Genomic DNA, 57,177 nt, shown 5'->3' with positions numbered 1-57,177 from the left:
GTCCGGGACCGAGGTGTTGTCCCGGCTGGAGCGTTGCAGGTGGTCGACCTGCTCGACGGCGGGTTCGGTGGCCATGGGCACCCCCAGAGATCATTACCGACAGATTCGCTACGGTGAGTAGCGTTATGACATCAGAACGGTCGCGCGGTTCGCAGCGACTTCGGGAAATCTCCGACGGGAAGGTGGGCGATGAGCGCTGAGACGACAGGAGTTGCCTCGGGGCGTCCGCGTGACCCCCGTATCGACTCGGCGGTGCTCGACGCCGCGGCGGAGCTACTCGTCGACGTCGGATACCGCAAGCTGACGATGGCCGCGATCGCTGATCGCGCGGGGACGACGAAGACCGCGCTCTACCGCCGCTGGTCGGGCAAGGCGGAGCTGGTGCACGATGTGGCGTTCTCCCGGATGGCGCGGCTACCGCCGTCCAGGGGTGCGGTCGAGGCCGATCTCCGGATCATGGTGGCGGCGGCGCGCGATCTGTTCGCCAGCCCGGTGACCCGCGCCGCACTGCCCGGGCTCATCTCGGACATGGCTGCCGAACCCGAGCTCGCGGCGCGCGTGCACGCCGGCTTCGCGGACGTGTTCGGCGCGTTGCGTGACCGGCTGGTGGTCGCGGTGGAGCGCGGCGAGGTGCACCCGGATGTGGATCCGGACCGGCTCATCGAGGCCGTCGGCGGGGCGGCGATGTTGCACGCACTGTTGCTCGACGACCGCGAATTCGACACCGCGTGGGCCGATCAGCTCAGTGCACTGGTCGTGCACGGAGTTCTCCGATGAGAACTCCGAACCCACCTACACTCGTGGGATGACCACACCGAGCATCAACACCGACGATGTCGTCGAGCAGATCCTGTCCACCTACGACGCGATCACCGTGGTCGGCGCCAGCTCGAATCCGTCGAAAGCCGCCAACGAGGTCCCGGCCTACATGAAGAGCCGGGGCTGGCGGATCATCCCGGTGAACCCTGCGGCCGACGAGATCGTCGGCGAGAAGGTGTACCGAACTCTCGCCGACGTCCCCGAACAGGTCGGCCTCGTCGACGTCTTCCGCCCGGGTCCCGAGTGCGCCGATGTCGCACGGGCGGCCGTCGCGTCGGGTGCGACCGCCCTGTGGCTGCAACTCGGAATCCGTTCGGCGGAGGCGCGGGCGATCGCCGAGGAGGCCGGCCTCCTGTACGTAGAGGACCGCTGCCTGATCATCGAGCAGCGCCGCACCGGCATCGTCCCCGGCTGACGGCAGCGGTGGCCCGGTGAACTTCCTGGACGAGCTCACGCACCAACGACTTCCGCTGTTCCTGCTGTTCGCGTCGTTCGTTGTCACGTTCATCGTCACACGGGTGATCACGCGACTCATCCGGGCGGGCAAAGGCCCCTTCCGGAACAACGTGTCGGACGGTGTCCACGTGCACCACATGGTGCCGGGCCTGATCCTGACGATCGTCGGCGCCTTCGTCTCGGTGGGTGTGAACGGGGCGTCACCAGGCGCGGAGATCAGTGCGGTGCTGATCGGCGTCGGCGCCTCTCTGGTCCTCGACGAGTTCGCGCTGATCCTCCGTCTGCAGGACGTGTATTGGTCACCGGAGGGCCAACTCTCGGTTCAGGTGGTCGCCTTGACGGTCGCCGCGCTGGGGATGGCGGTACTCGGATTCAACCCCCTCGACGACGCGGATGTGGAGCTCGGTCCCGTCGCTCTGGTGGCCACTGTCCCGATCAACGTCGCGTGCGCGTTCCTGTGCGTGTTGAAGGGCAAATTCTCCACGGCCATCGTCGGTGTCTTCATCCCGGTGTTCGCCTGGGCCGGTGCGATCCGGCTCGCCCGGCCACACTCGGCCTGGGCCCGCCGTCGATACTCACCGGCCAAGACGGACAAGGCCCGGGCCCGCGCGAAGCGCTTCGACGACCGCTGGGGCCGTTGGGGACTGAGTATCGGCGACCTCATCGCCGGGAAGCCCACCGATCCCGTGAGCGTGGTGGTGAAGGCGCCGGACGACGCGACGGTCACCGATGCCCGTCCCTCACCCCCGGCCTCGTGATCCGACGGGAGGTGCGGTGAACTACGAGTACTCCTGCGAGATAGTGATGTTCGTCGTCTCGTCGAAGCATGCCTACTTCGGCCGGCCCAAGGACGGACCGGCCGGCGAGGTCGAGACCCGCACACCAGAGTTCGTGGAGGTCGTCGCCGACAAGGGGATTCGCGGAGACCGCTTCTTCGGGGTCCGCGCCCATACCGAGGCTGCGGTGACGTTTCTCGCGCTCGAAGCCTGGTCCGCTGCCGCCGGGGACGCCGACCCGGTTCTGGCACGGCGCAACGTCGTGGTGCGCGGGGTCGAACTCGATCCGCTGCGTGGCCGGGAGTTCGAGCTGGACTCGGGGGCGGGCCCCATCCGATTCCGAGGTGGACGTCCTGCGCATCCGTGTTCGTGGATGGACACCGTCGCCGGCGACGGCGTGCGCAAGGCGCTGATAGGCCGGGGCGGCCTACGGGCGCAGCCGCTGACGTCGGGAACCTTGAGTCTCGGTCGTGCGGTCTTGATCAGCGATGTCGAACTCGACGCCGCCCGCGCCGCCGACCAGGTGCGTCGGGCCCAGCCGTTGTAGCGGGGCAGTAGGAACGGAGACTTGGGCCCTCACTCTGGAGTTGTCAAGGGACGGACGCGGTCCCGAGCTGGGCTCGGGTGCGGAAGGTGCTGCGCGAATGTGTGGCTGGGCCGAGTGTGGCTGGGCGGGTCTGGGTCAGGCGGCGTCGTCGAGTCGCATGGTTCGTCGGTTGTAGGCGGGTAGCGGTCGGCGTCGTGGGTCGATGCTGGCGGGAGGAACGAGCCAGGGATGTCGGTCGAAGCCGAGGATTACGTCCCAGCCGTGGTGATGGACCTGGGTGTGGCAGCGTTGGCAGAGCAGGCAACCGTTGTCGAGATCGGTGGGACCGCCGTCTGCCCAGTGCGCGACATGGTGAACCTGGGTATGTGACGGTGGGGCACCGCATTTGATGCAGCAGGTATCTCGCACGATGACCGCCCTGCGCAGATGTGCTGGGAACAGGCGGTGGGTGTGCCCCATCTGTAGCGGTACGCCTTCGCCGTCGAGGATGATCTCTGTCAGCGACCCGTCACAGGACACCTGTTTGGCGACGGCCTGACTGACCGGTCCGGTCCACGGCATGGTGGCGGGATCAGCGCCGGTGGCGGGGATGGTCAGCATGAGTTGGGTGCGGGGAGATCCGACACTGTCGAGTGTGGCGCCGAGTGCGGCTTGGTCGAGGATCAACTCGAACGCGTCGGCGCGGCGCTGCTCGGCAGTGCGCCGATCGTCGGCGCCGTCGGGTTCGGGTCGCGGGCAGGATCGTTCGTCGATCATGGACAGGAACTTCTCGCCGACCACCTGGGTGAGGTCGGCTCGGATGTCGACACGGCCGTCGTCGGTGGTGTGGGCATTGACCGTGTTCAGCGATGGATCGTCGGCGGCCGGGATACCGGTGTCGGTCGCGTCGGCAATCGTGTTACCGATCGCGCGGGCGTGTTGAAGCACTTGCGTCGGCGTCGCACCGGATAGTGCTTGGGCGATGAGTTCGATCTCGTACTGGGAGCGCTCATCGTCTGAAAGCGCTTCACGACAACGTTTCTCGATCTGGCTATGCCGCGGACGATGGCATCGACGACTTCGGAGGAGGGTCGTCCGTCGGCGGCGTGACGGGCGAGGGTGGGCAGCGTCGGGAGAGCGTCGACGCTTCGCATGGCGCGTAGAGCCGCGGCGGGTGCGTAGCCCATCTCGATCAACACCTTCTTGGTGGTCCCACAGGCCTTTTGTGCGACTCCGAGTTCATCGAGTTCTGCTGCATGCGTGACGATCTGGTGGTCAACGATGTTGCGGATCAGCCGGAGGGTGTCGAGCGCGTCGAAAGTCGCTCTGCCCGTGGGATCGTCGGTGGGCGTGGTGGTCTCGATGAGCTGGTCGAGCAGGGTGGCGAGCTCTGGCATGACTCCACTGTACGGGAACATGTGTTCGGTTACGAGGTTTCTCCACAGCCTATCCGCGCGGAAACCAGTGCTGTGTAGCTATTTTCGGTGACGATACGTTTCTTGCAACAGCAGTGCACTGCAGTCACATCCGTATCACTTCTCCGCCGGAAAGCGGCGATCCTGTTGTCTGCCGGTCGCCCACGCCGGGGGTGGCAAGGTTCCGCCCCCATCCTCATTCGGCTCCTCCGAACACATCCGTGGCCACCTCGACGAAACGCGCCGCAGCAGCGGACGGTTTCGAACCCCACAGCAAGCCGAGATGCGCGGTGCCGTCGACGTCGCGGATCGGAACCCCGGCCACACGTTCGTCATCCGCGACGATTGACTCACTGAGAATGCCGACTCCCATTCCGCTGCAAACCAACTCGATGATCGCTTCCGGTGAGGAAGCTTCAATGGCCGGCCGGATGGGTCCGCCCGCTGTAGCCGCCGCCGCGTCGAACACGCTTCGGATTCCTGCTCCGGAGGGCAGGCAGATGAGTGACCGGTCGCGAAGGGCGGCGAGGTCGATGGTTCGGCCGGGGAGACGGCCGTCCGCGGGCATCACGGCAACGACGCGCTCGGCGATGATGGTCATGGAGGCGACTCCCGGCGGGAGTTCGCCGCCGTATCCGGCCAGTGCGACGTCGAGGCGACCGTCCTCTATCGATGCGATCAACTCGGTCGACGGCGACTCGCGGAGGCTCAGCTCGATCTGCGGGTGAGTCGTCCGGAAGGTGCCCAGGGCTGCGAACAGGGGGGCGATCGTGCACCCCTCGACCATCCCGACCGCCAGGCTCCCGCGGACCAGTCCGGCGACCTCGCTGACGGTTCGGGCGACGTCGTCGGCAGCGGCGAGCGCGCGCCGCGCTGCGGGGAGTGCTGCCCGCCCGGCGTCGGTCAGGCGGACCGTACGAGCGGACCGGTCGAATAGGGCCGAACCGAGTTCCCGTTCGAGGGTGCGGATCTGCGCGCTGATGTTGGGCTGGGTGGTGTGCACGCGCGCCGCAGCCGCGGTGAAACTGCCTTCCGCGGCGATGGCCGCGAAGTACTCGAGCTGCCGGAGTTCCATAACTGTCAATGATAGTCGGCATCTGCAGCATCACTTGGACTTATTCGGGCGTTGGGGAGACGCTGGGGGAACACCGAGAGGAGCTGTCATGACCGACTACGAAATCGCACGCACGCCCGAGGATCTGACCAGGCTGTTCGTCGAGTACTCCAATGCGGGGGACGCGGACGCCGTGGCCTCGCTCTACGACGACGATGCAGTGATGGCTTATCCGCCCGGAGAGGTCACGCGCGGACGGGCCGCTATCCGCGACCTCTGGGCTTCGGTTCTCGCGCACCGGCCCACGTTCGTGCCGGAGCCACCGTTGCCGACCTTGATGTTCCGGGACGATCTCGCACTCACCTCGACGCCGCCGCGTGACGGCGCCGGTGCTCGCGCACAGGTGGTGGCGCGGCGATCCGACGGATCGTGGGTACGGATCATCGACCAGCCGGAGTTCCAGACGCCCGACCACTGAGACTTCGGCACCGATTTTCTGAGGCCGGATTCAGATCTCGTGCTAGCTTCGCTGTGGTGGCGGTTACACCCGCCCGGGCGACGGCGAAGAAGGGACGGATCGGCGTGGCAGTACCGGAAGCAGGCGGTGTCGCCGCGAAGATCGCATCCCGACTCGCCGGCAAGCGCGGTACCCCGATCTCGGTCGAGTCCGCGAGACTGCTGCCCGCGGGCGCGAGTCGCGCCACATACGCCGCCACCCTCGTCGAGAGTTCGGGACGGTCCGAGCCGATCATCATCCGCGCCGTCCCGGCAGCGACCGACGACGGCGGACTGCACGCCGAGGCGCAGGTCCTGCGCGCTGCAGCCGATGCCGGCGTCCCGGTGCCGGAGATCCTCGACGCGGGTTTCGACGAAGACGGCAATGTCCTGGGGTTTCCCTATCTGGCAATGAATTTCATCGAGGGAGAGTCCATCCCCCGCCGGATACTGCGGGACGACGCTCACGCCGGTGCGCGTGCCCGCTTCGTCGATCAGTGCGGCGGGATCCTCGCCCGGATCCACCGGATCGACGTGGCCCAGACGCCCGGTCTCGCCGAACTCGCCGATCCCCTCGACGGGTTGCGGGAACTGTTCCCACGCGAATTCGAGTCCATGCCCGCGGGATTGGTGCTGGCGACGCAGTGGCTCACCGACAACCGCCCCGAACCGTCACCGCGGCAATGCCTCGTGCACGGTGACTTTCGGCTGGGAAATCTCCTCGTCGGCGCCGAAGGCATTGCGGCGGTGCTCGATTGGGAACTCGTCCACCTCGGCGACCCGGTCGAGGACCTCGGCTGGCTGTGCGCGAAAGCGTGGCGCTTCGGAGGATCGTCGCCGGTGGCCGGGATGGGAAGCCGCGACGCGCTGCTGGACGCGTATGCGCGAGAGGCGGGCTGGCGTCCCACCGAAGCCGCGCTGCGCTGGTGGGAGCTCTACGCGACCGTGAAGTGGGGACTGATCTGCGCGGTGCAGGCCGCGCGACATCTCGACGGGGTCGAACGGTCGGTGGAACTGGCCGCCATCGGACGTCGAAGTGCGGAACAGGAATTCGACGCCCTGCTCGACCTGGGCCTCGTGACACCCGAGGTGGTGCCCGATCCGCTGAACGGGTCGTCGACGCCCGACCCGAACGACGGTGTCTACGGCTCGCCGAGCGCGGTCCAACTGCTCGAAGCGGTCGCCGAGTTCCTGCGGTCCGATGCGGTGCAGGCGGAGTTGTCACCGCAGGTCCGCTTCCACACGAGGGTGGCGGGGAACGTCGTCGACGTCGTGCGTCGGCAGACACTCCGGGCGGCACAGGACGCGGCCGCGAGTGCGCAACGCCTGAGTGCCCTCGGGATCGCCGACCAGCGCGCACTCTGTGAAGCGCTGTGGTCCGGTGAACTCGACGGGACCGACGAGAAGGTCCGCGCCGCCGTAGTCGCCGACGTGCGGGCCCGACTCCTCGTCGCCAACCCCAAGTACTTCGCGGTCCCTCATCCGTGACCGCCGGACATCCGATCCCAACCGAGAGGGGTTCATCGTGGACTTCGCACTGCCCGAGTCGCTGAAAGACTACCTGGCCGAACTCGACGCCTTCATCGAAGCCGAGATCGTCCCCCTCGAGCAGGCCGACGACAACATCCGGTTCTTCGACCACCGGCGTGAGGACTCCCGAACAGACTGGGAGCGAGGCGGTCTGCCGAACAAGGAGTGGGAAGCGCTCCTCGGTGAGGCAAGGCGGCGGGCCGATGCCGCCGGTCATTTCCGCTACCCTTTTCCGGCCGAGTTCGGCGGCCGGGACGGATCGAACCTGGCGATGGCGATCATCCGCGAGCACTTGGCGTCGAAGGGGCTCGGGCTGCATTGCGATCTGCAGAACGAGCACGCCATCGTCGGCAACAACATCGGTCTGCTCCTCATGCTCGAATACGGCACGCCCGCGCAGCAGGAGGAATGGGTCGAAGGACTGGCCGCGGGGACGAAGTTCTTCGCCTTCGGCATCACCGAACCCGACCACGGCTCCGACGCCACCTACATGGAGACGACCGCCGTCCGCGACGGCGACGACTGGATCATCAACGGTGAGAAGACGTGGAACACCGGTATCCATGCCGCGCACCGCGACATCGTGTTCGCCCGCACCAGCGGAGAACCCGGCGATGCCCGCGGGATCACCGCTTTCCTCGTCGACCCGCAGGACCCCGGGTTCGCTGTCGAGGAGTACCTGTGGACGTTCAACATGCCGACCGACCATGCACACATCTCGCTGCGGGATGTCCGGGTGCCGGACTCCGCGGTGTTCGGCGCCGAGGGCGCCGGCCTGCAGGTCGTGCAGCACTTCTTCAACGAGAACCGCATCCGCCAGGCGGCGTCCAGTCTGGGTGCCGCACAGTACTGCGTCGACCGTGCGGTGGCATACGCCAACGAGCGTGCCCCTTTCGGCAAGAAGCTGTCGACGAATCAGGCGATCCAGTTCCCGCTCGTCGACCTGCACACCCGGTGCGCGATGATCCGGGCCCTGATCCGCGAAACCGCCTGGAAGATGGACACCCACGGGCCGTTCGCCGCGTCTGCGGAGGTCTCGATGTGCAACTACCAGGCGAATCGGCTGTGCTGCGACGCTGCCGACCAGGCGATGCAGGTGTTCGGCGGACGCGGTTACTCGCGGCACGAACCGTTCGAGCACATCTACCGTCACCATCGGCGCTACCGGATCACCGAGGGTGCCGACGAGATCCAGATGAGACGCGTCGCCGGATACCTGTTCGGTTTCATGTCGGGAAAGGCGCCCAAAGGAGTGCAGTCGTCCTGAGTAGGCTGACCACATGATCGCGGTCATCATCATCGTGGCCACCGTGGTGGTCGCACTGTTCATTCTCGGCGGCGCCGCCTGGTTCGCGTACGACTCGGACAAACGAGTGCGCACCTTCGCGCGATCCACCGACCTGATTCCCGGCCGACCGGGCCGCGCGCCCGATAGCTGGGCCACCGACAACACCCGAGAAGCGCTGCTGCATCGGCGGATTCGGTATGCCATCGCGGACGTGCACGCGAACCCGGCGATCCCGCACGACGACGAACTCGTCGCGGCGCGCAACCGCCTCGACGACGCGGTCTTCGAACTCGACGACCGGCTCATCGCGTCGGTGGACCTCGGCGAGGACGAGGCGACCGAAGCGCTCGATCACGCCGAGGCGGCTGTCAAGGATCTCGAGAAGCTGCCGAAGAAGCTGTGGGAGGCTCCGCGGGAGGAGCAGCTCGCCGATCTGGACCGCGTCGCGCGCGTTCTGACGCGCGGCTGACCGCTCATATCACCGTGGGCCGAGGCGGCGGGTCCGGCTGCGGGGGTGCGGGCTGCGGGTCGGGAGCCGGCGGCGGAGTGGGTACGGGGATCGGCGGTTCCGGTGGCGGCTCCGGGATGGGCTCCGGCGCAGGAATGGGCTCGGGCGGTGGCGGTGGCGGCGGGACCGGTTGACTCATGTCCGGACTCCTCTCGACGCGAACGTCTGGTTCGTCTGGTTTGTCTCGTGATGCCTCCACCGACGCTACGCCCGTGCCGGGGCACGGGCCACCTGGTCGGTGCTAGGAGCCGGCCAGCTCCAGCAGCTTCCGGACGGTCCGCAGATTACGTCCGGTTCCCTGCACACCCAGACCGCGAGCGATGACCGGCGCGGTCAACGTCGAGCGGCCCGCCCCGTCGGCGTAGCGGATGTGCAGATCGGACCCGATGACCCGGACGACGTCCTCGCCGAAGTCCTTGCGCTCGAAGGCGGTCACCTTGTCGGGCGCCGGTTCGCCGGTCAGGAAGTAGACGTAGGAGTACTTGTCGTCGACGATGTCGAACGGATGCGCGTCCAGCGCGGCACGGACCTGGTCGGTCGTGCGGCTGATGACCTCGCGGAACCAACCGTAGCGCTCCTCCATCGCGGTCTCGAGAGCGCGGTCGAACTCGTCCGGGTCGGGAGGTGGCGAACAGATCAGATTGCCCGACGCGATGTAGGTCGTGACCTCATCGGCACCGAGGTCGGTTGCGATCTGGCGCAATTCGGCCATCGGGAGTTTCGCCCCGCCGACGTTGACGGCGCGGATCAGTACGATGCGCCGGCTCACGGACGCACCTTCGACAGGTCGGTCCGCACCAGCATGACGTTGTAGTCGTCCCATCGCGAGACGACGAAGTAGAGGTCCTCTCCCGACGACCGAGGGTGGATGTAGGGCGTGTACAGGCCGCTGGACTGCCTCTGGGAGATGAGCACTCGCTCTCCGCTCCACGGTCCCACGGGTGACGGCGACGTGCGCATCATGATCGTCCCCGCGCGCTCGGTCAGCATGACGAACCGGCCGAGAAAGGCGTTGTAGGCCACCGAGATCTCGCCCACCGGACCGGCGACGATCGGCGCGGCCTCGGCCGGATTCGACGACCACGACGTGCCGCCCCGGAAGTACTGATACCGGTTGAGGTTCAGGATGTCGGCGGGACGGAACCGGGCCACGTGGGCCGAGCCGAAACGCCCATTCGGCGTGCCGTATTGGTAGATGTACTCACCGCTTCGGAGGAAGGCGCCCATCTGAAACCGGTTGTGGCCACTCGCCACCTGGGGAACGCCGGGAATCGTCAGGTCGGTGTTCCAGCGGAGGGTGTTGTTGTCGACGGTCCAGGTCTGACCATTGTTGTGCGACAGGGCGATTCCCGAGTAATTCGTGCTCCACCGGCCGGGGCCGAGCCAACGATGGATCGACATGAAGCTGACGAACTGGGTGCCGTTGACCGAGATCCCGCCGGTGGGGATTCGACCGACCTCGATGTTGCGCACCCCGACCGCGTTGAACATGGGTTGTGCCCATGTCGGATGTGCCGATGACACCGAGGCACCTGACCGGACCGATCCCGGTACGGCGTTCGGGAATCGGATTCCCTTGGCCAGATCGGAGTTCGCGTCACTACGCAGCATCGTGTTGTGCTTCCAGGCCATCTGGCCCGCGCACTTGCCCCATGTGTCGCCGAAGGCCATCAGTATCTGGCCGGAGCCGTTGTCCCACGGCACGCCGACGTCGGTGGCGGTGATACCGAAACGGGTGTCGGTGCGAGCGGGACTTCGCGGACCGGTCACCCACGAGACGGCCTTGCTGGCACCGGTGAGTTTCGGGAGCGGCCCCTGTGGCTTCTTGCCGCCCGCCCGATAGCTGCCGAAGTCGAGACTGCCCCACCCGAGCTCGCTGGACCCCGAACTTCCGGTGCTCCCGACGTCTCCTCCGGTGATGCCGGTGACGTTGCAGACCGCGGCTCGCGCCGGTGCCGGCACAGCAGCGAGCAGACCGCCGGCCAGGCCGACGGCGGCAATGGTTGCGATGACGCGGCGTCGGACATGGTGGGCAGGGCGCAGACGAGTCCGGCTGCGTCGAGGCATGGACGTACCCCCTGAGGAAACGACAGTGGCGTCAGTGTTGCAGAAGTGGCAGGGGGCATCGTCGCCGATGCCAAACCGATGCCGGTGCGTGACCCTTCGAGGCTCGCTCCGAATTGTCGTTCCCCGATTCCGATGAACGACGCGAGCGCTGTTCTCCGGAGGGGGGACGAGGTCGCGAGGATCAGCGGTGAGTGGCCACGACGAACGTGCGGCGGAAGGGCAGAACGGTGCCCCACTCCCGTCGCGGATAGGCCTCGGCGAAGCGTTCCTTCAGGTCGGCGATGAAGCGCTTCCGGAGGTCGTCGGTGAGCGCCTGCAGGTAGGGACGGGCGCCCGTTCCGGACATCCAGTCGAACACCGGATCCTGGCCGTCGAGCACGTGGAAGTAGGTCGTCTCCCACGCGTTGACGTGGTAGCCGCGCTCGGCGAAGAAGTCCAGGTACACCTCGGCGTCGAGACGCGGCAGCCCGCGTAGGTCGCCGAACGCCCCGACATACGGTTCGGTCACGGCGAGCTCGGCGAGAGCCGCGTGGGTCGGCGAGTCGGTGTTGTTCGGGACCTGTAACGCGAACGCGCCGCCGTCGGTGAGATAACCGAGCAGCCGGTCGATCACCCCGAGGTGATCGGGGACCCACTGGAACATCGCGTTGGAGATCATCAGGTCGACCGGCCGGTGCGGCGCCCACTGCGAGACGTCGACGGCGTCGTAGTTGGCGCGCGGGTCGGTGTTGTCGCGGATGGCCCGGTCGACCATCTCCGCCGAGTCGTCGATGCCCAGGATCTCGGCCGCCGGCCAGAGTGCACGCAGGTGCTTGGTCAGATGGCCCGGTCCGCAACCCAGGTCGACCACCGACAGCGGGTTGGTCGGGATCTGCGCGATGAGGTCGAGAAACGGCCGCGCGCGATCGTCGGCGAATTGCAGATAGCGTGTCGGGTCCCACACAGCCATGGGTCCACCCTAGACACCACTGGTGCCCGGCGCCCGAGATGTCGGGAACGCCGTCGGTTTGCCCCCTCGACGAGGGTGCTGCCGGCCATCGCGCCTGCCGTAGGCTTCCGTGCGTGACAGCTTCTGCGAACCCGACAGCCGACGGCTCCTCCGCAGACCCGGGAGCGGGGTCGGACGTCGTCGAGATCTCGACCGACGGTGCCTGCCTGGGCAACCCGGGCCCGGGCGGATGGGGTGCGGTGCTCCGCTACAAGGGCACCGAGAAGCGGATCTCCGGTTCCGAGCCCGATACGACGAACAACAAGATGGAACTCACGGCCGCCATCGAGGGTCTCGCGGCACTGACCAGACCGTCGAACGTCGTCATCTACACCGACTCGACGTACGTCCGCAACGGGATCATGAAGTGGGTCAACGGCTGGCAGGCGAACGGCTGGAAGACCAAGGACCGCAAGCCGGTCAAGAACGCGGATCTGTGGCGCCGTCTGGTCGAGGAGGAGAAGCGGCATCAGGTGGAGTGGCGCTGGGTGAAGGGGCATGCCGGCGATCACTTCAACGAGATCGCCGACGAACTGGCGACGACCGCGGCCCGGTCGGTCGCCCGATGACCCCGGTGGCGGTGGCCCTCGAACCCGTGCGCGACGAGCACCTGGTCGAGGCGATCGAGGGTGCGGGCGGACGGATCGTCGGCCTGGACGACGCGCGGGTGCTGGTGTGGATCGGACCCCCGTCGGACTTTCCGGAGCTGCCCGACACGGTCGAGTGGGTGGCCCTCAAGACCGCGGGGATCGAGGACTTCGTGGCCGCCGACATCCTCGACGACCGCCGCATCTGGACCAACGCGTCGGGCTTCTATGCCGAGAACGTCGCCGAGCATGCGCTGGCGCTTCTCCTCGCGGGACTTCGGCAGATCAACACCGCCGTCCTCCGGCACTGGGACAAGGAGCGGATCGACACCGCGGTCCGGTCACTGCACGGTTCCACCGTGGCCATCGTCGGAGCCGGCGGGATCGGCGCATCTCTCGCTCCGCGCCTCCGGGCATGCGGTGCCCGCGTCGTCGCGGTGAACCGGTCGGGCCGAGAGGTCCCCGGCGCGCACGAGGTCCGCCGATCGGACGAGTTGGTCGACCTTTGGGCGACGATCGACCACGTCGTGCTGGCCGCGCCGGCGACGCCCGAGACACGGCACATGATCAACGCCGACAGCCTGGCCGCGCTGCCCGCGCACGCATGGGTGGTGAACATCGCGCGCGGCCCCCTGGTCGACGAGGAAGCGCTGTACCGCGCGTTGGCCGACGGTCAGATCGCCGGGGCTGCTCTCGATGTGACCGATCCGGAACCGCCCGCCGAGGACCATCCGCTCTGGTCCCTGCCGAACGTGATCATCACCCCGCACGTCGCCAACCCGGCGTCGGGACTGACGCGTGAGCTCGCGCCGTGGGTCGCCGAGAATCTGCGTAGGTTCGCCGCGGACGAGGATCTCCTGTCCGTGGTCACCGTCGGACGGGATTACTGAGGTCTCGACCGGCCGGTTGCGACCGATTTCTAGAACACGTTCTCGTTTTTGGGTTCGACGTGGCATGGTCGACGGGTGATTCTCGACAGATTCCGGATAGACGACCAGGTGGCCATCGTGACCGGCGCGAGCCGGGGGCTCGGGGCGGCGATCGCGGTCGCCTTCGCCGAGGCCGGCGGCGATGTGGTGATCGCGGCCCGCAGCGAGTCCGACCTCGAACAGGTCGCCGAACGGGTCCGTGCCGCGGGCCGGCGCGCCCACACCGTCGCCGTGGACCTCGCCGACCCCGATGCGGCGGCTGCGCTCGCGCAGACCGCGGTCGATGAGTTCGGGCGACTCGACACCGTGGTCAACAATGTCGGCGGTGCGATGCCCCGGCCGCTGTTCGACACGAGTCCCAAGCACCTGCGGGATGCCTTCGATTTCAACGTCGGTAATGCACACGCGCTCGTCGTCGCCGGTGCCAAGCAGATCCTCGCGACCAGCGGTCAGGGTTCGATCATCAACATCACCTCCGCGGTCGGCCGTCTGCCCGGGCGTGCCTACGCGGCCTACGGCACCGCGAAAGCCGCTCTCGCGCACTACACCCGCATCGCGGCGATGGATCTGAATCCGAAGATCCGGGTGAACGGGATCGCGCCGGGCGCCATCCTGACGTCGGCGCTGGAGATCGTCGCGGGTGACGAGGGGATGCGCAGCGCCGTCGAGACATCGACGCCGCTGCACCGGCTGGGCGATCCGGAGGACATCGCCGCGGCCGCGCTCTACCTGGCGTCACCGGCGGGCGCCTACGTCACCGGCAAGATCCTGGAGGTCGACGGCGGCATCATCGCGCCCAACCTCGACCTTCCGATCCCGGATCTCTGATCAATCCGAGCCGCGCTCGAGCGCCCCGGCGATCTGCTGTTCGAGATGTGCGGCCGCCACCTGCGGAACGTCGATGATGCCGTCGAGCTCGGCGCGGACCTTCTTGTAGGCGGCCTGCCGCTCGGCCGGCGTGGCCCCGGCGTCGGCGGCGACGTTGATCAGTTTGCGCGCCCGGTCGAGTGCCTCGCGCTCGACCGGGGAGAAGCCGGACTGCTTGCGACGCCGTGCTTCTCGCTCGGCTGCGTCGAAGGCGGCGGCGTAGTCGCCGACCGCGTCGCGGTACTCGGCGAAATCCGCCGGCGACATCGATGTCGCGGCCGTGGAGAGGTCCGCGGCGGCGGGATCGGGTCGCAGGTCGTCCGCGCGCACCCGGGCCCGGTGGAAGGCGAGGGTCAGCGGCTCGCGCATGTCGGTCATCAGCGGGTACTCGATCAGGGTCGCGAGATCGAGTTCGTAGGCGAACCACTTCTCGTTGAGTGCGTCGTGCTGTCCGAGCACCCTGCGCAGCTGATCGGCCGAGGTCGTCGTGAGCTTGAGCTGCTCGGACTGTGCGGTGGCCTTGATCCGAGCGAGCTCGATCTTGTCCCTGCGCCGCTTCTCGTTGTACTTGCCGATCGAACCCGCCCACCCGCCGACGACCGCGCCGATCGGGAAGATCAGCCACCAGTTGTCCGTGGCAAAGTTGACGATCTCGTTCACGGCTCAACTGTACCGAGACCTGGACGTAGGTCATTAGGGTTGACGAATGGCCGATCCCGATGCCCCGAAGCTCACCGTCGAGACCGTCGATGCGTGGCGAGAGTGGTTGCGCGACAATCACGAGACGTCGCCCGGAGTGTGGCTTGTGTTCTGGCGCAAGGGCTCGGGCCGGGAGCCGATCGACTACGACGAGTGTGTTCGCGAGGCGCTGTGCTGGGGGTGGATCGACGGTCACACCCGTGTCATCGACGAACAACGCCGCGGCATGTGGTTCACCCGGCGCGGGCGCAACAGCGGGTGGTCGGCGTCCAACAAGGCGCGCGTCGCCGACCTCGCGGCCGCCGGCCGCATCCAGCCCGCCGGTCAGGCCGTCATCGACGACGCCCAGGCCCGCGGCCTCTGGACCCTGTTCGACGACGCCGAGGCACTGATCGAGTCCCCCGAACTGGCCGCCGCGCTCGACGCCGACCCCGCCGCCCGGGCCAACTGGGATGCGTTCCCGCCGAGCGCTCGTAAGTTCGGACTGTCGCAGATCGCCCTGGCGAAACGACCCGAGACCAAAACCAAACGCATCGCCGGCCTCGTCGAACGCGCGGCGCGCAACGAGCGACCTTCGTGACCCTTCGAGGCTCGTCGCTTACGCTCCTCGCACCTCAGGGAGCGGGGGTGGGCGCGTCGCTTACGCTCCTCGCACCTCAGGGAGCGGGGGTGGGCTCGTCGCTTACGCTCCTCGCACCTCAGGGAGCGGAGGGGACGCCTTTACTGCTCCCTGAGGTGCGAGCGAAGCGAGCCACGAAGGGTTGGCGACGTGTCTCACTGGGCCCTTCGTGGCTCGTCGCTATCGCTCCTCGCACCTCAGGGAGCAGTGGTTTTGCGGTTCTTTCGGATTAGGGAGCAGAGGGGGTCGCTCAGGTCGCCTCGATGGCTCCGGTGAACTGACTCTCGTAGAGCCGGCAGTACGCGCCGCGGGCGGCGAGCAGTTCGTCGTGGCTGCCCTGCTCGACGATGTGACCGTCCTCCATGACGACGATGACGTCGGCGTCGCGCACCGTGGACAACCGGTGCGCGATGACGAAACTCGTACGGTCCGACCGCAGATTCGCCATCGCCTTCTGGATGAGCAGCTCGGTGCGGGTGTCGACGGAGCTGGTCGCCTCGTCGAGGATCAGGATCGTGGGACGGGCGAGGAACGCCCGCGCGATCGTGATGAGCTGCCGCTCACCGGCACTCACCCCGCCGCCCTCGTCGTCGAGGACGGTGTCGTAACCGTCGGGAAGGGTCCGCACGAAGTGGTGGACGTGACTCATCCGGGCCGCGTCGAGCACTTCTTCCCGCGAGGCGGTGGGGTCGCCGTAGGCGATGTTTTCGTAGATGGTGCCGCCGAAGAGCCACGAGTCCTGCAACACCATGCCGGTGCGTTCGCGTAGGTCGTCGCGGGTCATCTGGGTCGAGTCGACTCCGTCCACGCAGATGACGCCCGAATCGACGTCGTAGAACCGCATGATCAGGTTGACCAGGGTGGTCTTGCCCGCGCCGGTCGGACCGACGATCGCGACCATGTGTCCGGGGCGGGCCACCAGGCTGAGGTTCTCGATGAGCGGTTTGTCCTCGACATAGCGGAAGGACACGTCGTCGAACTCGATGAGTCCCTTGTCGTCGGTCGGGGTCTTCGGGCTCGCGGCGTCCGGCGACTGTTCGTCGGCGTCGAGGATGTCGAAGATCCGCTCGGCGGATGCGACGCCGCTCTGCATCAGGTTGATCATCGAACCGATCTGGGTCAGCGGCTGGGTGAACTGGCGCGAGTACTGGATGAACGCCTGCACCTCACCGAGACTCAGCGATCCCGACGCCACGCGCAGCCCACCGACGACCGCGACCGCGACGTAGTTCAGGTTCCCCAGGAACATGATCGTCGGCATGATGACGCCCGAGATGAACTGCGCCCGCCAACTGGACTCGTACAGCTTCTGGTTGCGTTCGTCGAAGGTCGTCTGGATCTCGCGCTGGCGGCCGAAGGCGGTCACCAGCTCGTGGCCGGTGAAGGCCTCCTCGACCTGAGCGTTGAGGGCGCCGGTCGAGGACCACTGCGCCGAGAAGTGCGGCTTCGACCGTTTGGCGATCACGCCGGTCGCGATGATCGCCAGCGGAACCGTGGCCACGGCGATCAGGGCAAGCAGCGGCGAGATCCAGATCATCATGATCAGCAGCGCGATCACCGTCAGCACCGAGTTGGCGAACTGGGAGATGGTCTGCTGCATGCTCTGTGACAGATTGTCGAGGTCGTTGGTCACCCGACTCAGCAGCTCACCGCGAGGCATGGTGTCGTAGTAGCGTAGCGGCAGGCGATGGACCTTGGCCTCGACGTCGTCGCGCAGCCGACGGATGGTGCCGACGACGACGATGTTCAGCAGGTAGCCGGCCAGCCACGCGAGCAGTGACGAGACGACGTAGAGCGCCAGGGTGATGAGCAGCACGCGGCCGACTTCGCCGAAATCCACTCCGACGCCGGGTGTCACGTCCATCGAGGAGACCATGTCGGCGAAGGTGTCGTCCCCGCTCTCGCGGAGGCCGGCGACCGCCTGTTCCTTGGTGAGCCCCTCGGGCAGGGTGCGTCCGATGACGCCGTCGAAGACGAGGTCGGTGGCGTAACCGAGCACGCGGGGCGCGATCGCGATCAGCACGACCGAGCCCACCAGCGAGGCCAGCGTCACGGTCATCAGCATGCGATAGGAGGCCAGTTGTGCGACAACGCGTTTGACCGAAGGCCAGAACGAACGGGGTTTGGATTCGGGTCCGGCCGCCATCGGCGGACCTCCGGGCCGGGTCATGCGCGCTCCTCCATCGCCATCTGCGATTCGACGATCTCGGCATAGGTGGGACACGACTGGCGCAGGTCGTCGTGCGTACCGAGACCGACGATCCGTCCGCGATCGAGGACGACGATCTGCTCGGCGTCGATGATGGTCGAGATACGTTGGGCCACCACGATCACCGCCGCCTCGCGTGTGGCCGGACGCAGTGCGGCGCGCAACCGTGCATCCGTGGTGAGGTCGAGCGCGGAGAACGAGTCGTCGAACAGGTAGATGGCCGGTCGGCGGATGAGTGCCCGAGCGATCGCCAGGCGCTGGCGCTGTCCGCCGGAGACGGTCGTGCCGCCCTGGGACACCTTGGTGTCGAGCCCGTCGGGCATCGCCGACACGAAGTCCTCGGCCTGCGCGATCCGCAGGGCCTCCCAGATCTCGTCGTCGGTCGCGTCGGCCTTGCCGTGCAGCAGGTTCGAGCGGACGGTTCCCGAGAAGAGGTACGGCCGCTGCGGAACCAGGCCGACGACCGATCGCAGTTCATCGGGGTCGAGCCGCTTCACGTCCGTACCGCCGACCCGGACCGCGCCGGACGTCGTGTCGATCAGTCGCGGGACCAGCCCGACGAGTGTCGTCTTGCCCGACCCGGTCGATCCGACGATCGCGGTCGTCGTGCCCGGCTCGACGCGGAAGTCGATGCCGCTCAACACCGGGTCGTCGGCGCCGGGGTAGCGGAACTCGGCGGCGTCGAACTCCACCATGCCCGGATGGGTGGCGAATCCGATCGGCTCACTGGGCGGATGGACCGAGGTGTCGGTGGCCAGGACCTCGGAGATGCGCTCGGCGCAGACCGCCGCGCGCGGTGCCATCATCGCCAGGAACGACGCCATCATCACCGACATCAGGATCTGCATGACGTAGCTCATCACGGCGGTCAGCGCGCCGATCTCGAGCGAACCGTCGGAGACCGCGTGACCGCCGAACCAGATGACCGCGACGATGGTGACATTGGTGATCACCATGACGACCGGGAACATCAGGGCCATCAGCCGTCCGACGTGCAGGGTCGCATCGGCGAGATCGTCGTTGGCGACGGCGAACCGCCTGCGCTCGTAGTCCTCCCGCACGAACGCCCGGACGACCCGGATGCCGGTGATCTGCTCGCGCAGGACGCGGTTGACGTTGTCGATCCGTTCCTGCATGGCGCGGAAGCCGGGGATCATCTTCGCGATGATGGCCCCCATCGAGACCCCGAGTACGGGTACCGCGATGGCGATGACCCACGACAATGCGGGCGCCTCGCGGACTCCCATGATGATGCCGCCGATGCACATGATCGGAGCCATCACCAGGATCGCGCTGCTCATGACGATGAGCATCTGCACCTGCTGGACGTCGTTGGTGGTGCGGGTGATCAACGACGGTGCACCGAAGGTGCCGACCTCGCGTGCGGAGAAGGAGTTCACCCGGTGCAGCAGGTCGCCGCGGATGTCGCGCCCGACCCCCAGCGCGGCGCGGGACCCGAAGAACTGGGCGGCGACCGTGACGATGATCTGCGCGACGCTCACCAGCAGCATCCATCCGCCGATGCGCAGGATGTAGCCGGTGTCCCCGCGGGCCACGCCGTTGTCGATGATGTCGGCGTTCAGGCTCGGCAGGAACAGCATCGCGGTGGTCGCGAGCAGCTGCAGCACGATGACGAGTACGACGTTGATCCGGTACCGCGCCAGGTACGTGCGGATGAGGCGGGTCAGCATCTGACCGCCGGGAGCGAGAGTGGGCCGTGTTCTACTGCGATCACCTGCGCAAGACTAGTTGCCGCTCGCAACGGACGCCTCTGAGTATCGCCCGGGCGGTGTGCGGGGCCGGCGAGGACGGCGGTCTGCCGCTCAGACGGTCGGCGGTTCGGTCAGCGCGACGGCCGCCTCCGCAGTGTGGGTGAGGAAGGTGAACGACTCCTGGAAGTAGAGGTTCACCACATCGCCGTCGTGTGAGTCGTAGCCGATCGACACGTCCTGGCCGATGGTCAGCTCGAAGTCGCCGCCGCGCGTGCTCATGACGAACGCGCCGCTGATCGCCGGCGCCCACACGATGTCGCCGGTGAACAGCCGCTGGATGTGTTCGAGGATCGGGTAGCCGTGGTTCGACGTCTCGTTGACCTGGGTGTAGGCCTCGGCCGACAGGGCCACCGCGTACGGACCGTCGACCGACGCGAGTCGTAGCGTGCTCAGCGCCTGACTGACCGCCTCCGGGTAGTCGCGGACGTCGGTGGGCAGCGGGATCGGGGAGGCGGAGGCCTCGGCGCGAATCCCATTGATCGACGCCGCGGTGTAGCCCTCGAAGATGGCCCGGTCCTCGGCGAGCGCGAGTTCGCGCGCGGCGTCCACGACCGGATCCCAGTCGGAGTCCTTCGCGCCGCGATCGACGTCGTCGATGGCCTCCCGGGACACGGTGAACGGGACCTTGAGTTCGACCAGCGACTGGGTGCGACGCTGGAACGCGGTGATGCCCTGGGCGGGCGAGTCGATCTTGGTGCGATGTCCCAGGGTCACCGACGCGGTGTCGGAGCCGAGCGGCCCGGTGACGTCGACGAGGCGCCGGCCCGCGACGTTGCGTTTGAACGAGCGGGTGGCCTCCTCCTCGATCTCCGCCCACGCCGCGTCGGAGATCGGCGCGAGTTCGCGATGCAGGTTGTTCATGGTGTCCTCCTGGTGCGGCCGGGATGGGGTTTCCGGGGTGCGGTGGTCGGGTCTCGGGGTGTCGTCAGTGCAGTGACCCGATGCCCAGCGAACCGTCGGAACGGGTCGTCGGGGACGGGGGTGCGGCGTCGGGCGCGGGCGGCAGCTCTTCGAGGAAGTCGAGGGTCGGGGTGAAGAACTGCGATCCGGTCACCGCGGTGGTGAAGTCGAGGAGGCGGTCGTAGGTGCCGGGCGGGTCGCCGATGAACATCTTGCGCAGCATCTCCTCGGTGACGTCGGGCGCTGCCGAGTAGGCGATGTAGAAGGTGCCGTTCACGCCGGTGCCGGAGACGTCGCCGTAGGGCATGTTGTCGCGGACCACGTCGATCTCCTCGCCGTTCTCGTCCTCGACGACGTTCAGCGCGATGTGGGAGTTCGGCGGCTTCACCTCGTCGGACATCTCGACGTTGTCGAGCTTGGTGCGTCCGATCGCGGCTTCTTGCTCCTCGGTGCTCAGGTCGTTCCACGACGACAGGTCGTGCACGTACCGCTGGATCGCGACGTAGCTGCCGCCCGCGAAGTCCGGGTCCTCCGCGCCGACCGTGATGGCGTCGATCGCGGCCTGTCCGGTCGGGTTCTCGGTGCCGTCGACGAACCCGATGAGGTCGCGCAGGTCGAAGTAGCGGAAGCCGTGCACCTCGTCGACCACGGTGACCGCGCCCCCGAAGGACTCGGTGATCTTGGCACCGAGCTCGTAGCACAGGCCCATGTCGTCGGACTTGATGTGCACGAGCAGGTCCCCGGGCGTCGCCGGGGCGGTGTGGACCTCGCCCTCGTAGGGAACGAACGGACGCAACGAACGGGGCCGCGGGCCGGCGAACAGGCGGTCCCACGCCGCAGACCCGATCGACACGATGCCGGCCAGTGCGGCCTCCGGTGCCCGCGAGGACACCGCGTTGTTCAGCCCGGGAATTTCTTCCAGCGCATCGCGAACCGCGTCTTCACCGCCGTCGTCGATGGTGAAGACGAGGAAGATCGCCGACTTCGTCTTCCGGGTCAGGATCGTCTGGGGCACCGGCACGCCCAACACCCTAGCCGATCGTCACCCGGCGTGGGGTGGCAGATCATGCTGCGAATGTATAGGGCAGGCAACCCTTTTCGACGACGAGGTGCGGACGAGTCCGCGTCAGCTGCGCGGTGTGGCCCGCGCCACCGCCCGGCCGGCGGCGCGCCCGGAGAAGATGCATCCGCCGAGGAACGTCCCCTCCAGGGCGTTGTACCCGTGTACGCCGCCACCGCCGAAGCCCGCGACCTCACCGGCGGCGAACAGGCCGTCGAAGGCGCTGCCGTCCGGCCGCAGCACCTGGGAGTCGAGGTTGGTCTCGAGACCGCCCAGGGTCTTGCGGGTGAGGACGTTGAGCCGGACCGCGATCAGCGGGCCGTGCTCCGGGTCGAGCAACCGGTGGGGCTTGGCGACGCGAACGATCTTGTCGCCGAGATACTGTCGCGCATTGGTGATCGCCATCAGCTGGGCGTCCTTGGAGAACTTGTTGCCGATCTCGGCGTCGCGCGCGGAGATGATGCGCTCGATCTCCGCGAGGTCGAGTTCGGGGCCGCGAGCGATCTTGTTCATCCCGGCCACCAGCTCGGGCAGATTGTCGGCGACCACGAAGTCGACGCCGTTGCGCACGAAGGCGTCCACCGGTCCCGAGGCACCCTTCGCCAGCCGGCTCTTCGCGGTGAGCTTGAGGTCCTTCTCGGTGATGTCGGGGTTCTGCTCCGACCCCGACAGCATGAACTCCTTCTCCACGATCGTCTGCGTGAGGATGAACCACGAGTAGTCGTGGCCCGCCGACAGGATCGCCTTCATCGTCGAATTGGTGTCGAAGCCGGGGAAGTTCGGCGGTGCGAGACGATTGCCGTTGGCGTCGAGCCAGAGTGACGACGGGCCGGGGATGATCCGGATCGCGTGATCGGGCCAGATCGGGTCCCAGTTGTGGATGCCCTCGGTGTAGTGCCACATCCGGTCGCGGTTGACGATGTTGGCGCCGGCGCTCTCGGTGATCTCCAGCATCCGGCCGTCGACGTGCGCCGGGACGCCGGAGATCATCGTCTGCGGAGCGGGGCCGAGACGATCGACCGGCCAGTTCTTGCGAATCAGATCGTGGTTGTGCCCGATGCCGCCGGAGGTGACGATGACCGATCCGGCACGGATCTCGAAGTCGCCCACGACATCCCGGTTCGACGCCCGGCCGCGCTCGGCGTCGGTCGGGGCGAGTGTCACACCCCGCACGCCCACGGCGGTGCCGTCGTCGACGACGAGTTCGTCGACGCGATGCCGGAACCGGAACTCGACGAGCCCGCGCTTCTCCGCCTCCAGAACCGGCTCGGCGAAGACCCGGACCACCTCCGGTCCGGTTCCCCACGTGACGTGGAAGCGGGGCACGGAGTTGCCGTGGCCGTCGGCGAATCCGCCGCCGCGTTCGGCCCAGCCGACGATCGGGGTGATACGCAGACCGAGGTCGTGCAGATACTGCCGCTTCTCGGTGGCGGCGAAGTCCACATAGGCGCGAGCCCACTGGCGTGGCCAGTAGTCCTCGTCGTCACGATCGAAACCCGCCGATCCCATCCAGTCCTGCAGCGCGAGGTCGGCGGAGTCGGAGATGCCGAGGCGGCGCTGCTCGGGTGTGTCCACCATGAACAACCCGCCCAGGGACCAGAATGCCTGCGCACCAAGGTTGTTGCGGTTCTCCTGATCGACCACGACGACGCGACGCCCGGCCTTGGTGAGCTCGTATGTCGCGACGAGTCCCGCCAGGCCCGCACCGACGACCACCGCGTCGGCCTCGTTCTCCGCCACCGCATCTCCTCCCGCCGCAGCCATGCCGGGTTGCTCCGGAGCATGTGCACTCGCAGAAGAGACTAGTCCCGCACTAGAGCACGATGTCGGCGTACCGGTGGAACCACGGTGCGGCCGCCTCGAGGCCGGCCGCGAGCGCGAGGAGATCGCCGTCGGCACCGAGACGGCCGACGAACTGCACGCCGAGGGGGAGGCCGGCCGCGGTCCAGTGCAGCGGCACGCTCATGGCCGGCCGCCCGGTGAGATTGGCGAGCTGGGTGTACGGCACCCAGCCGAGGCTCTCGTAGACGAGCTTGTCGATGATCCCGAGACGGGAGATCGCGCGGCCGGACCGTGCGCGCGAGGCGAGCCGCGCCGCCAGCTGGAGGGCAGGCGGCGTGGTCATCGAACCGACCCGCGGTGGTGGCACGGCGAGCGTGGGCGTGAGCAGCAGGTCATGGGTCTGATGGAACCGGTCGAGGGCCAGGACGTGGTCGTTGATCCGGTCGAGCGCGCTGAACAACGGGACGACCCCGGCTGCTCGGCCAAGCTCGGCGAGGGTCAGGGTGTCGGCTTCGAAATGCGAGTCGGGAGCTCCGGTGAGGCGTCGGACCTCGTCGACCTGCGCGGCGCACTTGGCGAACCAGATGTCGAGGAAGTCGCGTGCGAGGGCGGCGTCGTCGTGCGGCGGGTCCACCTCCTCGACGTTGTGGCCGAGGTCGGTCAGCACCGCCGCGGCGTGTTCGACCGCGGCCACGGCTTCCGGATGCGGGTTCCCGTTGATCGCCGACGTCGTGGTGTAGCCGATCCGCAGCAACCGGGGCGAGGTGGCGATCCGGGCGGTGTAGCTCTCGGTGTGCAGGGGCGTCGGGTAGGTCGACGACGGCGTCGGCCCGATGAGCGCGTCGTAGAGGGCCGCGGCGTCGCGGACGGTCCGGGTCACCACGCCCTCGACGCCCATCCCGAAGAGCGGCTCGCCGGTCTGCGGACCGAACGGCATCAGGCCACGAGAGCTCTTGAGTCCAAACAATCCGGTGCATGCGGCGGGGATGCGGATGGAACCTCCGCCGTCGCTGGCCCCGGCCGCCGGCACGATCCCGGCAGCGACCGCGGCGGCGCTGCCGCCCGACGACCCGCCCGGGGTCGCATCCAGGTCCCAGGGATTGCGCGCCGGACCCCAGAACGTGGGCTCGGTGATCGCCTTCGCGCCGAATTCCGGGGTGTTCGTCTTGCCGAAGATCACCAGGCCGGCATCGAGGAAACGCCTGACGCCGAAGGAGTGTTCGCGGGCGATGTGCGAGGCGAGGGCGCGAGAGCCGCGCGTCGTCGGGTACCCGCGGTAGTCCTGCGCGAGGTCTTTGATGAGGAACGGGACGCCGGCGAACGGCCCGGTGAGGGCTCCCCGGACGCGGGCATCGGCTTCGGCGTCCATGCGGATCACGATGGCGTTGAGGGAGGGATCGACGGCGTCCGCACGTGTTCGCGCGAGGTCGAGGAGTTCGGCTGCCGTCACCTCGCCGGAGGCGACGAGACCGGCCAGGGTGGTCGCGTCGCAGGACAGGTATTCGCCCATGTGCACGTCCCGACACTAGTGGTTCCGGGGGCGGGTCGAGCGGACTTGGCGGTGATCGCCGGACAGGCGGCCGGCAGGGCCCGCTGTCCCGAAAACCACGGTCACCGTTGCCCACCCAAACCGGTAACGGGCGCATCGCGGGCATGTGGACCGAACAGACGAAGATATCGGCCGACGTGTCGTCTATGTACCAAATGGGCTGTTCAGCCGCGGAGGGTGTGACATGAACCACCACCGATGGGCATCACAAGACCTGCTCTCACCTTTGCCGTGGCGTTATCGTGCCGTTACACTTCAGCGGGACGGGTACCACTGCCCGGGGGGACCAATACAATCCCTCCTCGTACGACTTCGTACACAAGCCCGCAGCAGTACCCGGTAGGCAAGACCCGCAAGCGGCCGGTTCCGGCCGTGGTGATCCAAAGGAAAACTGACGAATGCTGACACGCGCCCGTAAGCGCCTCGTCGCCGGACTCGTGGCTCTCGTGGCCGTGTCGGGTGCGACGCTGGTCGCAGCTCCGCCGGAGGCCTCCGCGGCCAACGGCTGCAATGTCGAGTACGTCCGCTCGAACGCCATGAACCGGACCGTGCCCGTGTGCATCGTCTCGGCCGGCGGTGGCGGACCGAAGCCGACGCTGTACCTGCTCGACGGCCTCCGTGCCCCCGCCAACAACAGCGGCTGGCTGATCAACACCGACGTCGCGCGCTACATGGCCGGCAAGGGCACCAACGTCGCCATCCCGTTCGGCGGTGCAGGAAGCTTCTACACCGACTGGCAGACCCGCGATCCCAAGCTGGGCGTCAACAAGTGGGAGACGTTCCTGACCCGCGAACTGCCGGGTTACATGGCCGCGCGTCACGGCAGCGACAACCGTCGCAACGGCATCGCCGGGCTGTCGATGTCGGGCACCTCGGCGCTGAACCTCGCGTCGCGCCACCCGAACTTCTACAAGGCCGTCGCCTCGTACAGCGGCTACCCGACGGTCACCCTGCCGGGCTTCACCCAGGGCATCATGGCCTCGGTCGCGGAGGTCGGCGGCAACCCGTTCAACATGTGGGGCTTCTTCCCCGCCGGGACCTGGTTCCAGAACGACCCGTTCCTGAGCGCGGGCAACCTCGCCGGCAAGAACGTCTACGTCTCGTCCGGTAGCGGTGTCGGTAGCAAGTACGACTCGTCGGTCAACCCGGCCAGCAGCAACTTCGACCCCGTCAAGTTCGCGCAGATGATCCCGCTCGAGGTCGCCGCGTCGACCAGCAGCCAGCTCTACATCGGTCGCCTCGCGCTCGTGCCGGGCGTCAAGCTCACCACCCGGATCACCCCGGACGGTGCGCACTGGTGGGACTACTGGCAGAGCACCTTCAAGGAGTCGTGGGCCAAGACCTTCCGCCCCGCCTTCTTCTGAGGGCCGCGGTAGTCTCGCGCACGTAAGACAGTCGGCAAGGGCCGGTGACCTTCGGGTCACCGGCCCTTGTTGTATCTGCTGGGTGAGCCGCTCGTGCACGACTGCTGGGTGAGCAGCTGTGCACGCGTAGCGTGCCCGCGCGCCCCTGCTGGCCGAGCAGCTCGAGCACGCGTAGCGTGCCCGCGCGTCCGTCGAGGTCACTTGTGGGGGCTGGTTGCGGAGGGGGCTTCGACTCGGCGCCTCGCTCCGCTCGGGGCCGGCTCAACCCGCGGGGGTGTGGCCCGGCTCAGCGCGCGGGGTGCGGCTCAACCCGCGGGGTGCGGCTCAACCCGCGGAGGACCCACACAAACACCGCGGGCGCATCCGGTGGATACCGGATGCGCCCGCGGTGTGTGCTCTGCCGCTCCCTACTCGGGCGGGGGCTGCTTGCGGAAGGTGCGCGTGGCCGAGTCGTCGGCCGGCGGTGTGTCGCCGACCTTGGGGATCTGCTCGGTCGGTCGCTCCCACGGATTCGCGCCCGCCGGTGCTGCTCCGGCCGGCGGGGCGTCGCGCTTGATCAGGGTGGTGTCGCGCTCGTCGGCGGGGGGAGCCGTGGGCGGCGGGGTGTCGTCGACCCGGGTGTCGTCACGGCGTCCGCGGAAGAACAGGAGCAGGGCGGCGATCAACAGGATCGCTCCCACGATGCCGAGGATGATCGGCACCCACACTCCGCCGACCTTCAGCTGGTCGACGTAACCGCTGGCCTTGCCCGCCTGGTTGGAGACGGTGTCGTCGGTCCACTTGAACGTGCCCTTCAGGGCGTCCATGCGGAACTCGCGCACCGCTTCCGGCGTGGCGTCGCTCTGGTCGGGGGACTTGAAGTACTGGTGCTGGTCCTCACGACCGTCGACGATGGTCCCGGTCTCCGGCTCCACCCAGACGTGGCGGGTCGCGGCGGCGTACCGGTGCATGGTGATGGGATCGTTCGCCCGCACCCCGCGCCCGGTGATGCCCCACCAGCGGGCGGGCATCGTCAGCATCGTGCCGAGTGCCGCCTCGCCCTGCGCGTTCGGGAGGTTGGAGAGGTCGGTCTCCGGGACGTCACACACGAAGTGGTACGTGTTCACCCCGTCGATGGTCTCCTCGCCCTCGAACTTCGCCGCGCAGTCCTGGCGGGTGTTGAGGTCGTAGTACGGGTAGTCGCGCTGCTGCACGTCGAAACCGAACTTGTACTGGTAACCGGTGCGGTTGTCGATGGCGACCGACACGTCGTTGACGTTGCCGCCCTCGGGAACCGCCTCGAGTTGCAGCGAGCTGACCGCGCCGTTGGGTGCCGAGGTCTTGCGATTCACCGACACCCGGTCGATGGTCGCCGTCAGTAGACCGTCCTCGCACGTACGGGTCTCACCCTCGGCGGCGACGGTGGGTTCGGTCTCGGTTCCCTCGGCATCGCGCAGGCGGTCGATGCGCACGGTCTGCGCCGACTGCAGGCTGGCCTGGCGGCTGTCCGACGGTTCGATGATGATCGAACGTCGCTGCTGCGTGAGGTGCGCCTCGAGAGTGCGGGCACGATTCTCCGACACCGAGCAACGATCGAAGATCACCGCTGGAAAGCGTTCTCCGGTCGAACCGTCCGCGGCGACAGTGGTGGCGTCGGACGTGATGTCCAGATCGAGCGGAACCACCTTCAACTGCGGCACGAGATAAAGCGGTATGGCGATGGCCGCCGCGATGCACGCAGCGCCGAAGAAGGCCAGCACTGCCGGCACAAAACGTCTCATGTGTGACTCCTGGAATCAGCTGATCGCTCCCACCCTAACTGTCGCGTTTGCCACAGAAGGGCACAGTGGGTCCGACATGCCGGGATACGCGGCGCCCGGTCAGCGCCGGTCGGCTCGCCGGTCGCGTTCGGCCTCCTTCAGGATGCCGGCCATGTATCCGTAGATCTCCTTGTCGGACATGGCCTTCCATCGGGGTGCGAGAAGCTTGGTGTACTTCTCGACGTACAGCAGCTGCTTTCCGACGAGGACGAGTTCCCGGGGCAGTCGCGCATCGTGGGCCTTGGCGACCGCGGCGAGTTGCCGCCCGAGGTCGGTGTAGGACATCGAACCGAGGTCGGTGGTCGACAGCGGAGTCGTCACCTTCTTGATGTCCTCGGCACCCTGGGACGTCGACCCCGGCTTGTGCACGGCGCCGAGAAGGAAGATGGCACGGCCCGCGGACTCGTAGTCCCCGCGCACCACGAGATCGACGACGAGCTGGCGGAGGATGCGCCGGGTGCGGGGGGTGAACCGTCCGACGATGCCGAAGTCGAGGAGGACCAGCTTGCCCGCGTCGTCGACGAGGACGTTCCCGGCGTGCAGGTCGCCGTGGAACAGCCCGCCGTGGAACGCCGATTCGAGAAGGGACAGCAGCAGGTTGCGGCAGAGCGCGACACCGTCGTGGCCTGCGGCACGTACGGCCGCGGCGTCGTCGATGCGGGTCGCGTGGATTCGCTCCATCGTCAGCACGCGCTGGGTCGTGTAGTCGTCGTAGACGTGCGGGACGCGGACGCGGTCGCCGAACGGCCCGGGCTGGAGACAGGCGAACCATTCGCGCATGGTGTCGGCTTCGATGCGGAAGTCCAGTTCGGCGTCGAGGCCGGCCGCGAAGTCCTCGACCACGTGTCGTGCGCTGAGCATCCGCCCGTACTCGGAGATCTCGGCGAGGCCGGCGAGGCGTTCGAGGATGGCGACATCGGGGGCCAGGCGGTCGGCGATGCCCGGGCGCTGGATCTTGACCACCACCTCCTCGCCGCCGGGGAGGGTGGCGGTGTGCACCTGGGCGATCGACGCCGACGCGATCGGCACCGGATCAAAGGTCGCGAACACCTCTTCGGGGGCCCGACCCAGTTCGGCGATGAACTGTTCGCGCATGAGTGCCGGGTCGGCCGGCTTCACCCGGTCGAGCAGCGATTCGAACTCGGCGGACATGGACTCGGAGAACACGCCGGGACTCGAGGCGATGAGCTGACCGAGTTTCACATAAGTCGGTCCGAGGTGTTCGAAGGTCGTGCGGATCTCGTGGGCGACCCTCGCCGAACCCGGCGCGCGGCCCCGGAGGGCGTCGCCTGCCGTGTGGAGGACGAAGCGTCCGACGCCCGCGGCCGCATGGGCGGTGGTCGTCCCGAATCGGCTGAGCTCGGCGATGGGGGACACCGGGTGCAACTGCGTGCGCTGACCGTCGTCGACTGAGCTGTTGATCGTCACCGTCGGTCATTGTAACGATCATCGACGGCGAATCCAGTGTCGGAGCGCGTCGGCGGAGGGTGACTGCGACGCCGCGACGTGCCGTTATGGCAACGAAGCCGACCTCGGGGCACACTGGCAGCGTCGGACACATGCACCAGCCCGCATCTGTTCGCGTCGTCGGTGCGTCGCGCACCACCACATCTGCCACCCTCCGAAATGTGCACCGAGGAGTCCGCATGCCCACCACGGTCAACGCCTACACCGCCCCGGCAGCCGATCGTCCGCTCGAACCCACCACCATCGAACGACGTGACCTCGGCCCGAACGACGTGTCGATCGACATCGCGTTCGCCGGGATCTGTCATTCCGACATCCACACCGCACGCGACGAATGGGGTGGGACGAGGTTCCCGGTGGTACCCGGCCACGAGATCGCCGGGACGGTCGCGGCCATCGGTGACGAGGTCACCCGATACGCCGTGGGAGACCGGGTGGGCGTGGGCTGCTTCGTCGACTCGTGCCGTGAGTGCGAGCCGTGCCGGCTCGGCGAGGAGCAGTACTGCGAGCGGGGCAACGTGGGCACCTACAACGCCGTCGGACGCGATGGGACACCCACACAGGGCGGATACAGCACGTCGATCGTCGTCGACGAGAACTACGTACTCCGGATTCCCGACGGCATCGCACTCGACGAGGCGGCCCCGCTGCTGTGCGCCGGGATCACGCTCTATTCACCGCTGCGGCACTGGGGTGCCGGGCCCGGGAAGAAGGTCGCGATCGTCGGCCTCGGCGGTCTCGGTCACGTCGGGGTGAAGATCGCGCACGCGCTCGGTGCGGAGGTGACGGTGCTGTCGCAGTCGCTGAAGAAGATGGAGGACGGTCTGCGCCTCGGAGCCGACCACTACCACGCGACCAGCGACCCGCAGACGTTCCGGGAGCTGCGCAACACCTTCGACCTCATCCTGAACACCGTGTCGGCCAATCTCCCGATCGCCAAGTACCTCGGCATGCTCGCCCTCGACGGCACAATGGTGGAACTCGGGCTCCCCGAACATCCGATCGACGTCCCCGCGGGCGCGCTGGTCGGAAAACGTCGCAGCTTCGCCGGTTCGATGATCGGCGGTATAGCGCAGACCCAGGAGATGCTCGACTTCTGCGCGGAGCACGGCATCGGCGCCGAGATCGAGGTGATCTCCGCAGATCGGATCAACGAGGCCTACGACCGCGTCGTGGCCTCGGATGTGCGCTACCGCTTCGTGATCGACACGTCGACGCTCTAGTGGTGGGTCTCGGCATGTTTGCCGCCTGAAATCGGTGGGCACCCTCGTGAGAGTCGACTGCCCCGACATCAGGCAAGGAGGCCGCGCATGAATTCGACCCGATTCCGCGAGCTGGCGACCGCCATCGGTCCGTTCGCGACCATCTACATCGACGACTCCCACAACACCGAAGACGCCGCCCACACGGTGGAACTCCGCTGGCGGGCTCTCCGTGCGGAACTGGAGTCGGCGGGTGCCGATCCCGCCGTGGTGGAGTCGATCGGCACCACCCTGCTGGACGGGACTCCGGCGGTCGGGCCCAGCGGTCGTGCTCTGATCGCGGGTCCCGGCGGCGTGCTGCTCGACGAACACCTCAGTCGTCCACCGGTCACACCCGTGGCGCGGTATTCGCCGGTGCCGTACCTGGTTCCGCTGATCGAACACGGTACGAGCGCCCCGCGGCATGTGATCGCCGCGGTCGACCACGCCGGCGCCGACATCGAGCTCTTCGAGGCCGGCGGGTCGTCGATGAGGCGCGAAACCGTTGAGGGAGAGGGTTATCCGATCCATCACGCGGCTGGTGCCGAGTCGCCGGGGTACGGTGATCCGCAGCAGCGCAGCGACGAACAGAACCGCAAGAACATCCGGCAGATCGCCGATCGCCTGACCGCGATCGTCGACGCGGACACACCCGAGATCGTCTTCGTCATCGGCGAGCTCTCGTCGTTGTCGGACCTGCGGGCGGCGGCTCCCGAGCGGCTCGCCGAACGGTTGGTCGATCTCCAACTGGGAGCCCGGGACAGCGGCATCGCCGACGAGGACATCCGCAAGGCGGTGACCTCCGAACTCGAACTGCGCCAGAACCATACGATGGCCGACGCGGCGGAGAGCCTGCAGGCGGGGCTCGGACACGACCCGGCGCTCGCCGTCGAGGGGCTGACGGCGGTGTGCGGAGCCCTGCGCAACGGCGAGGTCGAGACGCTCGTCATCGGCGACCTCGAGGACGCGGTCGTGTTCGACGGCGGAGACGCCGCGGGAGGCGTCGCCACGGTCGCACCGACACCGGAGAACCTGTCCGAGTTGGGCGTCCCACCGGAGCGCACGCTGCGCGCCGACGAAGCGCTGCCGATGGCGGCGGTCCTGACCGGTGCAGACCTGGTCCGGATCGACGAGCGCATCTCACCGCGCGACGGCATCGGCGCCGTCCTGCGGTATGCACCGAGAACGTCGGCCACCGACTGACTGGTTCACCCACAACCGAACCGTTCGCTGAGCCCGGCGCGGCGTGACGCGCCGCGCCGGTTTGCCCGCGGTGACGAACGGGAACCCACCCATCAGACAGAGGCACCATCGAGACACACCGACGGAAGGTCGACGCACACGATGACCGAAGAACTTCCCATGGAGCCCGCCGAGACCGGGACCCCCGACGCGACGCCGGATGATGCCCGCCGCAAGGTCGACGAACTCGAGGAGCGGACAGTCCACGAACCCGACACCGATGAGCAGGTGGACCCCTCCGCCGCCACCGCCCGCGACGACGAGGACAACCCGGCCTCCCCGGCCGCCGGGGAGTCCGAACCACCGGACTGAGACCGCTTGGGCGACAAGACGGCACGGCTCATGAACAGCCAGGAAATTGACGACCGACGCGCCGGCGCCTTGCGCATCGTCGCCGAACACGGACTCCCCGCCACCCTGATCGAGGGTGGCGAGGACCGTTTCGCGCGGATTGCCGAGGACCTGTCGCTGGAGTACCGCGGCCATACCGTCACAAGGGACACCACGCTGCAGATGACTCCGCGTGGTGACCTCGAGACGGTCTGGGGCACTGACGATGCGGCCGACGAGGTGATCGTGTTCGTCACCGAGATGCCGCGGCTGTACAAGCCGCGGGACAGTGACGAAAACGACCGCAGTCCCCGGAATCTGGTGGTGCTGGCCGAACTCGACCGCGAGCGCCACGCCGCCGTCGTGTCGCTCCCCGCGCTCGGCCCGGTGCCCCGGCGGGCACTGCGCACTCTGATCGCGACCATCGCCGGGACGATGACCGGTGAGGATTCGATACGCGGGTTCGAGCAGCAACGCGGCATCCTCGTCACATCCGACGGCGACACCGAATACGTGTGCGCCGAAGGCTATTCGCGCCGGCTCAAGCTGATGGCCGGAATGGTCCGGGGGAATCGACCGTGGCGGTTGATCCCGACCCTGACCGGTATGACGGCCGCAGCTGCGGCGGCGGCGTCGTTCGGCATCTTCTTCTCCACGATCTGGTCCATGGCGAACGCGCTGAGCGCCTGGCGTCTGGCCGCGATCACGCTGCTGTCACTGGTACTGGCCTCGGTATGGCTCATCACCAACAACAGGTTGTGGGAACGCGCGACGGTCACCGCGAGACCGCGCGCCCGCCTCTACAACATGGCCACCGTCTGTACGGTCGTGTTCAGCGCGGTGGTGCTCTACGCCGGACTGTTCGCGGCCACCCTGGCCGCCGCGCTCATCGTCATCGACGAGAGCTTTCTCGCCTCACAGCTCGGACATGCGGTGGGACTACGCAATTACGTGTACCTGTCGTGGCTCGCGACCTCGATGGGGATCTTCGCCGGAGCCCTCGGGTCGAGTGCCGACAGCTACGACGACGTCCTGCGCGCCACCTACGGATACCGAGAGCGCCTGCGTCGACGGGCATCAGAAGCCGCCGCTGATCGTTCCGAGAGCGAGATGCACTGATCGGTGAAAGCCGACCTCCTGCCGTGGTGCAGTTTTCATCGCGCGGCCACGTTTACGTCCCGCTCATCGGATCCCATCAGCGTGACGTAGACAGGACCGCGGGAGTGGAACCCACTGTCGCAGAGACTATTCGTACGGCGGAAAGCTGTTCTGCGACAGCAATCGCGCGAGATGTACCGCGTTACGGGCGGCGGCGCTGGTGGCCGAGGCGACGGGGTCGGGCACCGCGTCGAGATCCTTGTAGTCGCGGCCGCCCATCGCCTCGTCGTTCCAGTAGGTGTTGCCCTGCCCGGGGATCGTGAACCCGATGTCGTCGAGTGCCCCGAAGACGTCGGCGATGATCTTGTGCGCACCGTCCTCGTTGCCGACGACACCGCACAGGGCGACCTTCCCGAGCATGGTCGGGCGGCCGGCGTCGTCGGTCTCGGAGATCTCGGCGTCGAGTCGCTCGAGGACACGCTGGGCCGCGCTCGACATGTGGCCCAGCCACGTCGGGGTCGTGATCACCAGGATGTCGGCCGCGGCCACCCGCTCGAAGATGGCAGGCCACTCGTCTCCGTCACCCATGTCCCGTTCGACTCCGGGCCGGATGTCGTGGTCCACCGCCCGGATGATGTCGCCGGACACGCCGTGTTCGGCGAGTGCGTCGAGGATGTGCCGGGCCATGAGGTCGCTGCTCGATTCAGCGGGCGACGGTTTGAGGGTGCAGGTGATCGCGAGTGCTGTGGTCATGTCGGATCGCGTACCCGAACCGACCCGATTGCAACCAGGCGTCAGCCGGCGTGGTTCTCGGCGAGCATCGCCAGTCGTCTCAGGCATTCGTTCAGACGCGGGGACATGACCGCCTCCTGGACGACCGGCGGAATCCACTTCAGCGGCGCGGTCTCGACGAACTCCTCCATGCCGATCAGGGAACCGTTTCCGTCCTTTTCGACGGTCATGCGGATGCGCGCGCGGCCGAAGGGCCAGCCGGCAGCCGACAATTCGAGGAGGCCGGCCTTCGACTCCACGGATTCCGTCTCGTCGTCGAGCAGGGCGGGCCACACGCCCGCCGAATGATGGATCTTGGATCCTGCCTGCGGCCACGACTGATCGACGTCGCGGATGCGGGAGGCCCCGACGACCCAGGAGGCGTAGAGCCAGCCGTTGGACAGCACCGACCAGACCTGCGCCGGTGTTGCGCTCGTGTGACGTTCGACTCGGTTCATGCTCGGGTCTCCGTTCAGTGCTTGTTGTCGGTTGTCATCAGACGCCGGATGACGTTGCGGTCGAACACTCTCCGGGGTAGACCACGGACGCCGTCCGATGCGAGGGCAGCGCGCGCGGCGTTGTTGCCACACGCGCCGTGTACACCGCCACCCGGGTGGGCGCCCGATCCGGCGAGGTAGAGCCGGTCCACCGGCGTCGACGCACCACCGAGGTTGGGCGTAGGGCGGAAGATCAACTGCTGGAACAGCTGTGCGGTGCCGCCGTTGACCGTGCCGTCGACGAGGTTGGCGTCGGAGGTCTGGAGGTCGCGGGGTGTCTGGACGTGCCGTCCCACGATGAGGTCGGAGACGCCGGGTGCGTGCGCCTCGAGTACCGCGTCCATGCGCCGAGCCAGCAGCTGGGCCGCTTCGTCGTCGGTCACCCCGCGCGGGAGATGGCTGTAGGACCAGGCGCTCTCCGTGCCGGCGGGAGACCGCCCGGGGTCGGCGGTGGTCATCTGGCCGAAGAGCAGGAACGGGTGTTCGGGGACGCGGCCGGTTTCGATGTCGGCGGTCGAGTAGGCGATGTTGCGTGCGTCCGCGCCGAGATGTACCGTGCCTGCCCCGCCGAGATTCGCACTGCGCCATGGGATCTTCTCGCCGAACGCATAGTTCACCTTGACCACGGGGGTGTCCCAGGTGAAGGTTCGGAGATCTTCGAGGACGCGCGCCGGCACGTCGTCGGCGGAGAGCAGTTCGGTGTACAACGCGGGGGCCGAGACGTCGGCGAGAACGGCCCGTCTCGCCGGCCACCGCCGACCCGTGCTGTCCACGACCCCGGTGGCGCGTCCGCCCTGGACGTCGATGCGGGTTACCCGCGTGTCGCACACGACGGTCACCCCGGCGCTCTCGGCGCGGCGCCGCAGCGCCGCCGACAGTTCCCCCGCACCGCCGACGGGTACCGGATACCCGGTGTCCTGGCCGAGCATGGTCAGCAGATACCCCATGAGGCCGCTGCCGGGCGCGTGCAGGGGGATGTCGGCGTGCAAGGCGTTGCCGAGGATCAGCAGACCGGCCTTCTCGCTGTGAAAGAGCTCCCGCACCATCTGATCGGCGGGCAGGATCAGGAATCGGGCGAGGCGCAGGGCGTCGGCCGTGCCGAGCGAACGCAACACCGACAGCAGCGCGCGGACGGGTGGAAACGGGCCGAACAGGGTGTTGAGGATCGCCGGGCGCAGCTGCTGCCACTGCTCGACCAGGTCGAGCCAGGCGCGCCGGTCACGCTCGTCGAAGCCGGCCAGGTGCGCCGCGGTGTCGGCGGCATCGGGGAACACGACGGGCGCGTCGACGTCGTCGGGACCGGCGGGATGGCCGAAAGCCAGAGGTGCGCGGCTCCACTGCAGGCCGTGGCCGGCGAGGTCGAGGTCGGCGAACACCGGTGACGCCACCGCGAGCGGATAGAAGGCGCTGAACAGGTCGGTCACATACCCGGGGGTGAGTTCTGCGCTGCGGACCGCGCCACCGACCTCGGGCTGCGATTCGAGGAGCGTCACATCCCACCCGGCATCGGCGAGGCGTATCGCGGCGATGAGGCCGTTGTGACCGGCTCCGATGACGACTGCGTCCGACACTCTCACCGATCGACTCCTCTCCGCCGTGGCCACGTCCGTCCGGTGCGCGGGGTACCCGCGGCCCCACACGGTAAACGCGTGCGTGCGACGCCGTGGCCGCGTCAGGTGATCATGGGCGATGTGTAGTGGCCCGGCAAGGGGGTAGTCCGCTCGGGTGACGAACTCGTCTGAATCCCGGTCGCGACGGCCGGGCCTGTCATTTCCTCTCGAACGCCTGTGGCACCCGCGGGTCTCCGACCGTCGGCTACGTCGACGATGTGCCGGACGGCCGGTGGTGATAACCGGCGCCGGGGCAGGCATGGGCCGGGCGCTGGCGCGACGATTCGCTGGCGCGGGTGTCGAGCTGTATCTGGTCGACGTCGACGTCGCGGCGGTCCGGGAGACGGTACGGCTGTGCGACGCGGGGGCCCGCGTTCACGTCGACGAGACAGATGTGTCCGACACGGACGCGATGACCGCCTATGCAGGCGCCGTCGTCGACGAATCCGGGCCGCCGGCAATGGTGTTCAACAACGCCGGGATCACGATGGTGGCCGGGGTCCTCGAGGAGGACGACGACTACGCGCGGCGGATCATGTCCGTGAACCTGGGCGGGGTGGTGAACGGCACGGTGGCCTTCCTTCCGCATCTGGAGGCGGCCGGGAGCGGTTCCATCGTGAACACCTCGAGCGCGTTCGGTTTCCTCGGTTCGCCTGCGCAGTCCGCGTATTCGGCGTCGAAGTTCGCCACGCGCGGGTATTCCGAAACCATTCAGCACCAGCTGCGCGCCGCGGGTTCCGGTGTCCGGGTACACGTCGTGCACCCCGGCGTCGTGCACACCGAGATCGCCGCCCGTGCCCGCTATGTGACACCCGGGGTGCGGGACTTCGTGACCCGCGGATTCGATCATCGCCTGCCCGGGACCAGACCCGCCGCGGCGGCCGCGGCCATCCTCGACGGAGTGCTGGCGGGGCGGGACCGCATCCCCGTCGGACTCGATGCGCGCGCACTCGATGTCGGCGTGCGGCTGTTCGCCGGCGCGGTGCAGCGCCCGGTGGCGACGCTGACCCGCCCTGTGTTCCGGCGGATCCTGGGGCAGGCCACGTTCGCGGGGACCCTCCGCCACCCCGATCCGGGGTTGTCCCGGTCGCTGTGACCGGTATGTGCGAGCTTCAGTCGTTGTGCGAAGCCAGGTTTCGTGTCGCCGGCCCTTCGAGGACCTCGCCGGTGTGGCTGAACCGCGAGCCGTGCAACGGGCAATCCCAGGACTGCTCGGCGTCGTTCCACCGCAGCACCCCGTAGAGGTGCGTGCACAGCGGCGCGACGGACCGCGTCTGACCCTGCACCGTGCACACGCCCTCGGGCTTGACGCCGGAGCGTCCGACATTGCCGTTGCCCTCTTTAGGTGCACCGTCGGTCGGCTTCAGCAGCGAGAGATAGCCCGCCGCCATGTATCCGGCGACCTGGGCATTCGCCGACACCGCCGAGGCCAGTGACCCCGGGCGACTGATCTCGGTGGTGCGCCAAGGACGTAGGGTCGCCGACCACGGGGGCTCGGACCCCAGGATGCGACCGGTCATCGCCAGCGCCGCCGCGACGCCGTTGGTGAGACCCCACTTGGCGAAGCCGGTCGCCACCTGCACGGACTCGACGCCGGGGAGAATCGGTCCCACATAGGGCAATTCGTCGATGGTCGTGTAGTCCTGGGCCGACCAGCGGGCCACCATCCGGGCACCGGGGAAGTGCTTCTCGGTCCAGCTGAGCATGTCCAGGACATGCTGTCGCTCGGACTTCGTCCGGCCCACCTCGTGCCCGAATCCGCCGACCATCAGCAGTTCACGGTCGTAACCGGGTCGCCTGACCGTCCGCAGCGAGACCGACGGGTTGTCGGAGCCGAGGTACATCTCGCGCGGGATGTCCCCGTCGACGATGAACGCGGCCGCGTAGGACCGCTGGGGATGGACCCGGGCGAAGAATCCGCCGCGGTCGAGGAAGGGCTGTCCGGTCGCGATGACCACCGAGTCGGCGCGCACGTCGCCCGCGTCGGTCGAGAGGACGTTCGGTGAGCCGTGGCGCAGGCCCTGCACGCGGACGCCCTCGTAGAAGTGGCCGCCGTGCGCGCGCAGGTCGTCGGCGAGGGCACGCAGCACGACCATCGGGTCGATCTGCGCCTGTCCGTCGAGGCGGATCGCGGTGCGGACGTCGAAGGGCAACTCGGGACAGTCGACGTGTTCGACCGGGAGGTCGTGGGCGCGGCAGGCCTCGAACTCCTTCTCGACCGACTTCGCGCCGGACGAGGTGGCCGCGAAGGTGAGGGCGGCCCGCTCGTCGACGGGCAGCCCGCGATGTTCGAGGTAGTGCCGCAACCAGGCCTGTCCCTCCCGATTGGCGTCGACATAGTCCTGGACGGCCGCGTGCCCGTGGCGGCTCGCTATCGACGACAGTCGGGTGCCCTGCAGCAGTGAGAGTTTGCCGGTGGTGTGGCCGGTCGCGGCGGCGCCCATGTGGCGCGCCTCGAGGACCGCAACCGACTGACCGGCGCGGGCCAGGAGCAGGCCGGTGGTCAGGCCGGTGATCCCGCCGCCGACGACGACCTGGTCGAAGGTGTCGACGACGTCGATGGGCATCGTCTCCGGACGGACATCGGGCAGGGCGTCGGGGGCTGCCTCGCCCGCGGGGTCGAACCAGAGGGTTTTCATGCTGCTCGGGGTTGCCCCAAGTGGACGTGGTGAAACATCACCACGGCGGCCGCCGTCGAGCATGTCGTCCCGCGCAGCTGCAGGGTAGGGTTTTCGACTGGGAATCGAAAACAGTTCGGGGCTGTTCTCCCGGATGCCGGCCACCGGGTGTGGCGGGACTTCGGATGCCGCGGCGAGAGGCGAGTGACATGAGCGGGTCCATACGCATGGGAGCCGGGACGGATCAGACGGTCCGCGCCGACCTGGTGGTGGTGGGTGCCGGCATCGCCGGCCTGACCGCGGCGCTGTGGGCCGCCCAGGACGGACTCCGGGTCGTCGTCCTCAACAAGGGCCCGCACTGGGACGCCGAGAGCGGGGATCAGCCCACCTCGACGTTCTACGCCCAGGGCGGTGTCGCGGTGGTGATACCGGGAACGGAGCCGGGGGGGCGGCGCGGCGACGACTCGGTGGACCGCCACCTGGCCGACACGGTCGCCGCCGGCGGCGGACTCACCGAGCCGACGGCCTCGGGTCTCATCCTCGCCGATGGCTGGGCCTCGGTGTCGGCCCTCATCGGCTGGGGCGCCGAATTCGACCGCGACGCCGACGGTTCGCTGCTGCGGACCCGCGAGGGTGGTCACACCCGGCGGCGCATCATCCACGCCGGCGGTGACGCGACCGGGGCGGCCATCCAGCGGGCGCTCCACGAGGCCGTCCGACGCGCCGGCGGGGACGTGCCGCCGATCCGATTCCTCGACGACACGATCGCGACCTCGGTCCGCCTCGAGGACGGTCGAGCCGTCGGCGTCGACTGCCTGCGGGCCGGACGTACCGAGTCCGTCCTGGCGCCGACCGTGCTGCTCGCCACCGGCGGAACCGGGCACCTCTACGCCGCGACCACCAATCCGGCCGGGTCGACCGGCGACGGCATCGCGCTCGCGTTGCGAGCCGGGGCGGAGGTGGCAGATCTCGAGTTCATCCAGTTCCACCCGACGATGCTGTACACCCAGGGCGCGCGGGGACGACGGACGCTCATCAGCGAGGCCGTGCGCGGGGAGGGCGGCCGACTCGTCGACGTCGACGGCCGGTCGGTCACCGCGGGCGTCCACCCGATGGGTGATCTCGCGCCCCGCGATGTGGTGGCCGACGCCGTGCAGACCGCGATCGAGCTCACCGGACACCCGTGCGTCTACCTCGACGTGAGCGGCGTCGTCGGCTTCGAGACCCGCTTTCCGACGGTGGCCGCGGGGGTCCGGGCCGCCGGGCTCGACCCCGCGTCCGGACGCATCCCGGTCGTGCCGGGAGCCCACTATCTGTGCGGCGGCGTCGTCACCGACGAGTCGTCGCGCACCGCGGTGGACGGGTTGCTAGCGGCGGGCGAGGTCGCGCGCACCGGGTTGCACGGTGCCAACCGACTGGCGTCGAACAGTCTCCTCGAAGGTCTGGTGATGGGCCGTCGCGCGGCAGCGGTGGCGACCGCGCGGCGCGGCCTCCCGGTTCCGGAGAGCGGTGGTCGGCGGTATGAGTCACCCGTCCCGATCCTGGACCGCGATCAGCTGCAGGACACGATGACGCGCCGAGTGGCCCTGCGACGGTCGGCTTCGGGGCTCGCCGCGGCGGCCGACACGCTCGCCGCCGCACCCCGGCGGGTGGCGGAGACGGTGCGTGACGTCGAAGACGCGGCGCTCACGCTCACCGCGACGGCAGTCGTCGCCGCAGCAGCCGCACGCACCGAGTCGCGGGGCGCGCATGTCCGCACGGATTTCCCGTTGACCGCCGACGTGGCGGAGTCGCGCGTGTTCCGGATCGTCGACGGCGAACTGCGGGAAGCGCGCCACGCGGGCGTACCCGGCTGACGCGACCGGTCAACTCGGTGCGCCCGGTGGGCCGTCGGCGTTAGATTGGCCCCGATGACCCAGATCTCAGCAGACGGCTCGGGGGACGAGGGCACCCCCGATCACGGTGACCCGGTCGCCGCGACGCCGGAACGGATCACCCTCGAGCTCGAACACATCACCCTGCACGCGCTGGCGTGGGGTCCCCTGGCGGGGCCCGTCGTCGTGTGTCTGCACGGATTCCCCGACTCGGCGTGGACGTGGCGGCACCTCGGACCCGAACTAGCCGCCGCCGGGCATCGCGTGATCGCTCCCTTCACACGCGGCTACGCACCGTCGGAAATACCGGCGGACAACGACTTTCACGTTGCAGCACTCGCCTACGACGCGCGAGCGATCCACGGCGCCATCGGCGCGGGCGACGACGCGGTGCTGATCGGGCACGACTGGGGCGCGATGACGGCGAACGCGGTGGCCCACCGCGACGACAATCCGTACGCACGGGTGGTCTCGATGTCGGTGCCACCGGTCCCGGCGGTACGACGCTCGGTCGCCGGCGGGATCGACGGTGCCAGGATCCTCGCGCGGCAGGCGCTGATGAGCTGGTACATCGCGTTCAACCAGTTGCCGTGGCTGCCCGAACGGGCGCTCGACCGGCTGATCCCGCTGCTGTGGCGCCGCTGGCGACTGAACACGGGCACGGCGGCCACGCGACCCGACCACCGACTCGACGTCGACCACGCCCTGGCGGCGTTGCCCACGCGCGCGCACCGGACGGCGGCCCTCGGGTACTACCGCGCGCTGCGCCGCCCGCGGACGCATCCTCGCTACGCCGCGCTGCGAGAAGACTGGTTGGGCGAACCGCGTTGTCCCACGCTGTATCTGCACGGAGCCGAAGACGGGTGCATGCAGTCGCGCCTCACCGACCACGTCCGCGACGTCTTACCCGCCGCCAGCGCGGCCGCGGTCGTCGCCGGGGCGGGTCATTTCCTGCACCTCGACCGGCCCGACGAGGTGAACGAGAGGATCCTCGCGTTCGTCACTTCAAACGCGCGGGGCCGAGAGGGTGGCACCGGACCGGCCCGCTTCGTAGACTGACCCGCGGGATCTTCACCAACAGTGGCCACCGGGGGCGGCCGCTGCAGATGTGCATGCCGGGGGGCTTGCGATCGGGGCGGCACGACGCCCTACGGGCACGAGAAGACCACAATGCGCATCACAGGGGTGTGGTCGCGCGAAGATCTGCGGCGATGCAAGGCATGAAGGGGAGTCCGTATGAACGGCGAGGGCTGTTGGTCGACGGTGGTGTGCCGGCCGGCCGAACGCGCGGCGCTGGGACTGTCGGGTGACTCCGATTGGTTGCTCCAGTGCCGGCTGGCGATCGGCCACCGGGGCAACCACGCCACCGACGCGAGTACGCACCCGCGGCACGATCGGCGTCTCTGGCTCGAGTGGAACGACTTCGACGATCGCGCCCAGTCGCTCATCGAACGCAACCCCTGCCCGGTCCCGTCGCCCGAAGGCGCGGGATGTGTGTTCTTCGCCGGACATGGCGGTCCGCACTTCTACGCGCGCAGCAACGGGCACGCCCCATCGGTGATGACCGGTGCGGGCGCACCCAATCCGCAGTCCGGCACGCCTGATCGCGCCGTCGATCCGCATCGGCAGTCACCCCCGCGGATGGGCTCGCACCGCCTGCCCGACTCGCACCCGGCCGCGTCGCTCTCCGCCCAGCCCCCGGCGCCTGCCGATCCCGAGCCGCACACGTCGTATCGCGGCGGACGGCGCTCGACCAACGTGGAGCCACTGACCGCCGACGATTACCACGGCCGACGCCATCGCACCGATGGCTACGACGTCGCCTACTCGCCGTCGACGGACCCCGCCGATCCACTCGACGGCCCGGGTGTCGGCAGCCCGGGTGCCAGTGGCCCGGTCGTCGGCGGTCCGGGTATCAGCGGCCCCACCGCCGTCCGCCCGGGTTCGGGGCCGACGGGGATTGCGCCGGGGAACCTTCCGGCCGTCCCGGGGCCGGACCCAGGCGCTCCGGGTTTCGACGCCGCCCGGGTCGCCGCCATCGGAGCCGCGCTCGACGAGGTGGCCACCGCCCTGGCCAAGCTGGCTGCCGCGCTGCGGTCGTAGGGGAGGGCACGGCCTGACCCCCACCCCGGGGCCCTCGGCCCGGGTTGTGGGCCGGCGCGCTTGTCCGTGAGCAGGCGACCTCCTCCGCAGGGGCCGACGCCCGCGCGCAGGCGGTGACGTGCCCGGACTCTTCGATACGGTAGGGGGGTACCGTTATCGGCTCGCTGGTGGTATACCTGGTCGGGCATACCCTTGAGGGGTATTCGGACGGGAGAATCATGGACGAGCATCAGCACGGCTACATCGGCCGGAAGGACGACTACCTCCGCCGACTGAAGCGCATCGAGGGCCAGGCGCGCGGACTGCAGCGCATGGTCGAGGAGGACACCTACTGCATCGACATCCTGACCCAGGTGTCGGCGATGACGAAGGCGTTGCAGGCGGTCAGCCTCGGTCTGCTCGAAGAGCACATGGCGCATTGCGTGGTGCATGCCGCGCAGGAGAGCGACGAAGCCGGCAAGGCGAAGGTCGACGAGGCCATGGCCGCGATCACGCGCCTGGTCAAGTCCTGATCGTTCCCGCCTGATCCATCCCCGTAACACGACGATTCGAGGAGTACCGACATGAGCACCACCAGCACCTACACCGTCACCGGCATGACCTGCGGCCATTGCGCCGCGTCGGTCCGCGAGGAGATCGAGGCGCTGCCCGGCGTGACGAGCGTCGAGGTCACCGTCGACGACGGCTCGGTGCGGGTCGCGGCCGACCGTGAACTCGGACGAGACGAGGTCGCGGCAGCCGTCACCGAGGCCGGTTACGCGCTGGTCTGACGATGAGATCCGCTGTCACCGGGCCCCTGACGTATGTCGTCGCGCTGATCGCGGTCTTCGCGATCGCCTTCGGCGTCGGGCGCGCCTGGGGACCCGACGTCGAGCCCGCGCCGCACGATGCGCCCTCGCATGGCGTCGTGGTCACCGACGACCCGTCATCCGACACGCACGGAGGTGATCACCCATGACCGCGAGCACCGGGCAACTGGTCGACCTGGACATCTCCGGGATGACCTGCGCGTCCTGCGCCAACCGCATCGAGCGCAAGCTCAACAAGCTCGACGGCGTGACCGCATCGGTGAACTACGCGACCGAGCGCGCCCACGTCGAAGTGCCCGCCGGCCTGGCGGCCGGGGACCTCGTCGAGGTGGTCCGGGCCGCCGGTTACGATGCCTCGCCGATCCTGCCCGACCCGCCGGCAGACGCCACGGAACACGTCCCGGCGGGGTCCGGCGATCCCGAGCTGGACGGCCTTCGGCAACGCCTGATCGTGTCGGCGATCCTGTCGGTGCCGGTGATCGCGCTCGCGATGGTCCCGGCGTTGCAGTTCACCTACTGGCAGTGGCTGTCCCTGACCCTCGCCGCGCCGGTCGTCGTGTGGGGTGCCTACCCGTTCCACCGGGCGGCGTGGATCAACCTCCGCCACGGCGCGACGACGATGGACACCCTCGTGTCGGTCGGTACCCTCGCGGCGTTCGGATGGTCGCTGTACGCGCTGTTCCTCGGGACCGCGGGCACTCCCGGACTCACCCACGGCTTCGATCTCCTGCCACAGCGGACCGACGGGTCGTCGCACATCTACCTCGAGGCCGCGGCCGGCGTCACGACCTTCCTGCTGGCCGGACGCTACTTCGAGAAGCGCGCCAAACGGCGCGCCGGTGACGCGCTCGCCGCGCTGATGGATCTCGGGGCCAAGGACGTGGTCGTTCGGCGGCCCGGCGGCGACGAGAACCGAATCCCCATCGCGCAGTTGGCAGTCGGCGACGAGTTCGTCGTACGACCCGGTGAGAAGATCGCCACCGACGGCGTCGTCGTCGACGGTGCGTCGGCCGTCGACGCGTCGATGGTCTCCGGAGAATCGGTGCCGGTCGAGGTCACCGCCGGTGACTCGGTGGTCGGCGCGACCGTCAACACCAGCGGTCTGCTCGTCGTCCGCGCGACCGCCGTGGGTTCGGACACCGCGCTCGCCCAGATGGCCCGTATGGTGACGGCGGCGCAGGAGGGCAAGGCCGACGTCCAGCGGTTGGCCGATCGGATCTCCTCGGTGTTCGTCCCGATCGTGATCGCGATCGCGCTTGCCACGCTTGGCTTCTGGCTCGGGGTGGCGTCCACGACCGACTTCGCCGGTGGCGATGTCACCTTCGCGTTCACCGCCGCCGTCGCAGTCCTCATCATCGCGTGCCCGTGCGCGCTCGGGCTCGCCACGCCGACCGCGCTGATGGTCGGTACCGGACGGGGTGCGCAACTGGGCATCCTGCTGAAGGGTCCGGAGGTGCTCGAGTCGACGCGGAGGGTGGACACCATCGTGCTGGACAAGACGGGCACGGTGACGACAGGAGAGATGTCGGTGTCCGGGATCACCGTCGTCGACGGCTACGAGACCGAGCAGGTCCTGGGATGGGCGGCGTCGGTGGAATCGGGGTCGGAACATCCGATCGCGGCGGCCGTCGTCGACGCCGGGCGCGACCACATCGACTCGCACGTACGCGATTTCGTTTCGACGCAGGGCGCCGGTGTGGCCGGGATGGTCGGCGACCGGCTGGTCGAGGTCGTGTCACCGAGCAAGGTCGATGTCCCCCTGCCACACACACTCGACGACGCGGTCGCCACCGCCGAATCCGACGGCGCGACCGCGGTCGTGGTGCTGGCCTCCGACGGTGCATCCGAAACCGCAGCTGCGCAACCGGTTCCCGTTGCCGTGCTCGCGGTGGCCGACCGGGTCAAACCGTCGTCCGCCGCGGCCGTCGCCGAGTTCCGGCGGCTGGGACTGACGCCGAAGCTGCTCACCGGCGACAACGAGGGTGCCGCCCGGGCGGTGGCGTCGAGCGTCGGCATCGACGACGTCACCGCAGGCGTCAGTCCACGCCGCAAGCTCGAGGTGATCGCCGAACTACAGGAGCAGGGTCATGTGGTGGCGATGGTCGGCGACGGGATCAACGACGCCGCCGCACTCGCCCAGGCCGATCTGGGGCTCGCGATGGGGACGGGCACCGACGTCGCGATGGCTGCCAGCGATCTGACCGTCGTGAGTGGCGACCTGCGCGCGGTCGCCGACGCGATCCGGCTCGCGCGTCGCACCCTCGGCACCATCAAGGGAAACCTGTTCTGGGCCTTCGGATACAACGTCGCGGCCATTCCACTCGCCGCCGCGGGCATGCTGAACCCGATGATCGCCGGCGCGGCGATGGCCCTCTCGTCGGTCTTCGTCGTCGGCAACAGCCTGCGACTTCGCGGGTTCACGCCGGGGCGGTGACCGAAAACCGCCCTCGCCGGCAGCGCCGACGACGCTCCGCAGTCTGCGGTGAGCTGGAGGGGCGGTTTTCGACCGGGGTCGCCGACCCTCACGCGCTGGCGGTGACCCGTGCGGCGGCGTGCCGCCCGGCACGGCGTCCGAAGTAGGACCCCTCGCCCAATTGCGTTCCGCTGCAGTATCCTTTGCAGTCCTGTGCGATGTTGGTGGCGCTGGCACCGGCCGCGTACAGGCCGGTGATCACGGTCCCCGATTCGTCGAGCACCTCGCCGTCGATCGAGGTCGCCATTCCGCCCATCGTGAATCCCGCATACATGGCCTTGCCGAGTGACAGGTCGTAGGCCGCCCACGGCCCGGTGTCCTGCGGCTCGAGGAACTCGGCGGCCTTGTGGAAGTCGGGGTCCTCTTTCTTCGCGGCGTTCTCGTTGTAGCGGGCCATGGTCGCCTGCAACCTGCCTTCGGGGATGCCGAGGTCCCGTTCCATCTCCTCGATGGTCTCCCAGCCGTCGATCAGCGGGACGAGGTAGTTCTGCTTCTCGTTCATGTGCGACTCGTTGACGATGAGGTAGGCGACGGAATCCGGCTGCTCGAGAACGAATCCCGATGTTCTCGCGTGGTAGGAGTCCTCGGTGACGAACCGGTCACCGAACTTGTTCACGATGACACCCATGACCATGCTCGCGGGCGGGTAGATGGGGGCGGTGATGAATGCCTTGTCCATGTATTTCAGTGCGGCGCCGACGGATCGGCCCATGCGCAGGCCGAGACCGTCGTCGTAGGTGTTGCCGAGCACGAACGGTTTCTCGGCGAGATGCGGGGTGTGTTCGGCGACCATGTCGGGGTTCATGACGAAGCCGCCGGCGGCGATGATCACCGAGTCGGCGCGGATGACGCCCTCCGCATCGGGGGTCTTCCACGTCACGCCGACAACCGCTCCGTTATCGTCGACGACCAGTTGCCGGGCGCCGGTCTCATACCGGACCTCCGCACCCAGCTCGTCGAGCCGGGAGACGAGCAGGTCGATCACCAGCTTCGCGCCGCCGGTCTCGCCGGGCACCGGCACCTTGTGTCCGCGGGGTGCGGGAACGGCCTGGTCCTTGAACGGCCAGACCTTCTCGTTGCCGGTGAACATCAGTCCTTCGGTGCCGGGCTGGATGACGGCCTTCTCGGGGTAGAAGCTGCGCTCGAAGGTGAAGCCCAGGCCTTCGAGCCAGTTGAAGTGGTCGACACTGTCGGCGCAGTAGGCATGGATCTTGTCTGCCTCGGGATCCAGCGACACCGCGGTGAGGTACTTCTCCATCTCCTCGACGGAGTCGTCCTGGCCGGTGGCCTTCTGGACGGCGGTGCCCCCGCCGAGGTAGAAGAATCCGCCGGACAGCGACGTGGTGCCGCCGGGTGCCGCGGCGCGTTCGAGCAGCAGTACGCGCGCGCCGTTGGCGGCGGCCTCGGCGGCCGCACATCCGCCGGCGATGCCGAATCCGATCACGACGACGTCGACCTCGTCGGAGAACTCGCTCACCGAATCGAGTGCGACGGTCTCCGGGATCTCGGTGCTGGTAGCCATGCGGATCAGATTAGCCGACAAACTAGAACCTGTTCTAGTCTCTGGTAACGATTGGTGCGGCGGTATGCCCGGATGGTCACCGCCCGGTCTCGGAACCGATCGCACACGGCGTATTCACAGGTTCCTCCGCTATCAAGAAATATGCCCTCGATCACGACGCGTCATGCAACCTCGCCGGCTCCCGCGCTGGCGGGTGTGGTCGCCGTCGGTGCGGCGCTGGCCGCGGGCGAACTGGCCGCCGTTCCCGTGTCGCCGGACGCGTCCCCCTACTTCGCCGTGGGATCCACGGTCGTCGACCATTCGCCCGAGGCGGTCCGCAAGTGGGCGATCGAGACGTTCGGGGTCGCCGACAAGCTGGCGCTGTTCATCGGCATGGGCATCCTCATCGCGGTGCTCGCGGCGGCGTGCGGATACCTCGAACGGCGACGACCCCCGCTCGGCTCCCTGGTGATCGCGGGCTTCGGGCTGGTCGGGGTGCTCGCCGCGATGAACCGGCCGGATGCGACCTGGACCCACGCGCTGCCGTCGATCGTCGCCGGGGTGGTCGGGGTCGTCGTGCTGCGGGTCCTGATCGCGCAAATGGGTTCCGACGAGCCGCCGGCCGCCGAGACCGACACCGACTCCGCGGATGACACGCCGAAACCGGCTGCACGGTCGGCATTCACGCGCCGCTTCGTGCTCACCGCGGGCGGCGTGGCGGCTGCCGCGGTCGTGGTCGGTGTCGTGGCCCGACGGGTGCTCGCCGACACGGCGGGCGTCGTCGCCGACCGCGCCCGGGTTCTGTTGCCGCGCGCGGCCGAGAAGGCGCCGCCCATCCCGGCAGGTGCGCAGCTCAAGGTCTCGGGCGCAACACCTTTCATGACCGACAACGCCGATTTCTATCGAATCGACACGGCGCTACAGGTCCCCACGCTGACCACCGGTGAGTGGCGACTGCGGATTCACGGAGACGTGGACCGCGAGGTGACACTGTCCTGGGATGACCTGCTCGCCATGCCGATGACCGAGCGGATCGTGACCCTCGCCTGCGTGTCGAACGAGGTCGGCGGCGATCTCGTCGGCAACGCCAAGTGGCTGGGGGTGCCGATGCGCGAGGTCCTCGACCTCGCGGGTGTGCGGCCCGGCGCCGACATGCTGCTGTCCACCAGCGTCGACGGTTGGACTTGCGGCACACCGATTTCGGCGGTCACCGACGGACGTGACGCCCTTCTCGCCGTGGGGATGAACGACTCGCCGCTTCCCCTCGAGCACGGATATCCGGTCCGGCAGGTGGTGCCTGGGCTGTACGGATATGTCTCGGCGACGAAGTGGGTCGTCGATTGGGAGATCACGCGCTTCTCCGAGGCCAACGCCTACTGGACCACACGGGGGTGGTCGGCGCTCGGACCGATCAAGATGGCCTCGCGCTTCGACCGTCCAGCCGACGGAACCGAGCACCCGGCAGGCGAGGTAGTCGTCGCCGGCACCGCATGGGCCCAGCACACCGGTGTCGAGCGCGTCGAGGTGCGCGTCGACCAGGGGCCATGGCAGCCCGCCGAGCTGACCACGGAATACAGCATCGACACCTGGCGGCAATGGAAGTTCGTCTGGCAGGCGACGAAGGGCAACCACACCCTTGAATGCCGGGCGATCGATCAGCAGGGGAAACCGCAGATCGAGCGCTACCAGGCGCCGGCGCCCGACGGTGCAAGCGGGCTGGACGACCGCACGTACACCATCGTCTGACCTCGAGGGTCCTGCGATTCGAGGAGGACCCTCAGGCACGCTCCCCGTTCAGCATCCGACCGCCGTCCACCACGATCTCAGAGCCCACCGTCCATGCCGATTCATCCGACGCCAGGTAGAGGACGGCGCGCGCGACCTCGTCCGCGGTCCCGAATCGCCCGGCCGGGATGCCGGCGGTGATGTTGGTGGCCATCTGATCGCGATGCTCGACGGGTAAGCCCATCTTGTCGTACAGCGGGGTCTCGACCGGACCGGGACTGACGGCGTTGAAACGCACTCCGCGGCTGAGGAACTCGCTAGTGAGCGTCTTGGACAGGTTGAGCAGTGCCGCTTTGGACGCACCGTACACACTCGAGTTCGCGGACCCCACATGGGCGTTGACCGAGGTGTTGAGGACCACCGACGCCGGGTCGGCGAAGACGGGCATCAGCGCTTGGGTGAGGAAGTAGGGACCCTTCACGTTGATGTCGAAGACTCGGTCGTAGCTCTCCTCGTCCCAGTTCTCCATGGGCTGCCACACCGACACCCCTGCGTTCAGGAACGCGACGTCGAGCCGGCCGTAGTGATCGGCGATCGTGGCTGCGAGTCGGCGCTGTGCCTCCACCGACGCTGAATCGGCGGCCACGACGAGGACCTCGGATCCCAGCTCCTCCTGCGCCTGCGCCAACGACGTCGGGTTGACGCCGGTGATCACCACGCGGGCGCCCTCGGACAGAAACAGCTTCGCCGTGGCGAGCCCGATGCCGGTGGTTCCACCGGTGATGAGTGTACGTTTGCCGCTGAGTCGTGAACCGGACATGTCTTCCTCTTTCTATTGGTTACTTCGTGAACTGGTGGCGCAGAACTTGTACTGCGACAGCTGAATTGACCGTCAGTCAGCGATGCCGCCGTGCGGGGCGATCCGGTCGATACGGGCGAGATCGTCGACGCTGAGCTCGAGGTCGGCGGAGGCGTTGTTCTGTGCAACCCGCTCGGCGTCGCCGGATCCGGGGATGGGGACGATGTACGGCTTCCGGGCGACGAGCCACGCCAACGCCAGCTGTGAAAGAGTCACACCTTTGTCCTGGGCGAGGTCGGCCAGCCGCCTGACGATGTCGAGATTCGCCTCGAAGTTGCCCGGTCGCCACCACGGTGAGCGACGGCGGAAGTCGTCGGCCGCCAGGGCATCTCGGGGCTGCACGGCTCCGGTCAAGAATCCTCGTGCGAGCGGGGCATAGGCGACGAGGCCGATGCCCAGTTCCTCGAGCAAGTCCAGAACCGCCTCGGACTCACGGGAGAAGATCGAGTACTCGGTCTGCACGACGCTGATCGGGTGCATGGAATGGGCCCGGCGGATGTTCTCCGCGTTCGTGTTGGACAAGCCCAGGTATTTGACCTTGCCGGCGTCCACGTACTCCGTCATCACCCCGACGACTTCCTCGATCGGCACCGCCGGGTCGTCGATGTGCTGATAGAGCACGTCGATGTGATCGACTCCGAGGTGGCGGAGGCTGTTGTCGACGACATCGCGTATGTGGTCGGGTCGAGAGTTCGGCTTCAGGGGCGGCTCGAAACCGAACTTCGTCGCGATCGTGACGTCGTCGCGAACGGGCGCGAGCGCTCTGCCCAGCAGCCGCTCGCCCCTGCCCCAGCCATACAGTTCCGCGGTGTCGAAGAGCGTGACACCGTCGTCGACGGCGCGGCGGATCGCCGCGATCGACGCGTCGTCCGTGCTGGTGTCGGTCCCCAGTGCGATGCGCATCGCGCCATAGCCGAGCACTGACGTGGTGAGTCCCTGGCGTCCGAGTTCGCGTGTCCGCATGACCTGTCCTTTCGTCGCTGAAAGTCACACTACGTCATATGTGTCAGAATCTGACAATCAAGTCGGACAGCGACACGGTCCGCAGTCTCTGTCAGGCCGTTAGGGTGGGGTGATGAGTGTGGGCGACGCTTCCGGAGGACTTCGCGCAGTAGCCAGGGATGCCGTGCGGCAGCGCCTGTCCGATGTGGCGATCGATCTGTTCGCCGAACAGGGTTTCGAGGCCGTGACGATCGAGCAGATCGCCGAAGTCGCCGGCGTGTCGGCGCGCAGTGTGCATCGCTACTTCCCGGCCAAGGAGGACCTGGTGATCGGCATGCTCGAGGCCAACGGCGAGTTCGTGCGGGATGCGCTCCTCGCGCGGAACGGCGACGAGCCGGTTCTGAAGTCCTTGCACGCCGCGTACTCGGAATTGGTCGAACAGGGATCGTCAGCACCCCGCTACCGGGTCGCGATGCGCCTGTTGTCGAGCACGTCGACGCTGCGCGCCCGCAATGTCGAGAAGCACCTGGCGTGGGCGGAACTGCTCACGCCGATTGTCGCGGAACGGCTTCGGGGCACGGACGCCGATCTTCGAGCTCACGTGCTGGTCGAAGCCAGCCTTGCCGCTTTCCAGCTGGCCATGATCGCGTGGGCCGACGATCCGGATGATCGTTCGAGGCTGGAGTTGCTCGACATCGCCTTTCGCGACCTGGAATGACAGCGGAGGGAAGAGCTCTCGAGCGCCGGACCGGAGGGGTTCGACGGGTGGGTGCTCCTCCGAGCTGGCGGCCGCGGGGTGTTCCGAAGGAAGGCGGGCGGACGACACCTGTTCAGACATGTGTCCAGAAATGAGCGAAACCGCAGCGTCAAGGGTTGAGTGAGGTATCTGACTCACCTGAGTTCCCGCTGAGAACGCATGTTATGTTCAACGCACATTTATGTGAGCCGGGTGACAGTCATCCCTAGTCCCACCCGTGCACTCGTGACCTGCGCCAGGTCGTCCGTTTCGCCGACACACATGGCGGAGCTGCACGATCTGGGAGCAGGTCACCTCGTTGACAAGACGCGCCGAGCACAGGCGCCAACCAGCGGCGCCGCGGTGAGCGGCGCCGGATCAGACAGGTGAGACAGATGACAGTGGGTGTCGTGCGCGAGACGGCCGAGGGGGAGCGCCGGGTGGCGCTGGTCCCGAAGGTCGTTGCCGCGCTGGTGGGCAAGGGTGTGCCCGTCGTGGTGGAGTCGGGGGCCGGTCTCGGCGCCCTGATTCCCGACGAGGCGTACACCGAAGCCGGAGCGACGATCGGCGATCCGTACGGGGCCGATGTGGTTCTGCGGGTGTCGCCGCCGTCGGATTCCGAGATCGCGAAACTGCGCAGTGGGCAGAAGCTGATCGGTTTCCTCGCGCCGCGTAACGCCGACAATCAGATCGGCACGCTACGCGCGGCCGGTGTGGAGGCGTATGCGGTGGAAGCCATCCCGCGTATCTCCCGGGCGCAGGTGATGGATGCGCTGAGCTCGCAGGCCAACGTCGCGGGCTACAAGTCGGTCGTGGTGGCGGCGGATGTGTCGACGCGGTTCTTCCCGATGCTGACAACCGCCGCCGGAACGGTGAAGCCGGCGACGGTGCTGGTACTCGGCGTCGGCGTGGCGGGTCTGCAGGCATTGGCGACGGCCAAGCGCCTGGGTGCGCGGACCACCGGGTACGACGTGCGTCCCGAGGTCGCCGAGCAGGTCCGTTCGGTCGGCGCCCAGTGGCTCGACCTGGGAATCGACGCGGCCGGTGAGGGCGGGTACGCCCGTGAGCTCACCGAGGATGAGCGCGCACAGCAGCAGCAAGCGCTCGAAGACGCCATCAAGGGGTTCGACGTGGTGATCACCACCGCGCTGGTGCCGGGCCGTCCGGCCCCGCGCCTGGTGACCGCGGCCGCGGTCGAGGGCATGAAGCCGGGCAGCGTGGTCGTCGACCTCGCGGGCGAGACCGGCGGCAACTGCGAGTTGACCGAACCGGGGCAGACCGTCGTGAAGCACGACGTGACGATCGCGGCACCGCTGAACCTGCCGGCGACCATGCCCGAGCACGCCAGTGAGCTGTACTCGAAGAACCTGCTGGCGTTGATCGAGCTGATGCTCGACGACAACGGCTCCATCACACCGGATTTCGACGACGAGGTCGTTGCGGCCGCGTGTGTCACACGCGAGGCACAGGAGGTGTCTGCCTGATGTATGCCGGACTTCTCGCGAATCTCGCGATCCTGGTGCTCGCCGGGTTCGTCGGCTTCGCCGTCATCTCCAAGGTCCCCAACACCCTGCACACACCGCTCATGTCGGGCACCAACGCCATTCACGGCATCGTCGTGCTCGGCGCGCTGGTCGTCCTGGGCAAGTTGCCCGCCGACGCCGGGTGGGGTGTGCGCATCATCGCCTTCGTCGCGCTGGTTTTCGGCACGCTCAACGTGATCGGTGGCTTCGCGGTCACCGACCGGATGCTGGGCATGTTCAAGGGTAAGAAGGAGGCGGCCAAGTGAACGGCTCGCAATTGGTGCTCGCGGCAGGCGCGCACACCCCGAGCGAAGGCATCGCCTATCTGGTGACCGCGCTCTACATCGTGTCGTTCTCCCTGTTCATCTACGGTCTGATGGGCCTGACCGGGCCCAAGACCGCGGTGCGCGGCAACTGGATCGCCGCGGTGGGTATGGGTCTGGCCGTCGCCGCGACGCTGCTCTACGTCTGGAATGAGGGCGCGGTCGGTTCCGACGGACACTCGACCGAGGGCGTGCCGACGATCAACTGGGTGCTGATCGCGGTGGGTCTGATCCTCGGTGTCGCACTGGGTATCCCGCCGGCACTGAAGACCAAGATGACGGCGATGCCGCAGCTGGTCGCACTGTTCAACGGCGTCGGCGGTGGCACCGTCGCGCTCATCGCGTGGGCAGAGTTCATCGAGACCTCCGGGTTCTCGACGTTCCACAACATCGAACCGGCGTCGCCGCTGGTGATCGGTTCGCTGATCGCGGCGATCATCGGCTCGATCTCGTTCTGGGGATCGTTGGTGGCCTTCGCCAAGCTGCAGGAGATCATGCCCAAGGGGCTGGAGAAGACGTTCGTCTCCAACGCCAAGCTGTTCCAGGCCGCCAACATCGTGCTGCTCATCGTCGCACTCGGTGTGGCGATCTACCTCGGAGTCGACGCCTCGAACGGTGGGGGCGCGAGCATCTGGTGGATGGTGGGTCTACTGGTCGCCGCGGGCGTGATGGGACTGTTCGTGGTGTTCCCCATCGGCGGCGCGGACATGCCGGTGGTGATCTCGTTGCTGAACGCGATGACGGGTCTGTCGGCTGCGGCCGCGGGTATCGCGCTGGACAACACGGCGTTGATCGTGGCCGGCATGATCGTCGGCGCCTCGGGATCGATCCTGACCAACCTCATGGCCAAGGCCATGAACCGGTCGATCCCGGCCATCGTGTTCGGCTCCTTCGGTGGCGGCGATGCCGCTGCCGCAGGCGGCCCCGGCGCCGAGGGCGGCACCGTCAAGGCGACCTCGGCCGCCGACGCCGCGATCCAGATGGCCTACGCCAACCAGGTCATCGTCGTTCCCGGTTACGGTCTCGCCGTGGCGCAGGCCCAGCACGCGGTCAAGGAGATGGCAAAGCTGCTCGAGGCCAAGGGCGTCGAGGTCAAGTACGCGATCCATCCGGTCGCCGGCCGCATGCCCGGTCACATGAACGTGCTGCTCGCCGAAGCCGACGTCGAGTACGACTCGATGAAAGAGATGGACGACATCAACGGTGAGTTCAGCCGGACCGACGTAGCCATCGTCATCGGCGCCAACGACGTCACCAACCCCGCGGCGCGCAACGATCCGAGTTCGCCGATCCACGGCATGCCGATCCTCAACGTCGACGAGGCGCGGTCCACCATCGTGCTGAAGCGGTCGATGAGTTCCGGTTACGCCGGCATCGAGAACCCGCTGTTCTTCGCCGACGGAACCAGCATGCTCTTCGGCGACGCCAAGAAGAGCGTCGACAGCGTCATCGAGGAACTCAAGGCGCTCTAGCGTTTTCGCGTACCTCTCGGGACCCCGGCAACCGTTCTGGTTGCCGGGGTCTCGCAGTTCATTGCTCCCTTCAGGTGTGAGCGAAGCGAGCCACCCCTGCTCCCCCCTGCTCCCCCCTGCTCCCTGAGGTGCGAGGAGCGATAGCGACGAGCCACGAAGGGTTTGGCGAGTGGGCCTGCCAGACCCTTCGTGACGCGCCCTCCGCAAGCTCCGGGCGCTCCTCAGGGAGCATGGGGTCGCATCTTTCGGATCAGGGAGCAGGGCGGGCCAGTGGGTTCTGCGGTTCTTTCGGATCAAGGACCAGTGGTCGCGGTGTCCAGTCGTGATCGAGCAGGAATCGAGAAGCGACCCCCGCGCGTCGGGCCGTAGTGTCGACGCCAATCGCCCGATCGGCCACGGAGGAAGAAGAGATGTCCCTGTCACCACGATCCCTGTCGCTCTGGTATCAGCGAAAGATGAACGAGCGCACCGTCACCCGCATCCGGAACAAGTCCGGATCGATGTGGGGTATGGAGATGCTCATCCTGCGCACGACCGGTCGGCGGTCCGGCCTGGTGCGCGAGACGCCGCTGAGCTGGTTCGCCGACGGCGACCACTGGCTGGTCGTCGCATCGGGTGGTGGCGACAGGAACCCGGACTGGTTCGCCAATCTGACAGCGAATCCCGGAGGCGTGTCAGTCGAGCGCCACGGGGAGGCGCCGGTGGCCGTGCGGCCGGTCGTACTCGACGCGGACGAGCGCGCGACGGCGTGGAACCGGGTGGTCGAGGCGCAACCGAGATACGCCAAATACCAGAAGAAGTCATCGCGGGAGTATCCGCTCGTCAAGCTGGTTGCCTCTCAGTAGTGATCTCCGGGCCGGGATCGAGGCCGCCCGGAGCATCGAGAACATGACGAGGGTGAATAGCGATGATCCACAGTTCGTGTTCCGCGGAACACTCGTGACCTCGGGTTTGAGGCCCGGAGGATTGTCGGTGCCGCCCGATATCTTGTTCTCGTACCTTTCGTTCGGTTCAGGGGGTTGCGGTGGGGGTCAGTGCTTTTCGTTCGGTCGGGGATGTTGCGTCGATGTTCGACGGTGCGGATCCCGGGTCTTTGTCTGATGAGGTTCTCGAGGCGAGGGTGTTGGGGTATGCCGCGCAGATCACTGCGCTGACTGCGGATTTCCTTGATCTGGTGGGGGAATTGGGCGGGCGGGAGTCGTGGCGGGGGCCGGGGATTCATTCACTGGCGCACTGGTTGTCGTGGAAGGCCGGCATTGCATCGCGAACGGCGCATGAGCATGTGAGGGTCGCAAGGGCGATACGAGAGTTGCCGGTGATCTGCAGGGCTTTTGGCGAAGGTCGGTTGTCGTATTCGAAGGTGCGGGCGTTGACGCGGGTGGCCACGCCGGAGCGTGAGCAGGAGTTGGTGAATGTGGCGCTGTCGTGCACGGCGAGTCAGTTGGATCGGGCGGTGCGGGCGATGGGCCAGATCGATCGTGATCGTGGTGTCGAGGAGGACAACCGGCCGCCGAAGGAGTCGACGGGCCGGTGGAAGTGGAATGCTGACGGGTCGTTGTCGGTGTCGTTGACGTTGAGTCCGTTGGATGGTGCGCGGTTTCTGGCGGGTGCGGTGCGTGCGGAGTACGAGCGGACCCGGACCTGCGACGATCCGGATCTACCCACCGACCAGAGTGTTCCGCGGAACACCGAACCGGACTCGGAGGTGGTTCCGTCGCGGCGTCGGGATCTGTGGCGGCAGGTGCCGTCGAATGTGGCGCCGGCGGTGGTGGCGATGGCCGACATGGTGCATGACGGGATCGCGATGCCTGATGTTGCGCCGGGTGCGGAGATCCTCATTCATGCCGGTGAGGAGATGGAGTCCGCTCAGCTCGATGATGGTCCGGCGTTGTCTGAGGTCGAGGT

General features: G+C 68.0%; 53 protein-coding genes and 1 pseudogene (2 of these 54 only partly in view). 32 read left to right on the top strand and 22 right to left on the bottom strand.

What is annotated here, in order from left to right:
* On the bottom strand, positions 1-75 hold the 5' end (the start) of the coding sequence (locus tag KTR9_RS24095) for a phosphotransferase family protein (protein ID WP_014928561.1). Its footprint begins 1,059 nt before the window's first position; 75 of the gene's 1,134 nt are visible here — the first part of the coding sequence; its start codon is at positions 73-75; the stop codon falls past the left edge of the window.
* A 114-nt stretch (positions 76-189) separates the two neighbouring features.
* Between KTR9_RS24095 and KTR9_RS24090 the strand changes: the two genes are divergently transcribed.
* Genes KTR9_RS24090 through KTR9_RS24075 form a run of 4 tightly spaced genes read left to right on the top strand, consistent with a single transcriptional unit; the run spans position 190 to position 2,598 of the window.
* Positions 190-777, top strand: a complete 588-nt coding sequence (locus KTR9_RS24090; protein WP_014928560.1) for a TetR/AcrR family transcriptional regulator — start codon at positions 190-192, stop codon at positions 775-777.
* Between the two features lie 28 nt (positions 778-805).
* Positions 806-1,234 (top strand): CoA-binding protein, encoded by a 429-nt coding sequence (locus KTR9_RS24085; protein ID WP_014928559.1) that lies wholly within the window; start codon positions 806-808, stop codon positions 1,232-1,234.
* A gap of 16 nt (positions 1,235-1,250) precedes the next feature.
* A complete protein-coding gene (locus KTR9_RS24080; protein WP_014928558.1) occupies positions 1,251-2,033 on the top strand; it encodes a hypothetical protein in 783 nt (260 codons plus the stop codon).
* 16 nt (positions 2,034-2,049) lie between these two features.
* On the top strand, positions 2,050-2,598 hold the full coding sequence (locus KTR9_RS24075; RefSeq protein WP_014928557.1) for a hypothetical protein: 549 nt from the start codon (positions 2,050-2,052) through the stop codon (positions 2,596-2,598).
* 135 nt (positions 2,599-2,733) lie between these two features.
* On the opposite strand, the pseudogene KTR9_RS24070 reads toward KTR9_RS24075, so the two are convergent.
* A pseudogene (locus KTR9_RS24070) lies at positions 2,734-3,995 on the bottom strand (DUF222 domain-containing protein).
* 193 nt (positions 3,996-4,188) lie between these two features.
* Positions 4,189-5,067, bottom strand: a complete 879-nt coding sequence (locus tag KTR9_RS24065; RefSeq protein ID WP_014928556.1) for a LysR family transcriptional regulator — start codon at positions 5,065-5,067, stop codon at positions 4,189-4,191.
* Between the two features lie 88 nt (positions 5,068-5,155).
* Here KTR9_RS24065 and KTR9_RS24060 point away from each other — a divergent pair, with 88 nt between their 5' ends.
* The 4 genes from KTR9_RS24060 to KTR9_RS24045 all read left to right on the top strand — a co-directional run bounded on the left by KTR9_RS24060 (position 5,156) and on the right by KTR9_RS24045 (position 8,828).
* Complete coding sequence (locus tag KTR9_RS24060) at positions 5,156-5,524, top strand: YybH family protein (RefSeq protein WP_010844462.1); 369 nt, start codon at positions 5,156-5,158, stop codon at positions 5,522-5,524.
* 104 nt (positions 5,525-5,628) lie between these two features.
* Positions 5,629-7,029 carry a phosphotransferase family protein gene (locus KTR9_RS24055; protein ID WP_014928555.1) on the top strand — a complete coding sequence of 467 codons (1,401 nt, stop codon included), beginning with the start codon at positions 5,629-5,631 and terminating at the stop codon, positions 7,027-7,029.
* Between the two features lie 37 nt (positions 7,030-7,066).
* A complete protein-coding gene (locus KTR9_RS24050) occupies positions 7,067-8,338 on the top strand; it encodes an acyl-CoA dehydrogenase family protein (protein WP_010844460.1) in 1,272 nt (423 codons plus the stop codon).
* A gap of 13 nt (positions 8,339-8,351) precedes the next feature.
* Positions 8,352-8,828, top strand: a complete 477-nt coding sequence (locus KTR9_RS24045) for a hypothetical protein (RefSeq protein ID WP_010844459.1) — start codon at positions 8,352-8,354, stop codon at positions 8,826-8,828.
* 280 nt (positions 8,829-9,108) lie between these two features.
* Here KTR9_RS24045 and KTR9_RS24040 read toward each other — a convergent pair whose 3' ends face one another.
* The 3 genes from KTR9_RS24040 to KTR9_RS24030 form a co-directional block, all read right to left on the bottom strand.
* Positions 9,109-9,636 carry a DUF1697 domain-containing protein gene (locus tag KTR9_RS24040; RefSeq protein WP_010844458.1) on the bottom strand — a complete coding sequence of 176 codons (528 nt, stop codon included), beginning with the start codon at positions 9,634-9,636 and terminating at the stop codon, positions 9,109-9,111.
* The gene (locus tag KTR9_RS24035; protein ID WP_014928554.1) at positions 9,633-10,934 is read right to left on the bottom strand and encodes a DUF4185 domain-containing protein; all 1,302 of its coding nucleotides are present in this window, start codon (positions 10,932-10,934) and stop codon (positions 9,633-9,635) included. The genes KTR9_RS24040 and KTR9_RS24035 overlap by 4 nt, the downstream gene beginning before the upstream one ends.
* A gap of 181 nt (positions 10,935-11,115) precedes the next feature.
* The gene (locus KTR9_RS24030; RefSeq protein ID WP_014928553.1) at positions 11,116-11,883 is read right to left on the bottom strand and encodes a methyltransferase domain-containing protein; all 768 of its coding nucleotides are present in this window, start codon (positions 11,881-11,883) and stop codon (positions 11,116-11,118) included.
* Between the two features lie 113 nt (positions 11,884-11,996).
* Between KTR9_RS24030 and rnhA the strand changes: the two genes are divergently transcribed.
* The 3 genes from rnhA (at position 11,997) to KTR9_RS24015 (ending at position 14,266) form a co-directional block, all read left to right on the top strand.
* A complete protein-coding gene (rnhA, locus tag KTR9_RS24025) occupies positions 11,997-12,491 on the top strand; it encodes a ribonuclease HI (protein WP_014928552.1) in 495 nt (164 codons plus the stop codon).
* The gene (locus tag KTR9_RS24020; protein ID WP_014928551.1) at positions 12,488-13,399 is read left to right on the top strand and encodes a D-isomer specific 2-hydroxyacid dehydrogenase family protein; all 912 of its coding nucleotides are present in this window, start codon (positions 12,488-12,490) and stop codon (positions 13,397-13,399) included. The genes rnhA and KTR9_RS24020 overlap by 4 nt, the downstream gene beginning before the upstream one ends.
* A 75-nt stretch (positions 13,400-13,474) precedes the next feature.
* Positions 13,475-14,266: an SDR family oxidoreductase gene (locus tag KTR9_RS24015; protein ID WP_010844453.1), complete on the top strand. Its 792-nt coding sequence runs from the start codon at positions 13,475-13,477 to the stop codon at positions 14,264-14,266.
* Here KTR9_RS24015 and KTR9_RS24010 read toward each other — a convergent pair whose 3' ends face one another.
* A complete protein-coding gene (locus KTR9_RS24010) occupies positions 14,267-14,965 on the bottom strand; it encodes a hypothetical protein (protein ID WP_044507393.1) in 699 nt (232 codons plus the stop codon).
* 46 nt (positions 14,966-15,011) lie between these two features.
* On the opposite strand from KTR9_RS24010, the gene KTR9_RS24005 reads away from it, so the two are divergent.
* The gene (locus KTR9_RS24005) at positions 15,012-15,584 is read left to right on the top strand and encodes a YdeI/OmpD-associated family protein (RefSeq protein ID WP_014928548.1); all 573 of its coding nucleotides are present in this window, start codon (positions 15,012-15,014) and stop codon (positions 15,582-15,584) included.
* Positions 15,585-15,873: 289 nt separating this feature from the next.
* Here the strand turns inward: KTR9_RS24005 and KTR9_RS24000 are convergent, their stop codons facing one another.
* The 6 genes from KTR9_RS24000 to KTR9_RS23975 form a co-directional block, all read right to left on the bottom strand.
* Complete coding sequence (locus tag KTR9_RS24000; protein ID WP_014928547.1) at positions 15,874-17,793, bottom strand: ABC transporter ATP-binding protein; 1,920 nt, start codon at positions 17,791-17,793, stop codon at positions 15,874-15,876.
* Positions 17,790-19,523, bottom strand: coding sequence for an ABC transporter ATP-binding protein (locus KTR9_RS23995; RefSeq protein WP_014928546.1), 1,734 nt, complete (start codon positions 19,521-19,523; stop codon positions 17,790-17,792). Before KTR9_RS23995 ends, KTR9_RS24000 begins: the two co-directional genes overlap by 4 nt.
* Positions 19,524-19,655: 132 nt before the next feature.
* Positions 19,656-20,465 (bottom strand): family 1 encapsulin nanocompartment shell protein, encoded by an 810-nt coding sequence (locus tag KTR9_RS23990; RefSeq protein ID WP_014928545.1) that lies wholly within the window; start codon positions 20,463-20,465, stop codon positions 19,656-19,658.
* Between the two features lie 64 nt (positions 20,466-20,529).
* Positions 20,530-21,525, bottom strand: coding sequence for a Dyp-type peroxidase (locus tag KTR9_RS23985; RefSeq protein WP_044507392.1), 996 nt, complete (start codon positions 21,523-21,525; stop codon positions 20,530-20,532).
* Positions 21,526-21,630: 105 nt separating this feature from the next.
* On the bottom strand, positions 21,631-23,304 hold the full coding sequence (locus tag KTR9_RS23980) for an FAD-binding dehydrogenase (protein ID WP_014928543.1): 1,674 nt from the start codon (positions 23,302-23,304) through the stop codon (positions 21,631-21,633).
* 73 nt (positions 23,305-23,377) lie between these two features.
* Positions 23,378-24,856 (bottom strand): amidase, encoded by a 1,479-nt coding sequence (locus KTR9_RS23975; RefSeq protein ID WP_014928542.1) that lies wholly within the window; start codon positions 24,854-24,856, stop codon positions 23,378-23,380.
* Between the two features lie 437 nt (positions 24,857-25,293).
* Here KTR9_RS23975 and KTR9_RS23970 point away from each other — a divergent pair, with 437 nt between their 5' ends.
* Entirely contained in the window at positions 25,294-26,259 is a 966-nt protein-coding gene (locus KTR9_RS23970; protein ID WP_014928541.1) for an alpha/beta hydrolase, read from the top strand.
* 407 nt (positions 26,260-26,666) lie between these two features.
* Here KTR9_RS23970 and KTR9_RS23965 read toward each other — a convergent pair whose 3' ends face one another.
* Together KTR9_RS23965 and KTR9_RS23960 are read right to left on the bottom strand one after the other, a co-directional pair.
* The gene (locus KTR9_RS23965) at positions 26,667-28,019 is read right to left on the bottom strand and encodes a DUF3068 domain-containing protein (RefSeq protein ID WP_014928540.1); all 1,353 of its coding nucleotides are present in this window, start codon (positions 28,017-28,019) and stop codon (positions 26,667-26,669) included.
* A gap of 99 nt (positions 28,020-28,118) precedes the next feature.
* The gene (locus tag KTR9_RS23960; protein ID WP_014928539.1) at positions 28,119-29,486 is read right to left on the bottom strand and encodes an ABC1 kinase family protein; all 1,368 of its coding nucleotides are present in this window, start codon (positions 29,484-29,486) and stop codon (positions 28,119-28,121) included.
* A 218-nt stretch (positions 29,487-29,704) separates the two neighbouring features.
* Between KTR9_RS23960 and KTR9_RS23955 the strand changes: the two genes are divergently transcribed.
* From KTR9_RS23955 to KTR9_RS23940, 4 genes are all read left to right on the top strand, one after another.
* Entirely contained in the window at positions 29,705-30,748 is a 1,044-nt protein-coding gene (locus tag KTR9_RS23955; RefSeq protein WP_014928538.1) for an NAD(P)-dependent alcohol dehydrogenase, read from the top strand.
* A gap of 87 nt (positions 30,749-30,835) precedes the next feature.
* A complete protein-coding gene (locus KTR9_RS23950; RefSeq protein ID WP_014928537.1) occupies positions 30,836-31,969 on the top strand; it encodes an Rv2629 family ribosome hibernation factor in 1,134 nt (377 codons plus the stop codon).
* Between the two features lie 141 nt (positions 31,970-32,110).
* A complete protein-coding gene (locus KTR9_RS23945; RefSeq protein ID WP_010843176.1) occupies positions 32,111-32,320 on the top strand; it encodes a hypothetical protein in 210 nt (69 codons plus the stop codon).
* 30 nt (positions 32,321-32,350) lie between these two features.
* On the top strand, positions 32,351-33,457 hold the full coding sequence (locus KTR9_RS23940; protein WP_044508255.1) for a hypothetical protein: 1,107 nt from the start codon (positions 32,351-32,353) through the stop codon (positions 33,455-33,457).
* A 126-nt stretch (positions 33,458-33,583) separates the two neighbouring features.
* Here the strand turns inward: KTR9_RS23940 and KTR9_RS23935 are convergent, their stop codons facing one another.
* From KTR9_RS23935 to KTR9_RS23925, 3 genes are read right to left on the bottom strand one after another with little or no spacing between them, the layout of a single operon-like run.
* Positions 33,584-34,189: a flavodoxin family protein gene (locus KTR9_RS23935; protein WP_014928535.1), complete on the bottom strand. Its 606-nt coding sequence runs from the start codon at positions 34,187-34,189 to the stop codon at positions 33,584-33,586.
* Positions 34,190-34,230: 41 nt separating this feature from the next.
* Entirely contained in the window at positions 34,231-34,665 is a 435-nt protein-coding gene (locus KTR9_RS23930; RefSeq protein ID WP_010843173.1) for an SRPBCC family protein, read from the bottom strand.
* 14 nt (positions 34,666-34,679) lie between these two features.
* A complete protein-coding gene (locus KTR9_RS23925) occupies positions 34,680-36,281 on the bottom strand; it encodes a phytoene desaturase family protein (protein WP_014928534.1) in 1,602 nt (533 codons plus the stop codon).
* A gap of 265 nt (positions 36,282-36,546) precedes the next feature.
* On the opposite strand from KTR9_RS23925, the gene KTR9_RS23920 reads away from it, so the two are divergent.
* Positions 36,547-37,410: an SDR family NAD(P)-dependent oxidoreductase gene (locus tag KTR9_RS23920; protein WP_049942617.1), complete on the top strand. Its 864-nt coding sequence runs from the start codon at positions 36,547-36,549 to the stop codon at positions 37,408-37,410.
* A gap of 16 nt (positions 37,411-37,426) precedes the next feature.
* On the opposite strand, the gene KTR9_RS23915 is transcribed toward KTR9_RS23920, so the two are convergent.
* Positions 37,427-38,953: an FAD-dependent oxidoreductase gene (locus KTR9_RS23915; RefSeq protein WP_014928532.1), complete on the bottom strand. Its 1,527-nt coding sequence runs from the start codon at positions 38,951-38,953 to the stop codon at positions 37,427-37,429.
* Positions 38,954-39,141: 188 nt separating this feature from the next.
* Here KTR9_RS23915 and nadB point away from each other — a divergent pair, with 188 nt between their 5' ends.
* The 7 genes from nadB to KTR9_RS23880 all read left to right on the top strand — a co-directional run bounded on the left by nadB (position 39,142) and on the right by KTR9_RS23880 (position 46,152).
* Positions 39,142-40,788: an L-aspartate oxidase gene (gene nadB, locus KTR9_RS23910; protein ID WP_014928531.1), complete on the top strand. Its 1,647-nt coding sequence runs from the start codon at positions 39,142-39,144 to the stop codon at positions 40,786-40,788.
* A 54-nt stretch (positions 40,789-40,842) separates the two neighbouring features.
* Entirely contained in the window at positions 40,843-41,865 is a 1,023-nt protein-coding gene (locus KTR9_RS23905) for an alpha/beta hydrolase (RefSeq protein WP_014928530.1), read from the top strand.
* A 177-nt stretch (positions 41,866-42,042) separates the two neighbouring features.
* Positions 42,043-42,909: a hypothetical protein gene (locus KTR9_RS23900; protein ID WP_014928529.1), complete on the top strand. Its 867-nt coding sequence runs from the start codon at positions 42,043-42,045 to the stop codon at positions 42,907-42,909.
* Positions 42,910-43,127: 218 nt separating this feature from the next.
* Positions 43,128-43,421, top strand: coding sequence for a metal-sensitive transcriptional regulator (locus tag KTR9_RS23895; RefSeq protein ID WP_004020389.1), 294 nt, complete (start codon positions 43,128-43,130; stop codon positions 43,419-43,421).
* 51 nt (positions 43,422-43,472) lie between these two features.
* Positions 43,473-43,679 carry a heavy-metal-associated domain-containing protein gene (locus KTR9_RS23890; protein WP_010843166.1) on the top strand — a complete coding sequence of 69 codons (207 nt, stop codon included), beginning with the start codon at positions 43,473-43,475 and terminating at the stop codon, positions 43,677-43,679.
* 2 nt (positions 43,680-43,681) lie between these two features.
* Positions 43,682-43,867 (top strand): hypothetical protein, encoded by a 186-nt coding sequence (locus KTR9_RS23885; RefSeq protein WP_014928528.1) that lies wholly within the window; start codon positions 43,682-43,684, stop codon positions 43,865-43,867.
* Entirely contained in the window at positions 43,864-46,152 is a 2,289-nt protein-coding gene (locus KTR9_RS23880) for a heavy metal translocating P-type ATPase (RefSeq protein ID WP_014928527.1), read from the top strand. Before KTR9_RS23885 ends, KTR9_RS23880 begins: the two co-directional genes overlap by 4 nt.
* An 88-nt stretch (positions 46,153-46,240) precedes the next feature.
* Here KTR9_RS23880 and KTR9_RS23875 read toward each other — a convergent pair whose 3' ends face one another.
* Positions 46,241-47,713 (bottom strand): FAD-binding protein, encoded by a 1,473-nt coding sequence (locus KTR9_RS23875; protein ID WP_044507388.1) that lies wholly within the window; start codon positions 47,711-47,713, stop codon positions 46,241-46,243.
* A 141-nt stretch (positions 47,714-47,854) separates the two neighbouring features.
* Here KTR9_RS23875 and KTR9_RS23870 point away from each other — a divergent pair, with 141 nt between their 5' ends.
* Entirely contained in the window at positions 47,855-49,438 is a 1,584-nt protein-coding gene (locus KTR9_RS23870; RefSeq protein ID WP_014928525.1) for a molybdopterin-dependent oxidoreductase, read from the top strand.
* A 31-nt stretch (positions 49,439-49,469) separates the two neighbouring features.
* Here the strand turns inward: KTR9_RS23870 and KTR9_RS23865 are convergent, their stop codons facing one another.
* A complete protein-coding gene (locus KTR9_RS23865; protein WP_014928524.1) occupies positions 49,470-50,237 on the bottom strand; it encodes an SDR family oxidoreductase in 768 nt (255 codons plus the stop codon).
* Positions 50,238-50,309: 72 nt separating this feature from the next.
* Positions 50,310-51,239 (bottom strand): aldo/keto reductase, encoded by a 930-nt coding sequence (locus KTR9_RS23860; RefSeq protein WP_014928523.1) that lies wholly within the window; start codon positions 51,237-51,239, stop codon positions 50,310-50,312.
* 112 nt (positions 51,240-51,351) lie between these two features.
* Between KTR9_RS23860 and KTR9_RS23855 the strand changes: the two genes are divergently transcribed.
* The 6 genes from KTR9_RS23855 to KTR9_RS23830 form a co-directional block, all read left to right on the top strand.
* Entirely contained in the window at positions 51,352-51,936 is a 585-nt protein-coding gene (locus KTR9_RS23855; RefSeq protein ID WP_014928522.1) for a TetR/AcrR family transcriptional regulator, read from the top strand.
* A gap of 413 nt (positions 51,937-52,349) precedes the next feature.
* Positions 52,350-53,438: a Re/Si-specific NAD(P)(+) transhydrogenase subunit alpha gene (locus KTR9_RS23850; RefSeq protein WP_014928521.1), complete on the top strand. Its 1,089-nt coding sequence runs from the start codon at positions 52,350-52,352 to the stop codon at positions 53,436-53,438.
* The gene (locus KTR9_RS23845; RefSeq protein ID WP_004020381.1) at positions 53,438-53,743 is read left to right on the top strand and encodes an NAD(P) transhydrogenase subunit alpha; all 306 of its coding nucleotides are present in this window, start codon (positions 53,438-53,440) and stop codon (positions 53,741-53,743) included. The genes KTR9_RS23850 and KTR9_RS23845 overlap by 1 nt, the downstream gene beginning before the upstream one ends.
* A complete protein-coding gene (locus KTR9_RS23840; RefSeq protein ID WP_010843157.1) occupies positions 53,740-55,272 on the top strand; it encodes an NAD(P)(+) transhydrogenase (Re/Si-specific) subunit beta in 1,533 nt (510 codons plus the stop codon). Before KTR9_RS23845 ends, KTR9_RS23840 begins: the two co-directional genes overlap by 4 nt.
* Positions 55,273-55,682: 410 nt before the next feature.
* Complete coding sequence (locus tag KTR9_RS23835; protein WP_010843156.1) at positions 55,683-56,117, top strand: nitroreductase family deazaflavin-dependent oxidoreductase; 435 nt, start codon at positions 55,683-55,685, stop codon at positions 56,115-56,117.
* Positions 56,118-56,338: 221 nt separating this feature from the next.
* Positions 56,339-57,177, top strand: the 5' portion of a protein-coding gene (locus KTR9_RS23830) for an HNH endonuclease (protein WP_044507385.1). 538 nt of this gene lie beyond the right edge of the window; only the first 839 of its 1,377 coding nucleotides appear in the window; it begins with the start codon at positions 56,339-56,341; the stop codon falls past the right edge of the window.

The organism is Gordonia sp. KTR9 (genome assembly GCF_000143885.2).
GTDB lineage: Bacteria > Actinomycetota > Actinomycetes > Mycobacteriales > Mycobacteriaceae > Gordonia.
This window is presented reverse-complemented; position numbering and strand designations above follow the sequence as displayed.

What these genes read in the sequence shown, in the direction of transcription:
- KTR9_RS24090 (WP_014928560.1), top strand. Translation starts at nt 190, where the DNA reads ATGAGCGCTGAGACGACAGGAGTTGCCTCGGGGCGTCCGCGTGACCCC.
- KTR9_RS24085 (WP_014928559.1), top strand. Translation starts at nt 806, where the DNA reads ATGACCACACCGAGCATCAACACCGACGATGTCGTCGAGCAGATCCTG.
- KTR9_RS24065 (WP_014928556.1), bottom strand. Translation starts at nt 5,067, where the DNA reads ATGGAACTCCGGCAGCTCGAGTACTTCGCGGCCATCGCCGCGGAAGGC.
- KTR9_RS24060 (WP_010844462.1), top strand. Translation starts at nt 5,156, where the DNA reads ATGACCGACTACGAAATCGCACGCACGCCCGAGGATCTGACCAGGCTG.
- KTR9_RS24045 (WP_010844459.1), top strand. Translation starts at nt 8,352, where the DNA reads ATGATCGCGGTCATCATCATCGTGGCCACCGTGGTGGTCGCACTGTTC.
- KTR9_RS24035 (WP_014928554.1), bottom strand. Translation starts at nt 10,934, where the DNA reads ATGCCTCGACGCAGCCGGACTCGTCTGCGCCCTGCCCACCATGTCCGA.
- KTR9_RS24030 (WP_014928553.1), bottom strand. Translation starts at nt 11,883, where the DNA reads ATGGCTGTGTGGGACCCGACACGCTATCTGCAATTCGCCGACGATCGC.
- KTR9_RS24020 (WP_014928551.1), top strand. Translation starts at nt 12,488, where the DNA reads ATGACCCCGGTGGCGGTGGCCCTCGAACCCGTGCGCGACGAGCACCTG.
- KTR9_RS24005 (WP_014928548.1), top strand. Translation starts at nt 15,012, where the DNA reads ATGGCCGATCCCGATGCCCCGAAGCTCACCGTCGAGACCGTCGATGCG.
- KTR9_RS24000 (WP_014928547.1), bottom strand. Translation starts at nt 17,793, where the DNA reads ATGACCCGGCCCGGAGGTCCGCCGATGGCGGCCGGACCCGAATCCAAA.
- KTR9_RS23995 (WP_014928546.1), bottom strand. Translation starts at nt 19,523, where the DNA reads ATGCTGACCCGCCTCATCCGCACGTACCTGGCGCGGTACCGGATCAAC.
- KTR9_RS23990 (WP_014928545.1), bottom strand. Translation starts at nt 20,465, where the DNA reads ATGAACAACCTGCATCGCGAACTCGCGCCGATCTCCGACGCGGCGTGG.
- KTR9_RS23975 (WP_014928542.1), bottom strand. Translation starts at nt 24,856, where the DNA reads ATGGGCGAATACCTGTCCTGCGACGCGACCACCCTGGCCGGTCTCGTC.
- KTR9_RS23970 (WP_014928541.1), top strand. Translation starts at nt 25,294, where the DNA reads ATGCTGACACGCGCCCGTAAGCGCCTCGTCGCCGGACTCGTGGCTCTC.
- KTR9_RS23965 (WP_014928540.1), bottom strand. Translation starts at nt 28,019, where the DNA reads ATGAGACGTTTTGTGCCGGCAGTGCTGGCCTTCTTCGGCGCTGCGTGC.
- KTR9_RS23955 (WP_014928538.1), top strand. Translation starts at nt 29,705, where the DNA reads ATGCCCACCACGGTCAACGCCTACACCGCCCCGGCAGCCGATCGTCCG.
- KTR9_RS23950 (WP_014928537.1), top strand. Translation starts at nt 30,836, where the DNA reads ATGAATTCGACCCGATTCCGCGAGCTGGCGACCGCCATCGGTCCGTTC.
- KTR9_RS23945 (WP_010843176.1), top strand. Translation starts at nt 32,111, where the DNA reads ATGACCGAAGAACTTCCCATGGAGCCCGCCGAGACCGGGACCCCCGAC.
- KTR9_RS23940 (WP_044508255.1), top strand. Translation starts at nt 32,351, where the DNA reads ATGAACAGCCAGGAAATTGACGACCGACGCGCCGGCGCCTTGCGCATC.
- KTR9_RS23935 (WP_014928535.1), bottom strand. Translation starts at nt 34,189, where the DNA reads ATGACCACAGCACTCGCGATCACCTGCACCCTCAAACCGTCGCCCGCT.
- KTR9_RS23930 (WP_010843173.1), bottom strand. Translation starts at nt 34,665, where the DNA reads ATGAACCGAGTCGAACGTCACACGAGCGCAACACCGGCGCAGGTCTGG.
- KTR9_RS23915 (WP_014928532.1), bottom strand. Translation starts at nt 38,953, where the DNA reads ATGAAAACCCTCTGGTTCGACCCCGCGGGCGAGGCAGCCCCCGACGCC.
- nadB (WP_014928531.1), top strand. Translation starts at nt 39,142, where the DNA reads ATGAGCGGGTCCATACGCATGGGAGCCGGGACGGATCAGACGGTCCGC.
- KTR9_RS23905 (WP_014928530.1), top strand. Translation starts at nt 40,843, where the DNA reads ATGACCCAGATCTCAGCAGACGGCTCGGGGGACGAGGGCACCCCCGAT.
- KTR9_RS23900 (WP_014928529.1), top strand. Translation starts at nt 42,043, where the DNA reads ATGAACGGCGAGGGCTGTTGGTCGACGGTGGTGTGCCGGCCGGCCGAA.
- KTR9_RS23895 (WP_004020389.1), top strand. Translation starts at nt 43,128, where the DNA reads ATGGACGAGCATCAGCACGGCTACATCGGCCGGAAGGACGACTACCTC.
- KTR9_RS23890 (WP_010843166.1), top strand. Translation starts at nt 43,473, where the DNA reads ATGAGCACCACCAGCACCTACACCGTCACCGGCATGACCTGCGGCCAT.
- KTR9_RS23885 (WP_014928528.1), top strand. Translation starts at nt 43,682, where the DNA reads ATGAGATCCGCTGTCACCGGGCCCCTGACGTATGTCGTCGCGCTGATC.
- KTR9_RS23880 (WP_014928527.1), top strand. Translation starts at nt 43,864, where the DNA reads ATGACCGCGAGCACCGGGCAACTGGTCGACCTGGACATCTCCGGGATG.
- KTR9_RS23875 (WP_044507388.1), bottom strand. Translation starts at nt 47,713, where the DNA reads ATGGCTACCAGCACCGAGATCCCGGAGACCGTCGCACTCGATTCGGTG.
- KTR9_RS23870 (WP_014928525.1), top strand. Translation starts at nt 47,855, where the DNA reads ATGCCCTCGATCACGACGCGTCATGCAACCTCGCCGGCTCCCGCGCTG.
- KTR9_RS23865 (WP_014928524.1), bottom strand. Translation starts at nt 50,237, where the DNA reads ATGTCCGGTTCACGACTCAGCGGCAAACGTACACTCATCACCGGTGGA.
- KTR9_RS23860 (WP_014928523.1), bottom strand. Translation starts at nt 51,239, where the DNA reads ATGCGGACACGCGAACTCGGACGCCAGGGACTCACCACGTCAGTGCTC.
- KTR9_RS23855 (WP_014928522.1), top strand. Translation starts at nt 51,352, where the DNA reads ATGAGTGTGGGCGACGCTTCCGGAGGACTTCGCGCAGTAGCCAGGGAT.
- KTR9_RS23850 (WP_014928521.1), top strand. Translation starts at nt 52,350, where the DNA reads ATGACAGTGGGTGTCGTGCGCGAGACGGCCGAGGGGGAGCGCCGGGTG.
- KTR9_RS23845 (WP_004020381.1), top strand. Translation starts at nt 53,438, where the DNA reads ATGTATGCCGGACTTCTCGCGAATCTCGCGATCCTGGTGCTCGCCGGG.
- KTR9_RS23835 (WP_010843156.1), top strand. Translation starts at nt 55,683, where the DNA reads ATGTCCCTGTCACCACGATCCCTGTCGCTCTGGTATCAGCGAAAGATG.